52 protein-coding genes (1 of these 52 running past the window's edge) are annotated in these 55,553 nt (G+C 73.5%); 20 read left to right on the top strand and 32 right to left on the bottom strand.

Features of this window, described 5'->3' with window-relative positions; all coding sequences use genetic code 11:
• Window positions 1-1,073 carry the end of a protein translocase subunit SecD gene (gene secD / locus ABD067_RS07885; RefSeq protein ID WP_408871523.1) on the top strand. It extends 1,528 nt beyond the left edge of the window, so the window shows 1,073 of its 2,601 coding nt (coding positions 1,529-2,601); the start codon falls outside the window, past its left edge; the stop codon is at window positions 1,071-1,073.
• A gap of 452 nt (window positions 1,074-1,525) precedes the next feature.
• A complete protein-coding gene (locus tag ABD067_RS07880; protein WP_343894676.1) occupies window positions 1,526-2,554 on the top strand; it encodes an EAL domain-containing protein in 1,029 nt (342 codons plus the stop codon).
• On the opposite strand, the gene ABD067_RS07875 is transcribed toward ABD067_RS07880, so the two are convergent.
• Complete coding sequence (locus ABD067_RS07875) at window positions 2,533-3,669, bottom strand: iron-containing alcohol dehydrogenase (protein ID WP_343894736.1); 1,137 nt, start codon at window positions 3,667-3,669, stop codon at window positions 2,533-2,535. The genes ABD067_RS07880 and ABD067_RS07875 overlap by 22 nt on opposite strands.
• Before the next feature lie 123 nt (window positions 3,670-3,792).
• On the opposite strand from ABD067_RS07875, the gene ABD067_RS07870 reads away from it, so the two are divergent.
• Both ABD067_RS07870 and ABD067_RS07865 read left to right on the top strand, forming a co-directional pair.
• A complete protein-coding gene (locus ABD067_RS07870; protein WP_343894675.1) occupies window positions 3,793-4,422 on the top strand; it encodes a bifunctional 4-hydroxy-2-oxoglutarate aldolase/2-dehydro-3-deoxy-phosphogluconate aldolase in 630 nt (209 codons plus the stop codon).
• Window positions 4,419-5,375 carry a sugar kinase gene (locus tag ABD067_RS07865; RefSeq protein ID WP_343894674.1) on the top strand — a complete coding sequence of 319 codons (957 nt, stop codon included), beginning with the start codon at window positions 4,419-4,421 and terminating at the stop codon, window positions 5,373-5,375. The genes ABD067_RS07870 and ABD067_RS07865 overlap by 4 nt, the downstream gene beginning before the upstream one ends.
• A 93-nt stretch (window positions 5,376-5,468) precedes the next feature.
• Here the strand turns inward: ABD067_RS07865 and ABD067_RS07860 are convergent, their stop codons facing one another.
• The 5 genes from ABD067_RS07860 to ABD067_RS07840 form a co-directional block, all read right to left on the bottom strand.
• Window positions 5,469-5,858: a response regulator gene (locus ABD067_RS07860; RefSeq protein WP_343894673.1), complete on the bottom strand. Its 390-nt coding sequence runs from the start codon at window positions 5,856-5,858 to the stop codon at window positions 5,469-5,471.
• 185 nt (window positions 5,859-6,043) lie between these two features.
• Window positions 6,044-7,537: a M81 family metallopeptidase gene (locus ABD067_RS07855; RefSeq protein ID WP_343894672.1), complete on the bottom strand. Its 1,494-nt coding sequence runs from the start codon at window positions 7,535-7,537 to the stop codon at window positions 6,044-6,046.
• 2 nt (window positions 7,538-7,539) lie between these two features.
• Window positions 7,540-8,802, bottom strand: a complete 1,263-nt coding sequence (locus ABD067_RS07850; RefSeq protein WP_343894671.1) for a Zn-dependent hydrolase — start codon at window positions 8,800-8,802, stop codon at window positions 7,540-7,542.
• Window positions 8,799-9,194 carry a hypothetical protein gene (locus ABD067_RS07845; RefSeq protein ID WP_343894670.1) on the bottom strand — a complete coding sequence of 132 codons (396 nt, stop codon included), beginning with the start codon at window positions 9,192-9,194 and terminating at the stop codon, window positions 8,799-8,801. Before ABD067_RS07845 ends, ABD067_RS07850 begins: the two co-directional genes overlap by 4 nt.
• A complete protein-coding gene (locus ABD067_RS07840) occupies window positions 9,191-10,495 on the bottom strand; it encodes an ArgE/DapE family deacylase (RefSeq protein WP_343894668.1) in 1,305 nt (434 codons plus the stop codon). The genes ABD067_RS07845 and ABD067_RS07840 overlap by 4 nt, the downstream gene beginning before the upstream one ends.
• A gap of 80 nt (window positions 10,496-10,575) precedes the next feature.
• Here ABD067_RS07840 and ABD067_RS07835 point away from each other — a divergent pair, with 80 nt between their 5' ends.
• The 6 genes from ABD067_RS07835 to ABD067_RS07810 all read left to right on the top strand — a co-directional run bounded on the left by ABD067_RS07835 (window position 10,576) and on the right by ABD067_RS07810 (window position 17,927).
• Window positions 10,576-11,613: a histone deacetylase family protein gene (locus ABD067_RS07835; protein ID WP_343894667.1), complete on the top strand. Its 1,038-nt coding sequence runs from the start codon at window positions 10,576-10,578 to the stop codon at window positions 11,611-11,613.
• Window positions 11,610-12,617: a dipeptidase gene (locus ABD067_RS07830; RefSeq protein ID WP_343894666.1), complete on the top strand. Its 1,008-nt coding sequence runs from the start codon at window positions 11,610-11,612 to the stop codon at window positions 12,615-12,617. Before ABD067_RS07835 ends, ABD067_RS07830 begins: the two co-directional genes overlap by 4 nt.
• Window positions 12,618-12,662: 45 nt before the next feature.
• Window positions 12,663-14,219, top strand: a complete 1,557-nt coding sequence (locus tag ABD067_RS07825) for a YifB family Mg chelatase-like AAA ATPase (RefSeq protein WP_343894665.1) — start codon at window positions 12,663-12,665, stop codon at window positions 14,217-14,219.
• Between the two features lie 69 nt (window positions 14,220-14,288).
• Complete coding sequence (locus ABD067_RS07820) at window positions 14,289-14,735, top strand: hypothetical protein (protein ID WP_343894664.1); 447 nt, start codon at window positions 14,289-14,291, stop codon at window positions 14,733-14,735.
• Window positions 14,736-15,657: 922 nt separating this feature from the next.
• Complete coding sequence (gene ggt / locus ABD067_RS07815; protein WP_343894663.1) at window positions 15,658-17,397, top strand: gamma-glutamyltransferase; 1,740 nt, start codon at window positions 15,658-15,660, stop codon at window positions 17,395-17,397.
• Between the two features lie 53 nt (window positions 17,398-17,450).
• Window positions 17,451-17,927 (top strand): CreA family protein, encoded by a 477-nt coding sequence (locus tag ABD067_RS07810; RefSeq protein WP_343894662.1) that lies wholly within the window; start codon window positions 17,451-17,453, stop codon window positions 17,925-17,927.
• 50 nt (window positions 17,928-17,977) lie between these two features.
• Here the strand turns inward: ABD067_RS07810 and ABD067_RS07805 are convergent, their stop codons facing one another.
• The 5 genes from ABD067_RS07805 to ABD067_RS07785 all read right to left on the bottom strand — a co-directional run bounded on the left by ABD067_RS07805 (window position 17,978) and on the right by ABD067_RS07785 (window position 23,950).
• Window positions 17,978-18,523, bottom strand: coding sequence for a hypothetical protein (locus ABD067_RS07805; RefSeq protein WP_343894661.1), 546 nt, complete (start codon window positions 18,521-18,523; stop codon window positions 17,978-17,980).
• Window positions 18,524-18,745: 222 nt separating this feature from the next.
• Window positions 18,746-19,324, bottom strand: coding sequence for an EF-hand domain-containing protein (locus ABD067_RS07800; protein ID WP_343894660.1), 579 nt, complete (start codon window positions 19,322-19,324; stop codon window positions 18,746-18,748).
• A gap of 154 nt (window positions 19,325-19,478) precedes the next feature.
• Window positions 19,479-20,885, bottom strand: a complete 1,407-nt coding sequence (locus tag ABD067_RS07795; protein WP_343894659.1) for a M20/M25/M40 family metallo-hydrolase — start codon at window positions 20,883-20,885, stop codon at window positions 19,479-19,481.
• A gap of 64 nt (window positions 20,886-20,949) precedes the next feature.
• A complete protein-coding gene (locus ABD067_RS07790; RefSeq protein WP_343894658.1) occupies window positions 20,950-22,092 on the bottom strand; it encodes a DUF418 domain-containing protein in 1,143 nt (380 codons plus the stop codon).
• A gap of 85 nt (window positions 22,093-22,177) precedes the next feature.
• Window positions 22,178-23,950 carry an FAD-dependent oxidoreductase gene (locus tag ABD067_RS07785; protein ID WP_343894657.1) on the bottom strand — a complete coding sequence of 591 codons (1,773 nt, stop codon included), beginning with the start codon at window positions 23,948-23,950 and terminating at the stop codon, window positions 22,178-22,180.
• Between the two features lie 144 nt (window positions 23,951-24,094).
• Here ABD067_RS07785 and ABD067_RS07780 point away from each other — a divergent pair, with 144 nt between their 5' ends.
• Window positions 24,095-24,682: a hypothetical protein gene (locus ABD067_RS07780; RefSeq protein WP_343894655.1), complete on the top strand. Its 588-nt coding sequence runs from the start codon at window positions 24,095-24,097 to the stop codon at window positions 24,680-24,682.
• Window positions 24,683-24,834: 152 nt separating this feature from the next.
• On the opposite strand, the gene ABD067_RS07775 is transcribed toward ABD067_RS07780, so the two are convergent.
• From ABD067_RS07775 to ABD067_RS07740, 9 genes are all read right to left on the bottom strand, one after another.
• Window positions 24,835-25,038: a hypothetical protein gene (locus tag ABD067_RS07775; protein WP_343894653.1), complete on the bottom strand. Its 204-nt coding sequence runs from the start codon at window positions 25,036-25,038 to the stop codon at window positions 24,835-24,837.
• A gap of 135 nt (window positions 25,039-25,173) precedes the next feature.
• The gene (locus ABD067_RS07770; RefSeq protein ID WP_343894652.1) at window positions 25,174-26,025 is read right to left on the bottom strand and encodes a quinoprotein dehydrogenase-associated SoxYZ-like carrier; all 852 of its coding nucleotides are present in this window, start codon (window positions 26,023-26,025) and stop codon (window positions 25,174-25,176) included.
• A gap of 5 nt (window positions 26,026-26,030) precedes the next feature.
• Window positions 26,031-26,984 (bottom strand): quinoprotein relay system zinc metallohydrolase 2, encoded by a 954-nt coding sequence (locus tag ABD067_RS07765; RefSeq protein WP_343894651.1) that lies wholly within the window; start codon window positions 26,982-26,984, stop codon window positions 26,031-26,033.
• A gap of 10 nt (window positions 26,985-26,994) precedes the next feature.
• Entirely contained in the window at window positions 26,995-28,116 is a 1,122-nt protein-coding gene (gene pqqE, locus ABD067_RS07760; protein WP_343894650.1) for a pyrroloquinoline quinone biosynthesis protein PqqE, read from the bottom strand.
• Between the two features lie 80 nt (window positions 28,117-28,196).
• Window positions 28,197-28,274: a pyrroloquinoline quinone precursor peptide PqqA gene (gene pqqA / locus ABD067_RS26385; protein WP_408871522.1), complete on the bottom strand. Its 78-nt coding sequence runs from the start codon at window positions 28,272-28,274 to the stop codon at window positions 28,197-28,199.
• A 92-nt stretch (window positions 28,275-28,366) separates the two neighbouring features.
• A complete protein-coding gene (gene fdhF / locus ABD067_RS07755; protein ID WP_343894648.1) occupies window positions 28,367-31,153 on the bottom strand; it encodes a formate dehydrogenase subunit alpha in 2,787 nt (928 codons plus the stop codon).
• The gene (locus tag ABD067_RS07750; protein WP_343894646.1) at window positions 31,150-32,838 is read right to left on the bottom strand and encodes an NADH-ubiquinone oxidoreductase-F iron-sulfur binding region domain-containing protein; all 1,689 of its coding nucleotides are present in this window, start codon (window positions 32,836-32,838) and stop codon (window positions 31,150-31,152) included. The genes fdhF and ABD067_RS07750 overlap by 4 nt, the downstream gene beginning before the upstream one ends.
• 11 nt (window positions 32,839-32,849) lie before the next feature.
• A complete protein-coding gene (locus tag ABD067_RS07745) occupies window positions 32,850-33,209 on the bottom strand; it encodes a hypothetical protein (protein WP_343894645.1) in 360 nt (119 codons plus the stop codon).
• A complete protein-coding gene (locus tag ABD067_RS07740) occupies window positions 33,206-33,886 on the bottom strand; it encodes a hypothetical protein (protein WP_343894644.1) in 681 nt (226 codons plus the stop codon). The genes ABD067_RS07745 and ABD067_RS07740 overlap by 4 nt, the downstream gene beginning before the upstream one ends.
• Window positions 33,887-34,175: 289 nt before the next feature.
• Between ABD067_RS07740 and ABD067_RS07735 the strand changes: the two genes are divergently transcribed.
• The 4 genes from ABD067_RS07735 (at window position 34,176) to ABD067_RS07720 (ending at window position 37,919) form a co-directional block, all read left to right on the top strand.
• Window positions 34,176-35,969, top strand: coding sequence for a methanol/ethanol family PQQ-dependent dehydrogenase (locus ABD067_RS07735; protein ID WP_343894643.1), 1,794 nt, complete (start codon window positions 34,176-34,178; stop codon window positions 35,967-35,969).
• Window positions 35,970-36,091: 122 nt separating this feature from the next.
• Window positions 36,092-36,520: a c-type cytochrome gene (locus tag ABD067_RS07730; RefSeq protein ID WP_343894642.1), complete on the top strand. Its 429-nt coding sequence runs from the start codon at window positions 36,092-36,094 to the stop codon at window positions 36,518-36,520.
• Window positions 36,517-37,350, top strand: a complete 834-nt coding sequence (locus tag ABD067_RS07725; protein WP_343894641.1) for a substrate-binding domain-containing protein — start codon at window positions 36,517-36,519, stop codon at window positions 37,348-37,350. The genes ABD067_RS07730 and ABD067_RS07725 overlap by 4 nt, the downstream gene beginning before the upstream one ends.
• Entirely contained in the window at window positions 37,236-37,919 is a 684-nt protein-coding gene (locus ABD067_RS07720; RefSeq protein ID WP_343894640.1) for a PQQ-dependent catabolism-associated CXXCW motif protein, read from the top strand. Before ABD067_RS07725 ends, ABD067_RS07720 begins: the two co-directional genes overlap by 115 nt.
• 20 nt (window positions 37,920-37,939) lie before the next feature.
• Here ABD067_RS07720 and ABD067_RS07715 read toward each other — a convergent pair whose 3' ends face one another.
• Genes ABD067_RS07715 through ABD067_RS07695 form a run of 5 tightly spaced genes read right to left on the bottom strand, consistent with a single transcriptional unit; the run spans window position 37,940 to window position 42,309 of the window.
• Window positions 37,940-38,536, bottom strand: coding sequence for a hypothetical protein (locus ABD067_RS07715; RefSeq protein ID WP_343894639.1), 597 nt, complete (start codon window positions 38,534-38,536; stop codon window positions 37,940-37,942).
• Complete coding sequence (locus ABD067_RS07710; protein ID WP_343894638.1) at window positions 38,533-39,339, bottom strand: ABC transporter permease; 807 nt, start codon at window positions 39,337-39,339, stop codon at window positions 38,533-38,535. Before ABD067_RS07710 ends, ABD067_RS07715 begins: the two co-directional genes overlap by 4 nt.
• Window positions 39,336-40,136, bottom strand: coding sequence for an ATP-binding cassette domain-containing protein (locus tag ABD067_RS07705; protein WP_343894636.1), 801 nt, complete (start codon window positions 40,134-40,136; stop codon window positions 39,336-39,338). The genes ABD067_RS07710 and ABD067_RS07705 overlap by 4 nt, the downstream gene beginning before the upstream one ends.
• Window positions 40,133-41,110, bottom strand: coding sequence for a PQQ-dependent catabolism-associated beta-propeller protein (locus ABD067_RS07700; RefSeq protein WP_343894634.1), 978 nt, complete (start codon window positions 41,108-41,110; stop codon window positions 40,133-40,135). Before ABD067_RS07700 ends, ABD067_RS07705 begins: the two co-directional genes overlap by 4 nt.
• Complete coding sequence (locus tag ABD067_RS07695) at window positions 41,095-42,309, bottom strand: ABC transporter substrate-binding protein (protein WP_343894633.1); 1,215 nt, start codon at window positions 42,307-42,309, stop codon at window positions 41,095-41,097. Before ABD067_RS07695 ends, ABD067_RS07700 begins: the two co-directional genes overlap by 16 nt.
• Before the next feature lie 117 nt (window positions 42,310-42,426).
• On the opposite strand from ABD067_RS07695, the gene ABD067_RS07690 reads away from it, so the two are divergent.
• From ABD067_RS07690 to ABD067_RS07680, 3 genes are all read left to right on the top strand, one after another.
• Window positions 42,427-42,930 (top strand): DUF3280 domain-containing protein, encoded by a 504-nt coding sequence (locus ABD067_RS07690; RefSeq protein ID WP_343894632.1) that lies wholly within the window; start codon window positions 42,427-42,429, stop codon window positions 42,928-42,930.
• Between the two features lie 137 nt (window positions 42,931-43,067).
• Window positions 43,068-45,473: a TonB-dependent receptor gene (locus ABD067_RS07685; RefSeq protein ID WP_343894631.1), complete on the top strand. Its 2,406-nt coding sequence runs from the start codon at window positions 43,068-43,070 to the stop codon at window positions 45,471-45,473.
• Between the two features lie 251 nt (window positions 45,474-45,724).
• The gene (locus ABD067_RS07680) at window positions 45,725-46,354 is read left to right on the top strand and encodes a hypothetical protein (protein ID WP_343894630.1); all 630 of its coding nucleotides are present in this window, start codon (window positions 45,725-45,727) and stop codon (window positions 46,352-46,354) included.
• Between the two features lie 22 nt (window positions 46,355-46,376).
• Here ABD067_RS07680 and ABD067_RS07675 read toward each other — a convergent pair whose 3' ends face one another.
• The 3 genes from ABD067_RS07675 to ABD067_RS07665 form a co-directional block, all read right to left on the bottom strand.
• Complete coding sequence (locus ABD067_RS07675; RefSeq protein WP_343894735.1) at window positions 46,377-47,171, bottom strand: energy transducer TonB; 795 nt, start codon at window positions 47,169-47,171, stop codon at window positions 46,377-46,379.
• 485 nt (window positions 47,172-47,656) lie between these two features.
• Window positions 47,657-48,523, bottom strand: coding sequence for an S-formylglutathione hydrolase (gene fghA, locus ABD067_RS07670; RefSeq protein WP_343894629.1), 867 nt, complete (start codon window positions 48,521-48,523; stop codon window positions 47,657-47,659).
• A gap of 3 nt (window positions 48,524-48,526) precedes the next feature.
• The gene (locus tag ABD067_RS07665; protein WP_343894628.1) at window positions 48,527-49,645 is read right to left on the bottom strand and encodes an S-(hydroxymethyl)glutathione dehydrogenase/class III alcohol dehydrogenase; all 1,119 of its coding nucleotides are present in this window, start codon (window positions 49,643-49,645) and stop codon (window positions 48,527-48,529) included.
• A gap of 209 nt (window positions 49,646-49,854) precedes the next feature.
• Between ABD067_RS07665 and ABD067_RS07660 the strand changes: the two genes are divergently transcribed.
• Window positions 49,855-51,093 (top strand): MFS transporter, encoded by a 1,239-nt coding sequence (locus ABD067_RS07660; RefSeq protein WP_343894627.1) that lies wholly within the window; start codon window positions 49,855-49,857, stop codon window positions 51,091-51,093.
• Window positions 51,094-51,238: 145 nt separating this feature from the next.
• Entirely contained in the window at window positions 51,239-51,490 is a 252-nt protein-coding gene (locus ABD067_RS07655) for a helix-turn-helix domain-containing protein (RefSeq protein WP_343894626.1), read from the top strand.
• Window positions 51,491-51,502: 12 nt separating this feature from the next.
• Here the strand turns inward: ABD067_RS07655 and ABD067_RS07650 are convergent, their stop codons facing one another.
• Genes ABD067_RS07650 through ABD067_RS07635 form a run of 4 tightly spaced genes read right to left on the bottom strand, consistent with a single transcriptional unit; the run spans window position 51,503 to window position 55,505 of the window.
• Window positions 51,503-52,939, bottom strand: coding sequence for a (2Fe-2S)-binding protein (locus ABD067_RS07650; RefSeq protein ID WP_343894624.1), 1,437 nt, complete (start codon window positions 52,937-52,939; stop codon window positions 51,503-51,505).
• Window positions 52,936-53,238 carry a (2Fe-2S)-binding protein gene (locus ABD067_RS07645; RefSeq protein WP_343894623.1) on the bottom strand — a complete coding sequence of 101 codons (303 nt, stop codon included), beginning with the start codon at window positions 53,236-53,238 and terminating at the stop codon, window positions 52,936-52,938. The genes ABD067_RS07650 and ABD067_RS07645 overlap by 4 nt, the downstream gene beginning before the upstream one ends.
• Window positions 53,219-54,346, bottom strand: a complete 1,128-nt coding sequence (locus ABD067_RS07640) for an NAD(P)/FAD-dependent oxidoreductase (RefSeq protein ID WP_343894622.1) — start codon at window positions 54,344-54,346, stop codon at window positions 53,219-53,221. The genes ABD067_RS07645 and ABD067_RS07640 overlap by 20 nt, the downstream gene beginning before the upstream one ends.
• Before the next feature lie 52 nt (window positions 54,347-54,398).
• Complete coding sequence (locus ABD067_RS07635; protein WP_343894621.1) at window positions 54,399-55,505, bottom strand: anhydro-N-acetylmuramic acid kinase; 1,107 nt, start codon at window positions 55,503-55,505, stop codon at window positions 54,399-54,401.
• Window positions 55,506-55,553: the final 48 nt, after the last annotated feature.

Below are 55,553 nucleotides of genomic sequence, written 5' to 3'. Positions count from 1 at the left end.
TGACGCGGCTGATGGTGGCGTGGTGGTACCGGCGCACCCGGCCGTCCGAATTGCCGGTGTTCCAGCGGCCCGGCCTGCCGCTGCTGGAGCGGCTGCGGCGGCCGCTGTTCCGCGTCTTCCCGGACAACACGCGCATCCCGTTCATGCGGGGCGCAAGGATCGGCCTCATCGTGTCGGCGATCCTGTCCAGCGTCTCGCTGGCCATCGCCTTCTACCCCGGTTTGGAGAAGGGCGTCGACTTCAAGGGCGGCATAACCATGGAGCTGCGGACGCCGGGGCCCGCCGACCTGGCGCGGCTGCGCTCCGCCGTGTCGGGGCTGAACCTCGGCGACGTCGGCCTGCAAGAGTTCGGCGACGCCAGCACCGTCCTGGTCCGCTTGCCGGTGCAGGCGGACGAGGCCGGCACGCAGACCGCGGTCAATGCCGTCCGGGGCGCGGCGGAGGGCGTGGCGCCGGGGACGCGGGTGCTGCGCGTGGAAGCGGTGGGCAACCGCATTTCGGCGGAGCTGTTCCAGGGCGGGCTGTTGGCGCTCGGCCTCTCCTTCCTGGCGATGCTGCTCTACATCTGGTTCCGCTTCGAATGGCACTTCGGCATCGCCGCCATCGCCACGCTGCTGCTCGACACCACCAAGACGGTGGGGCTGATGGTGCTGTTCGGCATCGAGTTCAACCTGACCACCGTGGCCGCCATCCTCACCGTCATCGGCTTCTCGGCCAACGACAAGGTCGTGGTGTTCGACCGGATGCGGGAAAACCTGCGCCGCTACAAGGCCATGCCGATGCGGGAACTGGTGGACCTCTCGATCAACGAGACCATGAATCGCTCCATCGGCACCTCCGTGACGCTGCTGCTGGCGGCGTTGCCGCTGGCGATGTTCGGGGGCGACACCCTTTCCGGCTTCGCCTGGGTGATGGTGGCGGGCATCGTGATATCGGCGGCCTCCTCCGTGTTCATCGCAGCGCCGATCGTGCTCTTTGCGGGCAAGGACCGCGCCCCCCCACCGCCCGCACCGGCCGCCGGCGCCCGGGTGCCGGACAAGCGGCCTGCCGCGCCGTCCCCGGTGGGCGGGTGAAAGACGGCGGGGCGTGGGTTGCAGAGCGCGCCCTACCGCGCCCGCCCATCCCTGGGCGCAAGGAGGGTTGGGAGCGAAAGCAACCGGAAGCTATGTTCAGCGAGCGGCGTCCGTTGCGCCGGCGGCGGCCACGCGCGTTGGACCCCTTGCGACGGAGTCATTGCCGCAGCCGATTCCATGAAAAGGCAACCGGCGGCTGTGGCCGGCGTTGCGCTCGTGTGGACGGCTCTCAATAATGATGACTGTCGTTCAAGGATGATGTAGCATCGATCTACCTTCAACCAAAGATTGGAGCACCCTTGGATTCCGCGGTTCGACTGCCCAGGTCGCCTTCCCGCCGATCCCGCGTTCTGGTCCTGGCGCGGGATCCGGTGGTCATCTCCGCCGCCGAGGGTGCGGTGCGAGCGGAGCGCCGTGGGCCGCCGACCCTCGTGGGTTCGGGGCGGGAGGCTTTGGCGCATCTGGCGGCGCCGGGCGACGCCGTGCCCCACATGGTGTGCGACCCTTCGGCGATCACGTCGCATTGGCCGCAGGTACTGGCCAATTTGTCCGACCCTAGCGGCAACACCAAGCTCGTGCTGGTTTCGGCGAACGACGGGGACACCGCCTTGCCGCCGGACCTGGAGCTCCTGGCCGCCGAACTCCGGCTCGCCGCCAAGCCGCCCGCGCCGCTGCCACCGGAGCCGGCGGAGGCGCTCCGGGACGGGATGGCGCGGGGCGAGATCGGCGTGCGCTACCAGCCCATCGTCCGCGTCTCGGACCGCGCTCCGGTGATGCTGGAAGCGCTGGCGCGCTGGCGGCGCGACGACGCCAACATCCCTCCGGCCGCCTTTGTGCCGATCGCTGAGAAATTCGGGTTGCTGGACGCCTTGTCGGCACAGGTCACGCGGTGCGTCGCCTCTGATCTGCCCGCCTTGCCGCGGGCGCTGCGGCTCCCGGTGTCGGTGAACCTGTCGCTGCCCTTGCTCCTGTCCTCCGACCTGCTGCCCATGGTGGAGCGGACGGCGCGGCGGGCCGGCCTGCACGCGTCGAACCTGGTGTTCGAGCTGACGGAGTCGGAGCAGGTGGAGGACCGGTCGGCGCTGCGGCGCACCCTGGAGCGCCTCCGCGCCGCCGGCCACCGCGTGCTGCTCGACGACCTGGCGCGGCGCGACAAGCGCCGGGCGCTGCTCGACCTGCCCTTCACCGGCTTCAAGCTCGACCGCCGCTTCGTGGAGGCCATGGCGGACGACGCCGGGGCGCGCCACGAGGCGCGTGGCCTGATGCGGCACGCCGAAGCGCACGGCCAGGTGGTGGTCGCGGAGGGCGTGTCGAGCGAACGGGTCTGGCGCACCGTCCGCGGCCTCGGCATCCACTACGCCCAGGGCTTCGCCGTGGGCCGGCCGCTGCCGCCCGCCGCGCTGCCGGTCTGGTTGCCGATTTGGCTCGCCTGCGGGCCGTCCCGGGGCGGCTGCTTCGGCTACGCGAAGACAGTCCGGTAGAGCGACACGATCTCGGCCTCGTCCGGCACGCGCGGGTTGTTGGCGGGGCTGCCGGAGGCGAGCGCCTGCGCCGCCATGGTCGGCAGCAGCCTTTCCCAGGCGTCGGGGTCGATGCCGTAGCCGCGTGGCGTCGGCACCGCGAGATCCCGGTTCAACGCCCGCAGCTCCTCCAGGAGCTTGGCGCCCGCCACCTGGTCGGCGTCCTCGCGCCCGGCGACGCCCACGGCGCGCGCCGCTTCGGCGTAGCGCCGAAGGGCGTCGTTGAGCCCGAACTCCGTGACCGCCGGCAGCAGCATGGCGTTGGACAGGCCGTGGGGGACGTGGAAGTGCGCGCCGATCGGCCGGCTCATGCCGTGGACCAGCGCCACCGAGCTGTTGGAAAAGGCGAGGCCGGCCTGCGTCGCGCCCAGCATCATCGCCTCGCGCGCCGCGGCGTTCCGGGGCTCGCGGTGGGCGGTGCGGAGGTTGGCGCCGATCAGGCGCATGGCAGAGAGCGCCAAGCTGTCCGCGTGCGGGTTGGCCCGGCGCGACACGTAGGCTTCGAGCGCGTGGGTGAGGCTGTCGATGCCGGTGTCGGCCGTGGTGCGCGGCGGCACGGAGAAGGTCAGCTCGTGGTCCACCACCGCGGCCAGCGGCAGCGCGCCGAGGCCGGCGATGAGCATCTTCTCGTCCGTCTCGGTGTCGGTGATGACGGTGAAGCGCGTGGCCTCGCTGCCGGTGCCGGCGGTGGTGGGCACGCATACCACCGGCACCAGCGCGCGGTCGGCGTGCGCCGGCACCTTGAAGGCGCGCATCTTCGTGCCCGGCGGCGCGGCGGCGAGGATGGCCATGGCCTTCGCGGTGTCCATCGGGCTGCCGCCGCCGAAGCCGACCAGGCAATCGAAGTCGCCGCCCTTGAGAACCGCGACGCCGGCCTCGATCACCGTGTCGGTCGGGTCCGGCACCGTGTCGCTGAAGACCTCCGCGCGCAGGCCGGCGGCGCGGAGCGGCTCGAGGCATCGGTCCACCGTGCCGGAGGAGACCATCCAGGGATCGGTGACCACCAGCGGGCGGGACAGGCCGAACTGGGCGAGCACCTCGGCGACGCCCGAGACGCTGCCGCCGCCGATCCGCATGACGCGCGGCGAGACGATCGTTGCGACCACGGCGTTTCCTCCCCTGGTTAGGCGCAGGATATGCGCGGGGACGGCGCGCGGCCAGTGGCGCGGGCGCGGCATCCGGCGCATCCTCCGCGCGCCATGACGCACGACCTCATGAACGAACTCCGCCGCGCCCACGTGGTGCCGGTGGTCCGCACGAACGACGCGGGCCACGCCCTTTCCGCCGTGGAATGGCTGCGCGAAGCGGGCTTCCACGTGTTCGAGATCACCATGACGGTGCCGGACGCCCCCTCGCTGATGCGCCGCCTGGCCGCCGAGCCGGGGCTGCTGGTGGGCGCCGGCACGGTGCCGGACGTGGAAGCGGCGCGCGCGTGCCTCGACGCCGGGGCGCGCTTCATCGTCACGCCCTGGGTCGATCCGGCGGTGATCGCCACCACGCGGGAGGCCGGCGCCCTGCCCCTGCCCGGCACCATGACGCCGACCGAGATCCGCGCCGCGCTGGCGGCCGGCGCGGCGGGCGTGAAGATCTTCCCCGCGGCGTCGGTCGGCGGGCCGGGGCACGTGAAGGCGCTGCGCGCGGTGTTCCCCAGGGTCCCCTTCTGCCCCACGGGCGGCGTGGACGCCTCGAACGCGCCGGCCTACTTCGAGGCGGGGGCGGACTTCGTGGGCATGGGCGGCAAGCTGGTGGACGAGAAGCGCATCGCGGCCGGCGACAAGGCGGCGATCCTGCGGGCGGCGCGTGACGCGCTCGGCCTGATGGAAGCGTGAGGCGCGCCGCGGTGCCGGACCTGCTGTGCATGGGCGAGCCGATGCTGGAGCTGAACCAGCGGCGGCGGCCGACGGACGCCCCGGGCGGCGACCTGCCGCTCTACCTCCAGGGCCACGGCGGCGACACCAGCAACGCCGCCATCGCCGCGGCGCGCAACGGCGCGAGCGCGGGCTACGTCACCGCGGTCGGCAAGGACGCGCCGGGCGACAGCTTCATGGCGCTGTGGGCGCAAGAGGGCGTGGACACGGCGACGGTGGCGCGGAGCGACGCGGCGCCGACCGGCCTTTACGTCGTGTCCCACGGCGAGGAAGGGCACCGCTTCACCTACTACCGCGCCGGCAGCGCGGCCAGCCGCATGGGCCCGGCCGACGTGCCGGAGGACGCGATCCGCGGCGCGCGGATGCTGCACGTCTCCGGCATCAGCCAAGCCATTTCCACCAGCGCCTGCGACGCGGTGTTCCGCGCCATCGAGGTGGCCAAGGCGGCGGGGGTCGGCGTGTCCTACGACACGAACCTGCGGCTGGCGCTGTGGCCCAAGGCGCGCGCCGCCGCGGTGATCCACGCGGGCGTGGCGCAGGCGGACGTGGCCCTGCCCTCCTTCGACGACGTGAAGGTGCTGACCGGGCTGGAAGATCCCGACGCGATCGCCGACTTCTACCTCCGCCTCGGCTGCCCGCTGGTGTTGCTGAAGTTGGGGGCCGGGGGCGTGCTCGTGGCGACGCCGTCGCGGCGCGAGCGCGTGGCGGGCTTCAAGGTGCAATCGGTGGACGCGACCGGCGCCGGCGACACCTTCGCCGGTTCGTTCCTCGCGCGCCACTTGGCCGGCGACGACCCGTTCGCCGCGGCGCGCTACGCCAACGCGGCGGCGGCGCTCTCCACCACGGGCTACGGCGCGGTGGCGCCGATCCCGCGCCCGGACGCGGTGAACGCGCTGTTGCGCGAAGGCGGCTGAAAGCGGATCGCGTCCGACCGTCCCCGGGCGGGCGCGTGAGGACGCTCGTCGGAACAACGGGCCGGAGCGCGCTTCAACCCCTGCCCCGACCCTTCAATGCAAGGAGAAGCCCAGCACCCGGACGGGCACCAAGCGGCGCACGGCGCCGAGCAGGGCCGCGTGCGTGAACGGCTTCACCACGTAGCGCTCGCGCGGGCCGAGGAGGTGGCCGTCGAGGCCGTCCGGGTGCCCGGTGGCGTAGACGATGCCGACTTCGGGCCAGTGCCGGCGCGCGTGTTGGCCGAAGGCCAGGCCGTCCATGCCGGGGCCGAGGTGGAGGTCGGTCACCACCACGGCCGGCGCCGGCCTGCCCGGGTCGCTCGCCACGAGCGCCAACGCCTCCTCGGCGGAAGCCGCTTCGGTCACGGTGAAGCCGGCATCGCGCAGGAGGGCCGCCGCGCTCTCGCGCAGGAGGCGTTCGTCCTCCACCAACAGCACTTGCATTTGGACGCTCCACCCCGCCTGCTCCCGCCATGCGGGCGAAACCAAGCCAACAATCGCTTTAAAGGCGAGAAACGGCGTGTGGGTTCGTTAAGTCAGTGCATTGAACAAATGCGGGCGGAGCGGCTGACGCGGATGTGAGCAATACCGCAAAACCGTGCCGACGATTCGACGGGCGGCCCCGGCCTTCAACGGTTCGCTCCGGGCCGGAGGCGGAGCGACGGGCGGAGGCGCGTGAAGGGCAGCACGGCCGGGTCCGCCACCACCGGGCCAGGCGCGGCGGCGACGATCACCTCGGAGGCGATGGGCTGGAAGTCGGCGCGGAAGTGGACGCTGGATTTCAGCGCGACGATCTTCTGCTCCGCCGGTTGCACGCCGAGGTGGGTGAAAAGCGCCTGGTCCAACGCCTGCATCTTGCGCGAAACGACGATGACGCGCACGCCGGGCGAGACGCGCACCAGCGCGGTAGGCCCGAGGTCGATCGGGTTGCCGCCAGCCATCGGGCCGGTGCCGGTGAAGCGTCCGTCGCTCAGCCGCTCGACGGCGGCCGCCACCGCGAGCGGCGCGCCGTCGCTGCGGCCTCCCAGGGACAGCGACACCGTGGCGCCCTCCCCCGCCGCGTGGCAGGCGGCGGCGCTCTCCGCGTCGTTGATGAGGCCGAGCACGGCGCCTTCGGCGCCTTGGCGCACCAGCTCGGCCAGGAGGCCGGTGGTGTCGCCGTGGCCGCCCCCGCCCGGGTTGTCCTGCGTGTCGGCCAGGACGACCGGGCCGGTGGCGGTGCGCGCGACGGCGATGGCGCGGGCCACGCCCTCCGCGGCGGGGACGACGCCGCCAGCGAACTCCGCCTCCTTGGCCTCGATCCAACCCGCGAGCGCGCCGGCCGCGCGGTCCGCCGCGGCCTGGTCGTCGGCGAAGGCGGCGACGGAAACGCCGCAGTCCGGGAAGTCGGCGTAGGGAAAGCCGAAGCAGAAGGCGAGTTCCGCGACGCCTTCCGCCTCGGCGATGCGGGCGCGCTCCTCCAGCACGTCCCGCATCGGCGGGACCAGGGTGCACTGCGCCCCGAGCGGGATCAGGAAATCCACCTGGCGGAAGGCCTTCGCCCAGGGACGGCCGCGGCGGGCGCGTTTCAGCAGCAGCCGCACCGCCCGCGTGCCCGCCGGCTTCATGTCCACATGCGGGTAGGTGCGGTAGGGCACCAGCACGTCGGCGTGGGCCACCATGGCTTCCGTCATGTTGGCGTGCGGGTCGAGGCTGGCGGCGACCGGCACCTCCGGCCCGACCGCGGCGCGGACACGGCGGAGCAGCTCGCCTTCGGCGTCGTCGAAGCCCTCGGCCACCATGGCGCCGTGCAGTTCCAGGAACACGCCATCGAGCGGCGCGGCCTCGATCGCGTCCGACAGGGCGGCGAGCATCAGCGCGGCGATGCGCTCGAAAGCTCCGGCGGTGACGGGGCCGGCGGGGTTGGCGAAGCACCACACGAGCGGCGCGATCTCCGCCCCCGCTTCCTCCGCGGCGACTATGGCGCCGGCGCTCGGCACAGAGGTCGGTCGCAGCGCCTCGACCAGCCCGGCCGGGCGTTGCAGCGGCGGGAAGCCGCCGGGCCGCAGGAAATCCCCCCAGCGCGTCGGCATGGGCGCGAAGGAATGGCTTTCGTGCTGGAAGCCGCCAATGGCGATGCGCATCCCTACCCCCTGACGAGGCCGGCGGTGGCGAGGGCGGCGTCGGCCAGCACCTGCAATCCGGCGGTGGCCCAGTCCGGCGTGATGCTCTCCGCCTCGTTGTGGCTGACGCCGCCGTGGCAGGGGGCGAAGACCATCACCGAAGGCACGCGGCGCGCGACGTAGACTGCGTCGTGGCCGATCCCGGTCGGGATGTCGCGGGCGCGCAGGCCCCGTGCGGCGGCGGCGTCGCGCACGCGCTGGACCAGGGCGGAATCGAAGGGCGTCGGCGGCGAATGCCAGAACGGGGCGACCTCGATCCGCACCTTGCGCCCGGCGGCGATGGCGGCTGCGCGGGCGGCGAGCTCGCGGCCCATCCAGTCGAGGCGCCCCGGGTCGCCGTGGCGCATGTCCACGCTGAAGCGGACGCGTCCGGGGGAGACATTGCGGCTGCCGGGGTGGACGTCGAGTTGCCCGACCGTGCCGCGCCCGGCCTCTCCATCGGCGCTCACCGCGGCCAAGGCGATCTCTTCCACCGCGGAGACCAGCGGAGCGGCCGCCATCAGCGCGTCCCGCCGCCCGGCCATGCGGGAGCCGCCGTGCGACTCGGCGCCCTCCGTCGTCACTTCGAACCAGGACTGCGCGAGGGCGTGGGTGACGACGCCGACGTCGAAGCCCCCGTCCTCCAGCACCGGCCCCTGCTCGATGTGCAGTTCGAGGTAGGCGCCCAGGTTCCGCAGCGCCGCCGGATCGGCCTCGCCGGCCCAGCCGATGCGGCGCAGCTCCTCGCCGAACACCGCGCCCCCGCCGTCCCGCTTGGCCAGGATCTCGGCCTCCGGGAGGATGCCCATCACGGCGCCGCTGCCCATCATCGGCGGGGCGAAGCGGGCGCCCTCCTCATTGGTCCAATTCACCAGCAGCAGCGGCGCTTCGGTCTCGGCGCCCGCCTCGTGCAGCGCGCGCATGATCTCGAGGCCCGCCAGCACGCCGAGCACGCCGTCGAACTTGCCGCCGGTGGGCTGGGTGTCGAGGTGGCTCCCGATCGCCACCGGCGGCCGCGACGGGTCGCGGCCCTCGCGGCGGAACACCATGTTGCCGAGCCGGTCCACGGTGAGCGCGAGCCCGACCTCCTCGCCCCACCGTTGCAGCAGGCGCCGGCCCTCGCCGTCCTCGTCGGTCAGCGCCTGCCGGTCGCATCCGCCGTTCGGCAAGGCTCCGATGCGCGCCATCTCCATCAGCGAGGACCACAGGCGCTCGCCCGAAAGCGGCAGGTTGCGCCCGGCGCTCACGCGCCGCCCTCCCCGACCACCGGGGCGCAGGCGGCGAGCGCGCGGTCGAACCGGTCCGCGATGGCGGCTGCCGTCACGGGGTTGGCGGTCTCGCCGACCTGGCGGACCCAGGGCACCCCGCCGTCGGAGCGCCGCATGATGAGGGCGTAACCCGGATCGATGGCGGGCCAGACGCCGGGCGCGGGCCGCACCGCCGCGCCGTCCGGGACCAGCATCACGTAGGACAATGGCACCTCCTGCGACACGCAAAAGGCCGCCAGCACCGGGCTGCCGCCGTCGAGCCTGCCCTCCGCCCGGGTGCCGCCCCGGATCGGGTCCGGCGAGGGCGGCTGCTGCGGGATGGCGCAGCCGGTGGCGGCCAGGAGCAGGATGGGGAGCGGTGCCCGCGTCATGGCGTCGGCCGCCGCTCCACGCCGCACCATTCGGCGATCATCAGCGCGATGGCGCGGGTGATGCCGTGCATGCTTTCGAGGCCCACGCTCTCGTCGATGCCGTGGATCTCCTGCGCGTCCGGGCCGAAGCAGGCCACGGGCGTGCCCTGGTGCAGGACGAAGTGGCGGCCGTCCGTCAGGCCGGTGGCGGGGTAGTCCCGCAGCGTGCCGCCGGTGGCCTCGGCGTGGGCGCGGCGGGCGAGCTTGACGATCTCCGCCTCGGTGTCGAAGGCGCAGGGGTCGGCCATGAAGCCCTTGAACTCGAGCTTGACCTTGGCGCCGCGCAGCCGCTCGTCGCGTGCGGCCTCGGCGACCAGCCGCTCGATGTCGGCCTTGGTCTCCTGCGCCGTGCGGCCGAGCATCACGCCGACCCGCATGCCGATGCGCGCGCGCGTCGGCACGCTGCTGTTCCACTCCCCGCCCTCGACCGTGCCGAGGTTGACGTTGACCGGGTGGTTCAGGCCTCGGAAGGCGGGGTGGATGCGCTCGGCGGCGTTCATCTCCCGCTCGTAATCCTTGAAGGCGGCGGCGATGGCGTAGACGGCCTCGATGGCGTTGACGCCGGACTGCATGTCGCGGACGTGCGCCGGCCGGCCGCTCACCGTCACCCAGGCCCAGACCACGCCGACCTCGGCGGTGTAGAGCGCGTCCATGCCCGGGCCGGGCTCGGGGATGACCACGGCGTCGGTCTTGGGCATCGCCAGCATGCAGGCCAGCGCGCCGTTGCCGGTGCATTCCTCCTCGATGACGGAGTGCATCTGAACCTCGGCCGCCGGCTGGAGCCCGGCCATGCGGAACGCCTTGAAGGCCATGCAGTACGCCACGTCCCCGGCCTTCATGTCGCCGGCGCCGCGGCCGTACATGCGGCCGCCCCGGACGGCGGGCTCGAAGGGCGGCGTTTCCCACATGTCGGCGGCGCCCTCCGGCACCACGTCGACGTGGCCTTGCAGGGTGAGGCTCCGGCCCTTCGCCGCGCCGCCGGGGCGGTGGACGGCGACCACGTTGTCGCGTCCCTCGTAGGGGATCAGCGGCGGCGAGAAGCCGGGGTGGTCGGCCAGTTGCGCCGGCACCGTCGGCACGCGCCGCGGCTCCAGGCCGAGGCTTTCGTACAGGCTCGCCATCTCGTCGAGCGCCGATGCCTCCCGGCCCAGGGTGGACGGGCACCGCACCAAGCGGGCCAGCGCCTCGACCGAGTCTTCGCGGAGCGTGTCCACGGCGTCGAGAATGGCGCGGCGCGCGCCGGGGTCGAGGGCGTTCGGCATGGCCGCGAGTGCAGCCCGGCCCGGCGGCGCTGTCCAGATGGCGGGGCGACCGGACGGGCGATCCGCTGTAGGCTCGCGGCATGCGCGCTTTCCACCACCCGGACCAGACGCGGCACGACCCGCGGTTCTTCCTCATGCGCGGCGCGGTGCGGCCGAACTACGAAGTGCCGGCCCGCGCGGCGTCGCTGCTCGCGGGCCTCGGCGAAACTGGCTTGCGGGCGGAGGCCGCGGCGCCGGCCGACGCCGCCGCGCTCGCCGCCGTCCACGCCGGCGATTACATCGACTTCCTCCGGGGCGCCGCGCGCGAGTGGGCGGCGCTGCCCGACGCGGGGCCGGAGGCGGTGGCGAACATCCACCCCTCGCCGGAGATGCTGGCCCAAGGCGCGCGCCCGGGGCCGGGCGTCATCGGCCGCGCGGGCTGGTTCACCGCCGACGCCGCCTGCCCGGTCGGCCCCGGTACCTGGGAAGCCTGCCTCGCCGCGGCGGGGACGGCGCTGGCCGCGGCGGCGGAAGCGGCGAAGGGCGGCCAAGCCTACGCGCTGTGCCGCCCGCCGGGCCACCACGCCTACGCCGCGCGGGCGGGCGGGCACTGCTACGTCAACAACGCGGCGCTCGGCGTGCAAGCGCTGCGGCGCGCGGGGGCGGCGCGGGTGGCGGTGATCGACATCGACAGCCACCACGGCAACGGCACGCAGGGCATCTTTTGGGAGGACGGCGCGGTGCTGACCGTCTCCGTCCACGCCGACCCGGACCGCTACTATCCCTGGTACGTCGGCCGCGCCCACGAACGGGGCGCCGGGGCCGGCGACGGGCGCAACCTCAACCTCCCCCTCCCTTTCGGCACCGGCGACGACGGATGGCTGGAGGCGATCGGCCGCGGCGTGGAGGCGGCGCGCGCATCCGGCGCGGAGGCGCTGGTGGTGCCGCTGGGCTTCGACGCCAGCGAGGACGAGCCCCTGGCGGCGCTGAAGGTCACGCCGGACGGCTTCGCGCGGGCGGGCGCCCTCCTCGCCGGCCTGCGGCTGCCGACCGCGATCACGCAGGAGGGCGGCTACAACGTGGACCTGCTGGGCACGCTGCTCGCGCGCTTCCTTTCCGGCTGGGGCGACGCGGCATGAGCGGCGACGCGGTGTTCACGCTCGACTCCCACGTCGACATCCGCTGGCCGGACCCGCCCGACCCGCGCGTGGAAGGCCCCATGCGCGTGGACTTCCCGAAGATGGAGCGGGGCGGCCTGCGGGCGGCCGTGTTCATCGCCTACGTGCCGCAGGGCAGGCGCGACCCGGCCGGCCACGCCGAGGCGGCGGCGCGGGCGGAGGCGATGCTCCGCCACATCCGGGACCGGGCGGGCGGCGAGGCGCGGCGCTTCTGCGCCACCGCGGCGGAGGCGGAAGCGGCGGCGGAGGCCGGGGCGCTGGCGGTGCTCTCCGCGGTGGAGAACGGCTACGCCATGGGCCACGACCTCGGCGCCGTGGCGCGCTGGCGGGCGCTCGGCGCCTGCTACCTGACCCTGACCCACGACGGGCACAACGACCTCGCCGACAGCGCGCGGCCCCGGCAGGCTCTGGGCGACGGGCCTGTGGAGCACGGCGGCCTGTCCGCGCTCGGGCGCGACGCCATCGGCGCGCTGAACCGCGCGGGGATGATGGTGGACGTCTCCCACGTCTCCAAGGCCGGCATGATGCAGGCCGCCGAGGTCTCACGCTCCCCGGTGGTGGCGACGCACACCGCCTGCCGGGCGCTGCGCGACCACCCCCGCAACATCGACGACGAGCAGCTCGACGCGCTGGCCCGCGTCGGCGGGCTGGTGCAGATCACCGCGGTCTCCGCCTTCCTGCGCGCCCCGCCGCCCGGGAGCGGCGCGGCCGGCGCCGAGGCGGGCGTCGAGGACATGGCCGACCACGTGGACCACGCCGTCCGGCGGATCGGCGTCGAGCACGTCGGCGTCTCCTCGGACTTCGACGGCGGCGGCGGCGTTCGGGGGTGGGAAAACGCCGCGGAGACCGGCGGGCTCACCGCGGTCCTGCGCGGCCGGGGCTACGGCCCGCGCGAGCTCGCGTTGCTGTGGTCGGGCAACTTCCTCCGGGTGATGCGGGCGGCGGAGACCCTAGCCGTTTCATAACCTTTGGTTGAACAAGACGCGGATTCCACTACTCTGCGCGCTGCCATGAGCATCGCCCGCGTCCTCTCCTTCGCCTTTTCCGGCATCGAGCCCGTGCCGGTGGAGGTGCAGGTCCAGATCGCCTCCGGGCTGCCGGCCTTCCTCGTCGTCGGCCTCGCCGACAAGGCGGTGGCGGAAAGCCGCGAGCGGGTGCGGGCGGCGTTGGCGGGGCTCGGCTTGTCGCTGCCGCCGAAGCGGGTGCTGGTGAACCTGGCGCCGGCCGACATCGCCAAGGAAGGCTCGCATCTCGACCTGCCGATCGCCCTCGCCGTGCTCGCTGCGATGGACGTGCTGCCGCGCGAGGAACTGACACGGTACGCCGCGCTCGGCGAACTCTCGCTCGACGGCGCCATCAACGGCGTGGCCGGCGTGCTGCCGGCGGCGCTCGGCGCCTCCGCGCGCGACCTCGGCCTGATCTGCCCGGCGTCGCAGGGCGGCGAGGCGGCCTGGGCCGGGCGCATCGAGGTGCTGGCGGCCGACAGCCTGCTCGCCCTGATGAACCACTTCCGCGGCACGCAGGTGCTCACCCCGCCCGAGCCGCCGCGGATCGACCCGGCGGCGTTGCAACGGACCGGGCCGTGCCTCTCCGAGGTGAAGGGCCAGGAAAGCGCCAAGCGCGCGCTGGAGGTGGCGGCGGCCGGCGGCCACAACCTGCTGATGGTCGGCGCGCCCGGCGCCGGCAAGTCCATGCTGGCGATGCGGCTGCCGGGCCTGCTGCCGGATCTGACGCCCGCGGAGGCGCTGGAGGTCAGCATGGTCCACTCCGTCGCCGCGCTGCTGCGCGACGGGCGGCTGGTGGTGCGCCCGCCCTTCCGCGACCCGCACCACTCGGCGAGCCAAGCCGCGCTCGCCGGCGGCGGCAACAAGGCGCGGCCGGGCGAGATCAGCCTGGCGCACCACGGTGTGCTGTTCCTGGACGAGTGGCCGGAATTCCCGCGCCCGGCGCTGGAAGCGCTGCGGCAGCCGATGGAGATCGGCCACGCCACCATCAGCCGCGCCAACGCCCACGTCACCTACCCCGCGCGCTTCCAGTGCGTGGCGGCGATGAACCCGTGCCGGTGCGGCCACCTCGGCGACCCGTCGCGCGAGTGCGGCCGGGCGCCGCGCTGCGGCGAAGATTACGCGATGCGCCTCTCCGGCCCGCTGCTCGACCGCATGGACCTGTCAATCGAGGTGGTCCCGGTGCCGGCCGCCGAGATGTCGCGCGCGCCGGCGGGCGAGACCAGCGCGGCGGTCGCCGCGCGCGTGGCCGAAGCGCGAGAACGGCAGCGCGCCCGCTACGGCGCCGACGGCCCGCGGTGCAACGCCGTGGCGGACGGCGCGGCGCTGGAGCGCGGCTTGGCGGCGGACGCGGCGGCGCGCGCCTTGGCGGAGCAGGCGGCCGAGCGGCTGCGCCTGTCCGCGCGCGGCTTTGTCCGCACCCTGCGGGTGGCGCGCACCATCGCGGACCTCGCCGGCAGCGGGACCGTCACCCGCGCTCACGTCGCGGAGGCGCTGGCGTTCCGGCACCGCAGGGCCGAGCGGTCACAGGCCGTTGTGGGCACGAGCAAAGCGCCGGCGTAGTCGGGCGATGCGGCGCGCTTTTACGGCGGAGCGTTGCGGGCGATCCACTTCCGGTTGAGGTGAAGGTCAATGCCACTGCCCGACGGTGACAAGAGGGCCGGCTGGGCCGCCGTGATCCTACTCCTCGCGATCGTGGTACTCATCGCCGCGACGATGGTTTGGCTCGTCGGTCCGCCGAGCTGGGGTGGTAGCCTCGTGCCGATCGCGTGGGTTGTGGTCCTGGTGGCGTTCGGGCCGGCACTCGCACGCTGGGCCGGAAAGTCGGTCCACCGAACGTTTCTTGTCGCTTTGGCCGTGTTCGTAGCCGCTTTTTGCGTCGAGGCGGTTCGCAGCGGATTGCCCGTTTGGGATTGGCCCAGACTTGTGGGCTTATCAGTGATGTCCATGGCGCAAACGTTCGGCGTGCTTATGACGCTGGCCGTCCTGTCCCTCCTCCGCCTTCCCGCACACGGTGGTCCGACGATTGCCGACAGCAACGGAGGCGATGGCGGTCGGGAAGCAGAGAAGTCGCGTTGAACCTTTGACCGCGTCGGGTGGCGCCGGCGGCGCGGGTTTCTTCGCCGGACCCGTGCGCATGGGAGGTCGGACCGCCAGCCCAGGATGAGGCGCCGTCATCATCCGGTTCTTCTCCTCGGTTCTATTGCCGTCGGCCGCACCGCGCCCCCCGATTGTAGCCATCCGCCATCGCCGCACGACCCATGATTGTCGTGCCGGGCCGCAGATGCCGGCCTTGCACCGCATCAGCCGGCGCCCATCACGACGGTCGAGTCGAGCAGAGCCACTGACGAGTTCTCCGGCCTGACCGTCTCGCGTCGCAGCAGCGTACGCGGACGGCGCGCTTCCGCCGCTCGACATCGCTGTCGATATAGGTTATGATTCCTAATGCCCGCTTCCGCCCCCTCGCCCCAACCCGCTGTCTTTCCCCAGGGAGGCATTCACCCTGCTACTGCCCTGCCCGGCGTGAGGCGTCCCTGTCACGAAACCGCAGCGTCTGGGCGTGGAGGGAATTTGTCCGAAAGCGGCAAAATCCGATACCGGACCGGCGCGCCACGGGTCCAGGCGGCAGGGTTCGGGAAAGGCATTTGTCCGAAGGCAGCGCAATCCGCCCCGAAGGCGGCCGGTCCACGACGGCGCCCGTCGTGGACCGGGACGGGCTTTTGTCCGAAAGCGGCAAAACGCGGCACGGAGGCGGCTGCCCCTCGCGTCGGCCGGCGCGGGCCGGAAGGGCATTTGTCCGAACGGCGCAAAATCGCGGCGCGGCGCACCTCCCCTGGGCTGCGCGGTTGAAGGAAGGCCGGTGGCAACGCCTCGTGCGGAATGCGCCGCAGGACCACCGGAGGTCGCGGTTCGTCGCAGGCAGCCCCGGACCTGCCTGGGCCAGTCCGCCGCCAGCGCCCCCGCGCATGGCCGCGCCCGGCGCCATCGGATAAGCCGCCGCATGGCACGGCTCCTGTTCCTGCTCCTGCTGCTCCTCCCGGCGGCGCCCGCCCCGGCGCAGACCGCTCCCGCCATCGCCGGACGGCACATGCTCGCCGTGCCGGACGCACGCGCGGCGGAAGCCGGCTTGGCCGTCCTGCGCGAAGGCGGCTCCGCGGTGGACGCGGCGATAGCGGCGCAGGCCGTGCTGACTCTGGTCGAACCGCACGCCTCGGGCATCGGCGGCGGCGCGCTGATGCTGCACTGGGACGCGGCGGCGCGGCGGCTCTCCGCCTGGGACGGCCGGGAGGTGGCGCCGGCCGCGGCGACGCCGGACCTGTTCCTGCGCCCCGACGGCACGCCGATGGGCTTCCACGAGGCGGCGGTGGGCGGCCGCGCGGTGGGCGTGCCGGGCGCGCTGCGGATGCTGGAAGCGGCGCACCGTGAACACGGGCGGCTGCCCTGGGCGCGGCTCTTCGCGCCGGCGGTCGCGCTGGCCGAGGAAGGCTTCGCTGTGTCGCCGCGCCTCGCCGACACCATCGCGCGCGAGGCGGAGCGGCTCGGCCGCGACCCGGCGGCGCGCGCGGCCTTCCTGCTGCCGGACGGCTCGCCGCCACCGGCCGGGCACCGCCTGCGCAGCCCGGCCCTGGCCGCGACCCTGCGCGCGGTGGCGGAGGGCGGCGCGGACGCCCTGCACCGCGGGCCGGTCGCGGCGGCGATCGCGCAAGCGGTGCGGACGAACCCGAATCCGGGCGGCATGACCCCCGACGAGTTGGCCGGCTACGCCCCGGTGCGGCGCGAGGCGCTGTGCGCGCCCTACCGGGTGTTCGTCGTGTGCGGCTTCCCGCCGCCCTCCTCCGGCGGCGTCGCCACCTTGCAGATCCTGTCCTTCCTGTCGCACCAGGACATGCCGGCGCTCGGCCCGCTGCGGCCTGGGCACGGCGCGGCGCAGGCGCTGGATGCCGCGCTGCTGCTCGGGGAGGCCGGCCGCCTCGCCTTCGCCGACCGCAACCGCTTCCTCGCGGACGCCGACGTCGTGCCGGTGCCGGTGCGAGGGCTGCTCGACCCGGTGTACCTGCTCGCCCGCGCGCAGATGCTGGACCGCGACCGGGCCTTGGCGCCGCCGCTTCCGCGGCCCGGCAACCCGCCCCGGGGCCCGGCCGCGCCGCCGGCCAGCCAACCGCCGCAGCCGGAAAACGGCACGAGCCACCTCTCGATAGTGGACGGGCACGGCAACGCCGTGGCGCTCACCACCACCGTGGAGGACGCGTTCGGCGCACGGATCGTCGCGGCCGGCATGGTGCTGAACAACCAGCTCACCGATTTCTCCTTCCTGCCGGAGATCGGCGGCCGGCCAGTGGCCAACGCCGTGGCGCCGGGCAAACGCCCGCGCTCCTCCATGTCGCCCACCATCGTCTTCGGCGCGGACGCTTCGCCGGTGGCGGTGGTCGGCTCGGCCGGCGGGTCGCGCATCATCGGGCACGTGGCGCAAACGCTCGTCGCCATGCTCGACTGGGGGCTCGACCCGCAAGAGGCGGTCGCCCTGCCGCGGGTGGGCGGGCGCGACGGCGTGGTGGAACTGGAGGCCGGCACCCCCGCCGCCGCCTTGGCCGACAGCCTCCGGGAACGCGGCGTGCCGGTGGAGGTGCGGACCAACGCGTCTGGCCTGCACGCCATCCGGATCGGCCGCGGGCCGGATGGGGGCCGGCGGCTGCTCGGCGGCGCCGACCCGCGGCGGGAAGGGGTGGCCGTCGGTGATTGAAACCGCCGGAGCGGAGCGGCGTCCTGCTCCCGACTGATTGGGAGGACGACAGGATGCGGCGTGCGATCTTGGGTTTGGGCGCGGCGATGGCCTTCGCCTCGGCTTCGCCGGCCCGGGCGGACGAGACGAAGGAGATCGGGCACGTCAACACGGCCTTGACCAACCTCGGCCTCACCCGCAGCCACCGCGTGGTGGTGGAGCGGTTCGAGGACCCGAAGGTGCGGGGCATCTCCTGCTACATCAGCCAGGCGCGCACCGGCGGGCTGTCGGGCATGGTGGGTTTGGCCGAGGACCCGGCGCGCTTTTCCCTGAACTGCACGGCGGTCGGGCCGGTGCAGGTGGCCGAGAACGCCCGTCGCGGCGACCGCGGAGAGCGGGTGTACGAGAGCGACACCAGCCTGTTCTTCAAGGAAACCCGGGTCCACCGCTTCATCGACGAGGAGCGGGGCGTGGTGGTCTACCTCGCCTGGAGCACCAAGTTGGTGGAAGGCTCGCCGCACAACGCGGTGGCGGTGGTGCCGATGCGATAGGAGGTCCGGGGCGGGCGGGCCCGCGACCCGCCCGCCCCATCCTTTTCAGTTCAGCGGGACTGGCTGCTCCCGCCGGTGCCGGGCTGGTTGCCCGAACCTGTCGCGGCGGTGCCGCCGGGGCCGGTCGAAGCGGTGTTGGAACCGCCGACGCCGCCCACCGAGCCCGGGTTGCCCAAGGCGGACGACGGGGGGGCGCCCATGGCGCCGCCCATGCCCATGGCGCCGCCGGGCGAGCCGACCATGCCGCCGCCCATGTAGGCGCGGTCGCGGTCGCTCATGGAGCCGCCGCGGCGGACGGCCCGGCGCTCTTCCCGTTCCATCCGGCGGCGCTCGGCGGCCGACATGGGCCGCTCGGGCATGGCGCCCGATGGGACGGCGGCCATCGGCATGGGAGCCGCGGACGGGGCGACGGTGGTGCCGCTCTGGTTCACGGCGCCGCCGACCATCGGCGTGCCGCCCATGGCCGGGGCGGCGGCGGACATGCCGCTCGACGACCGCGCGGCGGCGGCGCTGGTGGCGCGGTCGCTGCGGCCGGTGTCGCACGCGGCGAGCGCCAAAACCGCGGCGGCCGCTGTCCCGGCAATCTTCCAAGCCATGCTCGTTCCTCCTTTAAAGCGTCGCAGGAATGCGCCCGTAAGCGGCGCAGACATCGCGGCTTTGCCGGAATGGAACGCCTTGCTCAAGACATGGTTTCGAATGCAAAGCCGAACGTGGCGGCGCGCCGGCTACGGTGTGGGATTTTGGCCACCGCCGCGTTACCGCGGCGCTCCGGGGCCGGCCGGTGAACCGCCCTGCCCCCATGGGCGCCCCAGGCCGGCTCAGCGGGCCGGCGCTTGGCCGCCCTGCCCGCCCGGGCCTTGGCCGCCACCGTGGCGCGGCCCCATGCGGCGTTGCGGCACTTCGTCGCGCGACACCGCGTTGTCCGCGTTGGCGTCCAGGCCGCGGAAGCGCGCTTCCACCACCGGCCTCACCTCGTCCAGGGTGACGCGGCCGTCGCGGTTGGCGTCGATCGAGCGGAACATGACGTCGCCGAAGCGGGCACGGCGCGCCGCTTGCTCGGGCGAAGGCGCCTGCGGCGCGCCGGCGGGGCCGCCCTCCTGGCGCCGGGCGCCGGGGCCGCGCGCGGGGCGCAGCGCTTCCGCTTCCTTGCGGGTGAGCCCGCCGTCACGGTCCGAGTCGGCCGCGGCGAAGCGCCGTTGCACGAAGGCCCAGGCCTCATCCCAAGCCACGCGGCCGTCCTTGTTGCCGTCCATGTCATCGAAGATGGCGCCGCCGGGGCCGCGCCCCTGCTGGCCCGTAGGCGGCGGGTTCGTCGCGGCGGGTTGCGCCAGGGCGGCCGGCAAAGCGGCGGCCATCGCCACGGCGGCGAGGAGGGCGGAGCGGAACATCGTTCTCATCGTGGTCCTTCCCAGGCGGGCCGCGACACGCGGCCGACGCCACCGGATATGCGGCCTGTCTGTAACGGGTGCGTTTCCCGGAGCGCCCATAAGCGTCATGAAAGGTAACCGGGAAGTTGCCGAGTCGCCGCGACGGCCTTGGAAGGGCGACGCCTCACCCCCGCGGCCGCGGCGTGCCCGGCTCGCCCAAGTCCCACCACATCCCGGCGAAGGCGAGCAGCCCTTCGCGCGCCGGGCCGGTCAGGAGGTGCTCGTCCGGCCCGTGCTGCTTGCAGCCGTTGTAGCTGTGCGGCACCCAAACCAGCGGCAGCCCGAGGTGGTCCACGAACACGTCGCCGGGCAGGCCGCCGGAGCTGTTGGGGATGATCTGCACCGCGCGGCCGAGCGAGCGCTCCATGCTCGCCTGCGCCCAGCGCACCCAGGGGTGGTCGGGCGCGGTGCGGCTCGCGGCCATCCGGGTCGCGGCGCCTTCGAGGCGCACCAGGTCGCCGAAGCCTTGCGCGTCGAGGTGGCTGCGGATGGCGGCCTCGAAGCCGGCGGGGTTGGTGTCCACGGTGTAGCGGATCTGGCAGTGGGCGCGGGCGTCCGGTGCCACGGCGTTGACCGGGTTCTCCGGGCGGCCGCTCACCATGGCGAGGACGATGAGGCTGTTCCAACCGTAGATCTTCTCGGCCGCGGTGAGGCCCGGCTCGCCCCAGCCCTCGTCCACCGTGGCCGCTCCGCCGCCGCCCCCGACCGGGCAGCCGTCCAGCACGCCGCGCACCGCCGCGGGCACGCCGTTGCGCGGCAGCAGGTCGCGCACCAGCACGCGGCCGTTCCTGTCCATCATGGAGGCGAGCGCGTGCGCCAGGATGATGGCGGGGTCGCGCGTGAGGCCGCCCCAGTGGCCGGAATGCACCCCGCCCTCGCGGAGCTTCACGACGAGGTCGAAATGCCAAGTGCCGCGGGTGCCGGTGGCGATGGTCGGCACGGCGGGGTCCACGCGCGGGCCGTCGGAGGCGATGAGAGCGTCGGCGCGGAGCGCGTCCTTGTTGGCGGAAACGAACTCGCGGAGGCCCTTGCTGCCGCGCTCCTCCGCCATCTCCAGCACCACGCGGACGTTGGCGCCGAGGCGGCCGCCGCGCTCGGCCAGCACCGCTTCCAGGGCGGCGAGGTTGAGCGCGTGCTGGCCCTTGTTGTCGGCGGTGCCGCGGCCGTACCAGCGGTCGCCGTCCTCAGTGAGCGTCCAGGGCGCGAGGCCGGGGCGCCACTGCTCGTCCAGGCCGCGGACAGTGTCGCCGTGGCCATAAAGGAGGACCGTGGGGCGGGACGGATCTTCGATCCGCTCGGCGGTGAGGATCGGGCCGAAGCCCTCAACCGGATTCGGGTGGACGGCAACGGCGAAGCCCAAGCGCTCCAGCCAGGGCTGGATGCTGCTGCTGAGATAGCGGTCGAGGTCGGCCTCCCTCCCCTCCTCCTGGGAGGTCGAGGGAACGGCCACCAGCCCGGCCAGCAGGTCTCGGAAGCCACCGCCGTCGAAGAAACCGGCGGCGCGGAAGAGCGCGCCTTCGCGTGTGGGCATCGTGGTCCTCCGTGGCTGTCCGCACCATCGCGCAACGGCCGGCCGGGGTCCATCCGCCACGCCCTCACCGCGCCCACGCGCGCAGCAGCCGCTCCGCCGGCCCGGCGCGGAACCGGCGTAGCCAGAAGCGCGACGCCACGAGTCCCGCCGCGGCGATCGCCAGGGAGGCCGGCAGCAGCGCCGCCGCCCCGAGCGATCCGTACAGGCCGAAGCCCCAGCCCATGAACAGGAGGTTCGCCAGGAGCGACTGGCCCAGGTAGTTGCTCAGCGACATGCGGCCGGCCGGGGCGAGCCACCGCTCCATGAAGGCCCGTGCCCGCGGGGCGCGCCAAGCGCGGGCCAGGGCGAGCAAGTAGAGCGCCGAGAGGCACGGCGCCCCCACCGCCAGCAGCGCGCCGGCGCCGCCGGAGGGCCAGCCGCCGGGCAGCCGGTAGGCGGCAGCCGATGCGATGTTGCCGACGACGGCGCCGGCGGCGAGCAGCGGCACGGGCGGGAGCGCCCGCGCCAGCCGCGCCGGGTCGTCGAGCAGGCCGCGCCGGCCCGCCACCACGCCGGCGCAGAAGGCGGCGAAGGCGAGCGGCCAGTTGAACAGCAGCACGATCAGCAGCCCGAAGGGCAGGTCTTCCAGCCGCTGGTTGAGCGCTTGGGCGAAGCTCCCGAGATAGGCTTGGCGCGCCGCCTCCCGCGCAGCCGCGCCCTCGCCGCCGCCGCCGTCGGAGCCGCCCCAGGACAGGAGCGCGAAGGCCACGGCCGCGACCGCCACGCAGCCGCCGGCGATCGCCAGGAGCCGCCGGTCCGGCAGGTCGCGCACCGCCCAGAGCACCGCGCCGAGCAGCGCGTAGGCGGTGAGGATGTCGCCCACGTAGAGCAGCGTGGCGTGCAGCCCGCCCAACACGAAGAGGCCGACGAGGCGGCGCGCGTAGGAAGAGGGCGTGGCCCGGCCGGCGCGCACGCGCTCCAACTGGCGCTGGAAGCCGAAGCCGAACAGCAGGGAGAACAGGACGAAGAACTTGCCTTCGAACAGCGCCAGGACGAGCAGGCGCGCCGCGCCGTCGAGGGCGGAGGAATCGCCCGGCGGCGAGGAGGCGATCCAGGGCAGGTTGACGACGCAGATGCCCACCAGCGCGAAGCCGCGCAGTGCGTCGGCGAAGGGGGAGCGGCGCGCGGTGGACTGGGCGCCGGCGGGGGCCGGGCCGGACTCGGGCATCCCACGTCTCCTGCGCGCGGCCCCGGCGCCGCGCTCCTGGCAGGCAGGTGGTGGCGGGGCCGCGCCGGTCGAGCCCTCGCTCCGCTCACCGCCCGGCGGCGTGCTCGCGTTCGCGGAGGTCCCCGTCCGCCTCGGTCGCCGGCGCGTCGTCGGCCCGACCGGCCATGTGGCGCGCGGCGATGTAGCCGAAGGTCATCGCCGGGCCGAGGGTGATGCCGCCGCCGGGATAGTTGCCGCCCATGACGCTGGCGAGGTCGTTGCCCGCGGCGTAGAGGCCGGGGATGGGTCGGCCTTCGCGGTCCAGCACCCGCGCGTGCGCGTCGCCGCGAAGCCCGGCGAAGGTGCCGAGGTCGCCGGGCACCACCTTCACCGCGTAGAAGGGCGCGCGCTCCAGCGGCGCAACGCAGGGGTTCGGCTTCACCAAGGGGTCGCCGAGGCTCCGGTTGTAGGCGGTGCGACCGCGGCCGAAGGCGGGGTCCTCGCCGCGCCGCGCCGGTCCGTTGAAACCGGCCACCGTGCGTTCGAGCGCCGCCGCATCGATGCCCGCTTTGGACGCCAGCTCCGCCAGCGTCCGCCCGCGCAGCAGGTAGCCGGAGCGCAGGTAGGGCGCGAGCGGCAGCGGGAAGGGCTTGGCGAAGCCGAGACCGTAGCGGCGGAGCGTCGCGTGGTCGCAAAGGAGCCAAGCGGCGTGCTCGCGCCCTTCGGTGGCGGCGACCATGGCCTGGATGAAGTCGTGGTAGCTGTCGGCTTCGTTGACGAAGCGCGTGCCGGCGGCGGTGACGGCGATGACGCCGGGCTTCGCGCGGTCCACGAAGTGCGGGAAGGTGCCGGTGGTGCCGTCCGGCCGGGGCACCAGCGAGACGGGCACCCAGGCGGCGGCGTTCGGGTAGCGGTCCTCCACCGCGGCGCCGGCGGCTTCGCCGAGGCGCAACCCGTCGCCGGTGTTGCCGGGCGGCGCGGGCGACCAGTGCTCGGCGCCGGTGGGCGCGTGGCGGAACAGGGCGCGGCGGCGGGCGGCGTCCTGCGGGAAGCCGCCGGCGGCGAGCACCACGCCGCGGCGGGCGCGCACGCGCACCGTGCGGCCTTCGCGCTCGACCAGGGCGCCGCGCACCGCACCGTCTTCCACCAGCAGCTCGCGCACGGGCGCCGAGGTCCAGAGCGGGATGCCGAGGTCGAAGGCGGATTTCGCCAAGCGGCCGACCAGGGCGTTGCCGTTGGTCAGCCGCATGGAACGGCCGTGCAGCGCCACGTCGCGCCCGTGCCGGGCGAGCAGCCGGGCGACCACGGCCGCGGACTCGACGGAGCGGGTGGCGTTGAAGAAATGCACCAGCTCCTTGCCGGTGCCGATCATCATGCCGAGGAAGGTGATCTCGCGCAGAGGCGGGCGCAGCCGGTCCTTCTCGGGGCCGAGTTCGCGCGCGTCGAAGGGTTCTGCGCAGATGGAGCGGCCGCCCGGCGTGCCGCCGGGCGCGTCCGGGTGGTAGTCGGCGAAGGCGGGGCCGAGCACGAAGCGGACGGCGGTTTCGCGCTCGAAGAACTCCACCATCTCCGGGCCGTGGTGGAGGAAGGCGCCGACGCGCTCGGCGTCGAAGTGGTTGCCGGCCTCGTGGCGGAGGTAGGTGCGCGCGGCTTCGATGCTGTCCCGCACGCCTTCGCGCCGCGCGGGCGGGCTGCACGGTATCCAGAGCCAGCCGCCGGAGCGCGCCGTGGTGCCGCCGTAGACGGCTTCCTTCTCCACCAGCAGCACGTCCAAGCCGAGCTTGCGCGCCGTGACCGCCGCGGAAAAGCCGCCGGCGCCGGTGCCTATGACCAGCGCGTCGCATTCGTGGGTTTCCGCCGCCGCCGAGTAGTCCGTCATGCGCCGCGCCCTTCCCCGCTTCCGGCGACGGTAAGGGCCGCCCAGGCGCGCGGCAAACCCGGGCGCGGAACGCCGCGGTTCGCGTTCCGTTATCGTAGCACCGGCCCGCGGCGGCTCCGCGGGCGACGGATCGGAGGGAATGTCATGTTAAACGCGAGAAGGATCGCGCTCGCCGCCGCCGGCGCTTGCTTGGCCGCCGGCGCGGCGTGGACGCCGTCGGTGGCTTCGGCCGGGCCGTGTTCCAACGACATCGCGGAGTTGGCTCGCACCCTGAGCGCGAGCCCGGCGCTCGGCGGCACGCCGACCACCGGCACACTCTCGGGCGCCGGGCCGAACAACGCGCCGGCGGCGGGTGGCGGCGCGGCCGCGGCGACCTCGCCGGACCGCACCGCCGGCACCTCCGGGTCCGGGCGCCAGGGTGGCACGGCGGGCACGCGGGAGCTGAACGCCGCAGTCGGCAACCAGGTCGCCACTTCGCCCGAGGACGTGCGGCGGCAGCAGCAAGGCCAGCCCACGACCGCCGCCCAGGCCGAGGCGGGGCAGCGCGCCCAGTCCGACCGCGAGAGGGTGGAGGTGGTGCCGGGCGCCCCGGGCGGCCCGTCGGCCGGTGGCGGCGACCGCATGGAGCGCGCCAAGGCCGAGTTGGAAACCGCGCGCACCCTCGACCAGCGAGACGACGGCTCGTGCCGCGACGCAATCAACCGCGTGCGGCAGGCGATGCAGGGCAGCTGACCCGCGGGGCGGGTCGCGCCAGCCACAGCGCGCGACCCGCCTGCCGGGCGCCCACACTCGCTTCACGCCGACTGTCCTCGGCGCGGATCGCGTGTGGCCTGTTTTGAAGCGGCGGTGGACGGGTCCGGTGGAAACACCGGCCTGTTCGCGGTCTAGATAGGCGTTTCCCGCGGGCGGTTGTTGGCTTCGCATCGCCATTTCGTCAGCGTGTAGGCCGGGTGTTGGGCGATCCAGCGCGCCGCCAGGAACTGGCCTTGCGTCGCACAGGCGAGAAAAGAGCCCTCGAAGGACGGGCGTTCTTCTTTGCAGGTGGACGGCGACGCAGCGAGGCAAACGGTAAGGACGAGGTGGATCACTGGGCAGGCACTCCGGCCGTGCGGGAGGACGAGCGATGGCGCCGGAGCGCGCGGCCGCCGTGTTTGGAACGGCACCAACCGCCGATCGGACCGGCGGGCGCCGTCCGGAACTGTATCACGTCCTGGTGAGTGCCGTCATCCGCTGTTCCCGAGGGTCCAAGCGGTTGCGAAGCGGCGTTCGCGGCTGTCCTCCGCCTCCACCCGCAACTCGCCCCCGGCCTCGCCTGCGAAGGCGAAGCCGAAGGTGGGGTTCTCGGCGATGGAGATGTCGGCTTCGACGGTGAGAACCTCCGCGCCGCGATAGAGGACGCGGAGGGTGCGGACGAATTCCGCCGGGATCGAAAGGCGCGAAAGCTGGTCGATCTGCAACCCGGACAGGTTGGGGTGACTGAGCGCCACCTGCACCGGTACGGCGCGGTCCGGCCCGGTCGGGGGGCCTTCGGGCATCACCAAGCGCATGCGGCCCATCCTTTCGCGCGCGGCGCGGAGGTCGGTGCCCACGGGGGCGGAGCAGCCGCCGGCGGCCTTCACGAACTGCGCCGTTTCCAGGAGGCGCCCGTCGTCCAGCTCGGCCACGGCGTGCATCAGGGTGTAGGCGTCCACGCGCACGCGGGTGGAGAGCGCCCGCAGGTCGCCGGCGGGGCCGGCGCGGAACACGGCGGCGAGCGGCGCGGGGTTTTCGTCGATCACCAAGTGGACGGCGCGCGCCCGCGGCGCGGTTTCGGGCGAGAGGGACAGGGAGACCGGCACCGCCGCCGCGTCGAGCGCGCGGGGCGGCGCGACCAAGGTCAGGGCATCACCTGCCGGCTGCGTTTCGCGGTTGTCGAAGATCGCCGCTTTGAGGTCGCGCCAGCGTTCGGCGCGGCGGGGCGCCTCGGCGGGTTCGATGCCCTGGGCCCGGGCGCCCCCCGCCGGCGCGAGCAAGGGCAGGCCGAACACGCCGGCCAGCAGGGGACGCCGGGCGAGGCGGTGGGCGGCGACGGCCATGGCGGCTACTCCCATTCCAGTTCGCGGTAGGCAGTGGACACGTTGCGCCCGTGGTAGTTCTCCGCCAAGCGCCAAGACCGCGCTTCCACGGTTGCGACGCGGGACGGCGCTTCGGCGATGCCGAGGCCGGCGGCGATGGCGGCGCGGGTGCCGTCGCGCAGGGCTTCGAGGTAGCGGGTCAGCGGTGCCGCCGCGTCCGGCCAGGGCACCGACGGGGGGCCGTGGCCGGGCACCGCCCGCGCCGCCGCGGACCGGCTCTCCCGCAGCGCCGCCAGTTCGCGCAGCCAGCCGGACAGGCTGCCGTCGAGCGAGGGGATGCGCTCCACGAAGAGCAGGTCGGACAGCCAGAGCGTCGAGGTGGCGGCGTCGAACAGGCTGAGGTCGGCGTCCGTGTGCGCGGGGCCGTGGGCGGCCACCGACAGCGCGCGGCCGCCGCCGAGGTCGAGGTCGAGCCGGTCCTCCACCAAGCGGGTCGGCGGGAGCGCGTCGCTGCCCGCCGTCGCGACGGCGCCCATCTCGCGCTCCATCATGCGCAGGTAGCCGTCGCGCCGCTGCGCCAGGGCTTCGGGCAGGCGGGCGTGGCCGACCACCTCCGGGCGGAGGTCGGCGAAGGCGGCGGCGCCCATGATGTGGTCGGGGTGCGCGTGGGTGAGGACGACGTGCCGGACCGGCAGGGGCGTGGCGGCCTCCACCGCGCGGCGGAGCCGCCGGCCGTGGGCCAGGCTGCCGCCGGGGTCCACCACCGCGACCGACGCGCCGCCGACGACGAAGCCGACGTTGGCGATGGCATTGCCGTTCGTGGGCGAGGCGTCCTCATGCAAGCCGGGCAGGACGAATACGCCGGGGGCGACCTCCACGACCGCGCGCGCGCCGGCCGACGGCGGTGCGGCGGCACCCAGCAGCAACGCCCCTCCGCCGACCCCCAGCAGCAGCGCGTCGCGGCGGCTCGCGGCGCCCATGGCCGGGCCGTCAGCCCGCCGGGGCCGGCGTGGGCGCGCGGCCCATCTCGCGGTAGGTGAAGTCGCTGGTCGCCTCGGCCGCTTCCTGCACCGCGAGGTCGAGCACGGCGTGGTGCGGCGACAGGGCGCAAGCGGGGTCGGTGTTGGCGGCGTCGCCGGTGAGCGCGAAGGCTTGGCAGCGGCAGCCGCCCCAGTCCTGCTCCTTTCGGGCGCAGCCGCGGCAAGGCTCGGGCATCCATTCGGTGCCGCGGAAGCGGTTGAACGCTTCGGAGTTCTCCCAAGCGTCGCGGAGCGATACTTCCCGGAGGTCCGGGAAGGCGAAGCCGGGCAGGCTTTCCGCGGCGTGGCAGGGCAGCGCGAAACCGGCGGGGGAAACGGCGAGGAACTGCCGGCCCCAACCGCCCATGCAGGCCTTGGGGAGCTTCGCGTAGTAATCGGGCACGACGTAGTCGATGACGAGCCGGCCCTTCAGCTCTTCGCGCGCGCGGTTCACCGTCTCGGTGGCGGCGTCGAGCTGGGCGCGGGTGGGCAGCAGCGCGGCGCGGTTGCGGAGCGCCCAGCCATAGTATTGGACGTGCGCCACCTCCATCCGCCCGGCGCCGAGCTTGAGGGCCAAGTCGATGAGGTCCGGGAGCCGGTCCAAGTTCTGCCGGTGGACCACGGCATTGAGGGTGAGCGGCAGGCCTTCGGCGCGCACCAGTTCGGCGAAGGCCAGCTTGCGCGCGTGGCCGCCGGCGTAGCCGCCGATGCGGTCGGCGCCGCCCCCTTCCGCGTCCTGCACGGAGAGCTGGACGTGGTCGAGCCCGGCCGCCGCGTATTCGGTGAGGCGCCGAGCGTCGGTCAGAACGCCGGAGGTGATGAGGTTGGTGTAAAGGCCGGCCGAGACGGCGAGACGGATGATCTCGGGCAGGTCGCGGCGCGCCGTGGGCTCGCCGCCCGAGAGGTGCACCTGGAGCACACCCAGATCGGAGGCTTCGGCGAAGATGCGGCCCCAGGTGGCGGCGTCCAGTTCACGGGACGCTCGGTGCAACTCGACCGGGTTGGAGCAGTAGGGGCAGCGCAGCGGGCAGCGATGGGTGAGTTCGGCCAGCAGGCCGAGCGGCGGCGGGGCGCCCTTGTCACCGGGGGTCATACTGAGGCGCCCTCCCACGCCACGGAAGGCTGGTCGCCGCGGGACGGACTTGGACCGGGCCCCGCGGCGTCAAATACAAGTCAGACGGTCGCGCTGGCGTAGCAGTTGATCTCGAGAGCCAGGCAAACCTCGGTCACGCGGGGCTTCGTCCAGGACATGCGTTTCTCTCCATGCGTCGCTGCGGGCGTATGGTGCCGCGTCAGGCAGTTGGGCATCTGGGACACCGCCGTTCAAGCGCGGGTTGCTAACGTTACAGCTCACGTTTCCGTGATTTCATGCAAAATAGTTCATGTGCCTGCCCGAGGGGCTCCACCCGAACGGCGCAATATTTGAACTCCGGGATCTTGCCCCAGGGATCGAGTTGCGGGTTGGTCAGGAGGTTTGCCGCCGCTTCGCGGAAGGCGAAGGGCACGAAGACCTGTCCGTCGGGCACGGTGGGATCGGCGCGGGCGGCGAGCTCGATGGCGCCGCGCCGGGTGGCGAGGCGCAGCCGCTGCCCGGGTTCGAGGCCGAGCCGCGCCAGCTCGGAGGGCGAGAGGGACGCCGTCGGACCGGGCTCCAGCGCGTCCAACGCCCCGGCGCGGCGGGTCATTGTGCCGGTGTGCCAGTGCTCCAGTTGCCGGCCGGTGCTGAGCACGAAGGGGTACTCCGCGTCCGGCATCTCGGCGGGATCGGTGACGCCGGCCGGGACGAAGCGGGCGCGGCCATTCTCGGTCGGGAAGGCGTCGCCGAAGACGATCTCGTCGCCCGGCGCGTCCGGGGCGGCGCAAGGGTAGGTGACGCTGCCTTCCCGTTCCAAACGGTCCCAGGTGATGTTGGCGAGCGAATGCGTGGCCTGCGCCATTTCGGCGAACACCTCGCGCGGGCCGGCGTAACTCCAGGGCAGGCCGAGGCGACGGGCCAACTCCTGGATGATCTCCAGATCCTGCCGCGCCTCGCCTGGCAAGGGCACGGCGGCGCGGCCCATCTGGACTTGGCGGTTGGTGTTGGTGACGGTGCCGTCCTTCTCCGGCCAGGCCGATGCGGGCAGCACCACGTCGGCCAGGGCCGCCGTTTCCGTCAGGAACAGGTCCTGGACCACCAGATGGTCGAGCCGGGCCAGCGCCGCACGGGCGTGGTTGACGTCGGGGTCCGACATGGCCGGGTTCTCGCCCATGACGTACATGCCGCGCAGCTCGCCGCGCTCGGCCGCGCCCATGATCTCCACCACTGTAAGGCCGGGCTTTGGGTCGAGCTTCGCGCCCCAGAGCCGTTCCAGGTGGCCGCGCGCCGCGTCGTCGTCCGTGTGGCGGTAATCGGGGAACATCATCGGAATCAGCCCGGCATCGGAGGCGCCCTGCACGTTGTTCTGGCCGCGGAGCGGGTGCAGGCCCGTGCCGGGGCGGCCGACCTGGCCGCAGAGCAGGGACAGCGCGATCAGGCAGCGGGTGTTGTCGGTGCCGTGGGTGGATTGCGAGATGCCCATGCCCCACAGGATCATCGCCGTCCGCGCCCGCGCGAACATGCGCGCCACGCGGCGGATCTGGTCGGCGGGGACGCCGCAGAGGGGCGCCATGTCTTCGGGCGCGTAGGCCGCGACGTGGTCGCGGATCAGCTCGAAGTCCTCGGTGTGGGCGGCGACGTATTGCCGGTCGTAGAGCCCCTCCCCCACCACGACGTTGAGCATCGCGTTGAGCAACGGAACGTCGCGGCCGGGAGCGAAGCGCACCACCTCGGCGGCGTGGCGGTCGAGGGCGCTGCCGCGCGGGTCCATGGTGACGAGCTTGGCGCCGCGCGCCGCCGCGTCCTTCAGGAAGGTGGCGGCTACCGGGTGGTTCTCCGCCGGGCGGGCGCCGATGACGACGATCACCTCGGCGTCCTTCGCGGCCATGAACGGCGCGGTGACGGCGCCGGAGCCGATGCCTTCCAGCAGCGCGGCGACTGAGGCCGCGTGGCACAGGCGCGTGCAGTGGTCCACGTTGTTGGTGCCGAAGCCGGTGCGGACCAGCTTCTGGAACAGGTACGCTTCCTCGTTGGAGCCCTTGGCCGAGCCGAAGCCGGCCAGGGCGTCCGGCCCGAGCGTGTCGCGGACGCGCGCGAGGCCGGCGGCGGCGCGGTCCAGCGCCTCTTCCCAGGTCGCTTCGCGGAACTTGGCGCGGGCGCGGCGCGGGTCGAGGCAGTCGGCCGGGTCCTTGGCGGCGCCCTCGACGCGGATCAGCGGCACCGTCAGGCGGTCCGGGTGGCGGATGTAGTCGAAGCCGAAGCGGCCTTTGACGCAGAGGCGGTTCTGGTTCGAAGGCCCGTCGCGCCCCACCACTTCCTTGATCGCGCCATCGCGCACGCGGAAGCCGACCTGGCACCCGACTCCGCAGTACGGGCAGACGCTCGCGACTTCCTTCGCCGGCGGAGCGGCGCGGCGGCCGGTCTTGTCGAGGACGGATTTCGGCAGCAGCGCGCCGGTCGGGCAGGCCTGGACGCACTCGCCGCAGGCGACGCAGGTGCTCTCGCCCATCGGGTCGAGCAGGTCGAAGCTGACGGTTGTGTCCATCCCACGCCGGGCCATGCCGATGACGTCGTTGTGCTGCACCTCGCGGCAGGCGCGTTCGCAGAGGTTGCACTGGATGCAGGCGTCGAGCTGCACCGCCATGGCGGGGTGCGAGAGGTCGGGCGCGGACGGGTCGTCCTCCGGAGCGAAGCGCGAGCCGTCGAGGCCGAGGTGGCGCGTCCAGCGCGCGAAGGTGCCGGTCCCGTCGCGCCCTTCGGCGCCCGGCTGGTCCGCCAGCAACAGCTCGAACACCATCCGGCGCGTGCGCTTCGCGCGCTCGGAGGCCGTGCTCACCTTCATGCCCTCGCGCGGCGCGCGGATGCAGGAGGCGGCGAGCACGCGCTCGCCCTCGATCTCCACCATGCAGGCGCGGCAGTTGCCGTCCGGGCGGTAGCCGGGCTCCGGCCGGTGGCACAGGTGCGGGATCTCGACGCCTTCGCGCCGCGCGACGGTCCAGATGGATTCGCCGGGGGCGGCGGCAACTTCGCGGCCGTCCAGGGTGAAGCGGATCACGGAGTGGCCTCCGGGAAGTGGCGCAGGTAGGTGAGCACGGGGTTCATGGCGGCTTGGCCGAGGCCGCAGATGGAGCCGTCGGCCATCGCGGCCGCCAGCTCCTTCAGCAGCGAGCGGTCCCACACCGGCGCGTCCAGCAGCCGCGCGGCCTTGGCGGTGCCGACGCGGCAAGGGGTGCATTGGCCGCAGCTCTCGTCCTTGAAGAAGTGGACGAGGTTCCGCACGGCCTCCGGCAGGTCGTCCTGGTCCGACAGGACCACCACGGCGCCGGAGCCGACGAAGCAGCCTTGCGCGTCCAGGGTGCCGAAGTCGAGCGGCAGGTCGCCGAGGGAGGCTGGCAGGATGCCGCCCGAGGCGCCGCCGGGCAGGTAGGCCGCGAAGCGTTGGCCGGGCAGCATTCCTCCCGAGAACTCCTCGATCAACTCTCGCGCGGTGACGCCGGCCGGCGCCAGCTTCTCTCCCGGCTCCCGCACCCGGCCCGACACGCTGAAGAAGCGCACGCCCTGGCGGCCGCGCCGGCCCATGGACGCGTGGCGCACGGCGGCGCCCGGCTCAGCCAGGATTTCGGGCAGAAGCCAGAGCGTCTCGACGTTGTGGATCAGGGTCGGGCGGCCGAACAGGCCGGATTCGCCCGGGAAGGGCGGCTTGTGGCGCGGGTAGCCGCGGCGGCCCTCCAGGCTCTCCAGCAGCGCCGTTTCCTCGCCGCAGATGTAGGCGCCGGCGCCGCGGCGGAGGTGGATCGGCTTGTCGTACAGGCCCGCGGCGGCCAGCGCCGCGATCTCGCGCTCCAGCATGCGGCGCAGGTGCGGGTACTCGTCGCGGAGGTAGATCCAGCACGCCTCGGCCTCGATGGCGTGGGCGGCGACCAGCATGCCTTCCAGCATGCGGTGCGGCTCCTTCTCCAGGCAGTAGCGGTCCTTGAAGGTGCCGGGCTCGCCCTCGTCGGCGTTGACCACCAAGTGCCGCGGGCCGGGCTGGGCCATCACCAGGCGCCACTTGCGCGCCGCGGGGAAGCCGGCGCCGCCCAGGCCCCGCAGCGCGCCCGCGTCGAGCGCGTCGAGGATCGTGTCGCGCGCCGCTTTCTCGTCCGCTCGCGCGGCCCGCAGCGCGGCGTAGCCGCCGCGCGACAGGTAGCTGTCGAGGGCGGGCGGGTCGGGGAGCGCGGGCGGACCGTTCGCCACCGCGGCGGCGACCGCCTCGGGCGTCGCGCGCTCCACCGGCTCGTGACCGAGGGCGCAGGCCGGCGCGCGGTGGCAGGCGCCGATGCAGGGGGCGGACACCACGCGCACCCCCGCCCCCGGCGGCTTCGCGCGCAATGCGGCCATGAGGCCGTGGGCGCCGGCGAGCGCGCAGGGCAGGCTCTCGCAAACGCGCACCGTGACGGGCTCGGGCGCCGGCGCCGTGTCCTCGACCACCTCGAAATGGTGGTAGAAGGTGGCGACCTCGAACACCTCCACCGGCGCCATGCGCAGGCGGTCGGCCAGCGCGACGAGGTGGCCCGCGCGCAGGCACCCGTGCCTGTCCTGCAAGCGGTGCAGGTGTTCGATCAGCAGGTCGCGCCGCGGGGCCAGCCCTTCCGTGGCGGCCGCGACCGCCTCGCTCGCTTCCGCGCCTGCCACGCGCCCCCTGGGGCCGGGTCGCGGCCCGCGGCGTTGCTGCTGCGGCGGCGTCGCCGTTCCGTCCAATCCGGTCCTCCTTACTGGAAGCAGCGCAAGGTCGCTTCCGCCTGCGCGCGGCGGAGGTCTTCCACCGCGGCCCGGACCCCGGGCGGGTCGCGGAACATGGCGGACCGCTCGCCGAGGTTTCCCGCCTGCATCCGCAACGCGGTATCGGCCTCTTCGTAGCGGGCGTAGGGGATCAGCTCGGCGATGGCGTCGATGCTGCACGCGCAGCGGTCCAGCGCGATGCGCGTGTTGCCGTTGGCCGCCATGCAACCGAGCACGTAATCGGCGCGCGCCGCCGTCGGGAAGTCGTTGGCGATGGCGGGGCGGGGCGCGCCCGCGGCGCCGGCCAGCAGCGAGGCCGCCAGAGCGGCCGCTGCGCGCGGACCGGTCATCCGGCGCCCTCCGGCAGCGGCGCCGTCCCGGCGAAGGTTATGCTTTCCACCACTGCCCCCAGACCACCGGCGGCCGGGGGGAGTTCCGTCCGGATCGCGTGGAACCAACCCGGCAAAGCATCGCACAGCGTGAAGGCGTAGCGCCGCTCCTGGTGGCGGCCGGCGCGCGGTTCGCCCGCGTAAGGGACCAGGGCGACGACGGTGGCCGGGAGGCGACGGCCCTCGGATTCGATTTCGGCGGCGCGGACCCCCGCCGCCGTCGCCAGCGCTTGGCGGAAGCGGTTCCGGAACCAATTCGGCGTGCCGCCGGTGGCGGCGCCCAACTCGCGCACGTCGCGGTCGAGCGCGAAGACCAGCAAAGGGTTGCCCCCGAAGCCGAGCGCCGGCGGGTAGCGGAGGGCGCGCGAGCCGGTCAGGAATTCGGGTGAGACGTCGCGCTTGCCGTCCTGGCCGGCGGAAGCGCGCACCTCCAACCGGATGGTGTCCGCCACCGGTTCCTTCCCCTGCTCTTCACGGCGGAAGTCGTAATCAAGCCGCACCGGCGGCCGCAGCGACGCCAGGTGCGGCGTTTCGAACAGCAAGGTTTGCGCGGGCGACAACGTGGCGCGCACATCGGCCTCCGCCGCGCCGCCGAGCAAGGGCGCCGCCAAGGCGAGCACGCTCCGCCGTTGGACCATCACGCGTTTTCCCTCCGTGTCCGACTCCCTAGCTTAACGCTCCGCCCGGCGGCGCCTACCCACCGGCCCCAAGATCATCAGGCGGTTGCAGCGCGGCGCTCCCGAAGTCGTGAGCGAAACTTCTTCCGCGGCTCGCTTGTGCAATGGCGGAGGCGACCGATACCGTTTGGCGTAGCCGAGCGACGCTTCGATGGCGGAGCCCTTCCCGGCGTGTCGGCGGTTCGTTGCCGAACGAATGCGGGAGGGGCGTTCCCATCAGGCCGAGCCGGTGGTGGAGGGACGTGACAAGATGGTAAGAACATTTGCCTTGGCGGCCGCGGCCGTCGTGGCGCTTGGGACCGCGGGCGCCTCCGCGAACCAAGAGTTGCTGCGTCTGCAACGGGACCCCAACCAGTGGGTCATGCCGACCGGCAACTACGCCAACTGGCGCTACAGCGAACTCAACCAGATCAACCGCGACACGGTTAAGAACCTGCGGCCGTCTTGGCAGTTCTCGACCGGCGTTCTGCGCGGGCACGAGGGCGGGCCGCTCGTGATCGGCGACGTCATGTACGTCCACACGCCGTTCCCGAACCGCGTGTTCGCTCTCGACCTGAACAACCCGGGCCGTGCGTTGTGGCGCTACGAGCCTTCGCAGGACCCGAGCGTCATCGGCGTGATGTGCTGCGACACGGTGAACCGCGGCCCAGCCTACGCCGACGGCAAGATCATCCTCAGCCAAGCCGACACGACGCTGGTCGCGCTAGACGCCAAGACCGGCAAGGAACTCTGGAAGGTCCGCAACGGCGACCCGGCGAAGGGCGAGACCTCGACGATGGCGCCGATGGTGTTCGGCGACAAGGTCCTCGTCGGCATTTCGGGCGGCGAGTACGGCGTGCGCGGCCATGTCACCGCCTACAACCTGCGCGACGGCTCGCAGGCGTGGCGAGCCTACTCTGTGGGCACAGACGAGGACATCAAGTTCGACCCGCAGAAGACCACGCACATGGGCCGGCCGGTGGGCGCGAACAGCTCCATCAGCTCCTGGCAGGGCGACCAGTGGAAACTGGGCGGCGGCACGACCTGGGGCTGGTTCTCCTACGACCCCGACCTGAACCTCGTCTATTACGGCTCGGGCAACCCCGGCACCTGGAACCCGACGCAGCGGCCCGGCGACAACAAGTGGTCCATGACCATCTTCGCCCGCGACGCCAACACGGGCCAGGCCCGGTGGGTCTACCAGATGACGCCGCACGACGAATGGGACTACGACGGCGTCAACGAGATGATCCTGGTGGACAACCTGACGGTTCGCGGGCAGCGGGTGGCGAAGGCGCTGGTCCACTTCGACCGCAACGGCTTCGCCTACACCATCAACCGCGAGAACGGCCAGTTGCTGGTGGCAGAGAAGTTCGACCCCGCGGTGAACTGGGCGTCGCACGTAGACATGGAGACCGGGCGCCCGCAGGTGGTGCGGGAGTTCTCCACCCGCGCCGGCGGCGAGGACAAGAACGTACAAAACATCTGCCCGGCCGCGCTCGGCACCAAGGACCAGCAGCCGGCGGCCTTCTCGCCGAAGACGGGCATGTTCTACGTGCCGACGAACCACGTATGCATGGACTACGAGCCGTTCCGCGTCTCGTACACCGCCGGCCAGCCCTACGTGGGCGCGACGCTGTCGATGTACCCGCCCAAGGGATCCGACAACCTGGGCAACTTCATCGCCTGGGACGCGGCGGCGGGCAAGATCGTCTGGTCCAAGCCCGAGCGCTTCTCGGTGTGGTCCGGCGCCCTGGCCACTGCGGGCGACATCGTCTTCTACGGGACGCTGGAAGGCCACCTGAAGGCGGTGGACAAGCGCGACGGCAAGGAGCTGTTCTCCTACCGCACGCCGTCCGGCATCATCGGCAACGTCAACACCTTCTCGCACCGCGGCAAGCAGTACGTGGCGGTGCTGTCCGGGGTGGGCGGCTGGGCCGGCATCGGCATGGCGGCCGGCCTGACGAACGACAGCGAGGGCCTCGGCGCGGTGGGCGCCTACAAGTCGCTCTCCGACTACACGCAACTCGGCGGCGTGCTGACGGTTTTCGCTCTGCCGGACTGAGGTTTGGAGGCACGGGCGGCCTTTGAAAGGCCGCCCCGCGCGGGCCGGCTCCTCGACAGGGCCGGCCCGCATCCGTTTCGGCCCGCCCCGGCGGCGGCGCCGGCAGGAGGGACGCAGAAGCAATGGCAACGAAGATCCTCAACGTCGCGGCGGCGGGCGCCCTGCTTCTCGGGCTGGCCGCTGCGCCGCCGACCGCCAGCCACGCGCAGGAGGAAAAGCCCTACAAGGTGGAGAACGGCCGCGTGGACCGGGAAACCTTCAACGGCTACCGCCGGTATGGCAACTCCTGTTTGGCTTGCCACGGTCCCGACGGTTCCGGCAGTTCGTACGCGCCCAACCTCACAGAATCGCTCAAGCACATGTCGCAGGAGCAGTTCAACGAGGTCGTCATCAACGGCCGGCAGAACGTGACGCAGTCGCAGCAGAACGTCATGCCGTCCTTCGGGCACGTCGAGGACGTCGCGCTCTACATCAACGATATCTACGGCTACTTGAAGGCGCGCTCCGACGGCGTGCTCGGCCGCGGCCGTCCGCAACGGTTCGACAATTGAACGCGGCCCGCAGCCGTCGCTTCGCGCCGCTGGCCGCCGTGGCGCTGCTCGCAGCGGCGTCCGCTACGGCGCGCGCCCAAACGGGGGAGTTGGTGGCCACGGACGCGCTCCGCGTCTGCGCCGACCCGTCCAACCTACCCTTCTCGAACGAGCGGGGCGAAGGCTTCGAGAACCGCGTGGCGGCGCTGGTGGCTCGCGCCTTGGAGCGCCAAGTGGAGTACGTGTTCTTCCCGCAGGTGCAAGGCTTCGTGCGGAACACCCTCCGGGCCGGGCGCTGCGACTTGGTCATGGGCACGGTCGCCGGCGACGACCTGATGCAGAACACCAACCCTTACTACCACACCACATACGTCCTGGTGTTCCGCCGCGGCGGCGAGCCGCCGCCCGAGCGGCTGGACGACCCGCGCATGAAGTCGCTCCGTCTCGGCGCCGTGGCCCGCACGCCGCCGGTGGATCTCCTGGTGCGCAACGGCTTGGTGGAGAACACCCGCTTCTTCCGGCTGGCCGTCGACACGCGGATCGAGGCGCCGGGGGCGGACATGGTGCGCGCGGTGGCCGAGGGCGACCTGGACGCGGCCCTCGTTTGGGGGCCGATCGCCGGCTACCAAGCCAAGGTCAAGAACCTACCGATCGAGATGCGCGCACTCCCGACCGAGCCCGGCGCGGCGCGCATGGATTACCGGATCACGATGGGGGTGCGCGGGCAGGAACCGGAATGGCGCCGCCGCATCAACGCCGTCATCCGCGAGCGCCAAGGCGAGATCGACGGCATACTGCGCGAGTACGGCGTGCCGACGTTGGATGCGCAAGGGCGGTTGCAGGGGCCGTGATGCTCCGGCGCCGGGGAGTTATCGTCCTCGCCCTGGCGCCGTTCCCGCCGTTCGCGCGCACGGCCCCTGCCGCGGACGGTGCCGCTTGGCCCGATGCCGGCGGCTACCGCACGCAAGACTATCGCGCCCCGACTCCTTCTACGGTGCCCGGCGGCCGGATGATCGGAACCGAAGAGGCCCGAGCCCTGCTCGGCCAGCGCGACGTGGTGTGGGTGGACATGCTGCCAGCGCCGCGCCGACCGGAAGGATTGGCCCCGGGCTCCCTTTGGCGGCCGAGCCCCCGCCTCGGCATCCCGGGCAGCATCTGGCTGCCCGAAGCGGGGCGCGGTGTCCTTTCGCCAGAAGCCGACGCTTGGTTCCGCGACTCCTTGGCGCGCGCGACCGGCGGCGACCTCGGCCGGCCCGTGGTGTTTTACTGCCTGGCCGATTGCTGGATGAGTTGGAACGCCGCCAAGCGGGCTGCCGGCTGGGGCTACCGCGAGGTGTTGTGGTACCGAGACGGCACGGACGGCTGGGAAGCGGCCGGCCTGCCGACCGAGATCCTGCAACCCGCGCCCGGTGGGCCCTGACGGGCCGCGGCGGCTGTGCGTCAATCGGTCGGCAGTGCCGCCGCCAAGGCGCGGGCGTAGGCGCCGAGCCGGGCTTCCAGCCGGACCGGCGCCTCACAGGCGAAGCGTACCGTAGTGTTCGCGTCGGTGAAGGCTTTGGCAGCGAAAGCGCGGCGCTGCTCCAACTCTTCCCGCGCGGGCCCGGCATCGGCCGGCATGGCGCGCAGTTCGGCTTCCAGGCGCCGCACCCCTTCTGCGAGGTCGCGCTGACGGCGGGCGAAGCGCCGGATCTGTTCGATCAGCCCGTCCCGCAGCCGATTCGCCTCGTCCAGCGCGCCGGCGAAGACCAGCGGCAGCAGGCGCCTGCGGGCGGGCGGGTCGAGCGGCGCGGCGAACCGCTCGATGGCGGCGACGCCGTCCCGCTCGGGCACCACGCGCGGGGTGACGCGCCCGACCAGCGCCGCCACCTCCGGTTCCGCGCGCCAATCGCCTTCCGGCGCCAGGCCGGGCCAGAGCGCCGCCGCCGTGAGGCGAGGCACGAGGCGTTGCGCGCAGGGCCAATCCGAATCGGCGCCGGGCGCGGCACCGGCGGACGCCAGCGCGGCCACGAGAAGGAGGATCGCGGCCTTGCCGTTCACGCGGCGGCCGTCCGGCGAGCGAGCATCCCGCGCTGCGGGTCGTAGCCGAGCACGGCGAGGGCGCCGAAGGCGAGCAGCGCGAGCAGGACCACGGCGAAGGAGACTGGATCGAAGCGGAGATACAGGGCGAAACGGACCAGTTCGACGGCGTGCGTGAAGGGGTTGGCCAGGCAAGCCCAGTAGAGCGGCAGGCTGGCCTCTCGCACGCGCCAAAGCGGGTACAGCGCCGAGGAAGCGAAGAACATCGGGAAGATCACGAAGTTCATCACGCCCGCGAAGTTCTCCAGTTGCTTGATCCAGGACGACAGCAGCAGGCCCAGCGCGCCCAGCATCATGCCGGCCAGCACCAGCGCCGGCAGCGCGGCGAGGTAGCCGAGCAAGGGCGGCTCCACTTCCCAGAAGCGGGCGACCACCAGGAACACGTAGCACTGCAGCACACCCACCAGCACGCCGGCGAGCAGCTTGCAGAGCAGCAGCCACCAGCGGGGCAACGGGCTCGTCAGCAGCACGCGCATGGAGCCCACCTCGCGGTCGTACACCATGGACAGGCTGCTCTGCATCCCCTGGAACAGCAGGATCATGGCGGCCAAGCCGGGGGCGATGTACGTCTCGTAGAGCACGTAGGTCTCGTAGGGCGGGCTGATCGAGACTCCGAGCACGAAGCGGAAGCCGGCCGCGAAGATCGCCAGCCACACCAGAGGACGGACAAGCGCCGACAAGAACCGGCCGCGCTGGTGGACGAAGCGCAGCGCTTCCCGCCGCACGACGCCTCCAAGGCAGCGGAGGTAGGCCGCGCCGATCACGCCGCCCGCCCCACGGCCCCGGCCGCCGGGGCGCGCTGCTCCGGGGCGGCCGTCAGCCGGGCGAAGGCCTCGGCCACGGTCGCCGCCCCGCGCGCCTGCGCCAGCACCTCGTGCACGGCGCCGTCCGCCCGGATCTCGCCATCCCGCAGCACCAACACGCGCGCACCCTCCCCCACCTCGTCGATCAGGTGCGTCGCCCACAGCACGGCGAGCCCCTCGTCGCGGCACAGGCCGCGCACATGATCGAGCAGGAAGGAGCGGCTCGCTGCGTCGAGCCCGACCGTCGGTTCGTCCAGCAGGAGCAGCCGCGGACGGGTGAGCAGGGCGCGGGCGATCTCCGCGCGCCGGCGCTGCCCGCCGGACAGGTTCCGGACGCGGTCCGCCGCGCGGTCGCCGAGGCCGACGCGGTCCAGCTCGTGCGCCGCCCTTTCCCGCGCTTCCGCGCCCGGCAGGCCGTGCAGCGCCGCATGGTAGAGCAGGCACTCCCGCACCGAGAGGTCGGGGTCGAGGGTCGGCTGCTGGAACACGACGCCCAGCGCGGCCAGAGCCTTGCCGGGCTCGCGCCTCAGGTCAGCGCCGAAAACCCGGACGGCGGCCCCCGCCGGGGCATCGAACAAGCGCGTCACCAGCGAGAAAAGCGTGCTCTTGCCCGCGCCGTTCGGCCCGAGCAGCACCGCGAACTCGCCCGGCATGACGCGGAAGCCAACGCCGCGCAGCGCCGGGCGCTTGCCGTAAGAGAAGGACAAGCGCTCCACCTCCAGCGCCGCCGGCGCGGCCGGTCCGGCGGCAGGCGTCACGGCGCCACCACCACGCCCCAGGGCGCTTGCCCCACGGGCACGGAGCGCACGACGCGCAGCCCCGCGGTGTCGATCACCGACAGGTCGTTGCTGACGCCGTTGGTGGTGTAGAGCCGTGACCCGTCGGGCGAGAGCGCCAAGTTCCACACGCGCTGCCCGACAAGGAGGTAGCGCTCCACGGCCAGGCTCCGGGTGTCCACCACCGCGACGCGGTTGGCGGGGCCGAGCGCCACGAAGAGCTTCGTCCCGTCGCGTGATAAGGCCATGCCCACGGGTTGGATCGCTTCGGACGGCACGCCGGGCACGGCGAAGGACACCTCGCCGGCCGGGCGCCAGGTGCCCGCCTCGACCAGGGTCAACGTGCCGCCGATCTCGGCGGACACCCAGAACCGCTTCCCGTCCGCGTCCCAGGCCACGGCGCGGGGGCGCGCGCCGACCAGCACGTTCGCCACCACCTCGCCGCTGTCGGCGTCGATCACGTGCGCCATGTTCGTGGTCTCGGAGGTGTTGACCACGAAACGGCCGTCCGGGCTGATGCCCATGCCCTCCGGCTCGACGCCGACGGGGATCTCCTTCAGCACCAAGCCGCGCTCCACGTCCACCACCGTCACCATGTTGTCGTCCTCGTTGGCGACGAACAGGCGGCGGCCGTCCGGGTGGAGGGCGGCCAGTTCCGGGTCGGAGCCGGAGGGCAGGTGGCGCACCACGCGCCAGGTCTGGAGGTCGAGCACGTCCACCCGGTCGCTGTCGCCGGCGCAGATGTAGAGCTGCCGCTTGTCGCGGGACAGCGCGATGCCGCGCGGCCGCTCCCCTACGGCCACCGTGCGGACGACGCGGAGGGTGGCGCCGTCCAGAACCGTGACGGTGTTGTCCTTCTCGTTGGAAACGAGGACGGTCTCGGCGCGCGCGGCGGCGGCCGGGAAGAAGAGCAGGCCAAGCGCGATCGCGGCGAGGCGGGTCAGCGTGGGCGGCATCGTGTCTCCGGCTTGTCGGTGCCGAGCGTGTCCAGTTCGGAGAACTGGTGCTGGAAGCCGGGCTGCGGCGAAACCGACACCAGTTCACGCGGCCCGGCAAGCAATATGGGCTGGCGCAGTTGCCCATCCCAGTCGCGGAAGGACAAGCGCGTGCCTTTGAAGCCGGCCAGTTCGAACTCAGGGCCGCGCAGGTAGGCGGCCACCGCCGCCGGGTCTGTGGAACGCGTCCGCGTCGCGGCTTCGCCGACCGCGCGCACCGCCAGCCAAGCGGCGTGGTCCAGCGGTGTCATCCATCGGTTGGCGAGGGCGCGGAACCGGCGCTGGAGTTGCGTCGCGCCCCACAACTCGTGCGGGCGGGCCCAGATGGTCGGGACCAGCCCGTGGGTGCCGGCGACCGGCCGCGGGTCGGCGGTGCGCCACGCCAGGTTGTCGCCCCAGAGCCCCGCCTCATCGGCCACCACCAGAAGGTCGTGGGACGGCGCGCCCTGGGTGAAGCGCGCGGCTTCCGCCGCCACCGAGACGTGGCCCGTGTCGGTGCGCTGGGCGCCCGGGTCGTGGGTCCAGGGCTTGTCGGCGACGACGCGCAGGCCGAACTTCCTCGAGGCGCGGCGCACCGCTTCGGCGTACAGGCGGTCCCCCTCGCCCGGACCGACCGCCAGGAACACGTTCCGCCAACGCTTCGCCGCCAGGAACTGCGCCAGCGCGTCGGCCAGCATGGCGCGGGACGGCGCGGGGTGGAGCAGGTTGCGCCTGCACTCCTCGTTGCGCAGCGCGTCGTCCGTCGCGCCGGCGTTGAGCAACGTTGCCGCGGCGGCCTCCGGCAGGTCCGCCGCCCGGAGCAGCACCGGCGCGGGCAGGTCGGCGACCACGAAGCGGAGTCCGGCGGCGAGCAGGCCCCGGACGGCCTCCAACGCCTCTTCCGGCTCGCGCACGGCGCGCTCCTCGAGCGCGAAGCGCTGGCCGGTGAAGCGCCCGGTGGTGGCGTTGTCGGCGATACCGAGCCGCGCGCCCTGCACGCCTTCGTCTTCCGGCGGCGGATCGAGGAAGGTGTTGGGCAGGCGCCGCGCCGCGCGCAGGGAAACGAAGCCGACGCTGATCGCCGGCGCGCCTTCCGCCGCGGGCGCCCGCGCCGCCGCGCACACGGTCCCGAAGAAGGCGGCCAGCGCCGCGCGGCGCGGCCACGCCGCCGACGCCGGCACGGCGCTACCTCCACCAGCCGGCCGCCAACGCCTTTCGTGCAGCGGATCGCCTCCTATACTGCCGGCGCGGCACGCGGCGGCGGAGGGACGATGCGCTCAAGAACACACACGTCAAGGATGTGCGCCGCGGCGTGCGCGGCGCTGCTCGCGGCCGGGGGCGCCGGGGCGGCGGAGCGGGTCGCGGTGTTCGACCCGGAGCTGTACGACACCTCCGGCGAAGGCGTCCGGGACGACCAGCAGAAGCGGCTCGCCATGATCGGGGAGCGGCTGCGCGCGGCGCTGCAGGACTCCGGGCGCTTCGAGGTGGTGGACACCGCGCCGGTCCGCGCCCGCCTCCAAGGAGGGCCGTCGCTGCGCGATTGCGGCACCTGCGCGCCCGACGCGGCGGCGGAACTCGGCGCCGACCTCGCCCTGGTGACCACCGTCCACAAGGTGAGCAACCTCATCCTGAGCATCACGATGGCGCTGCGCGAAGCGGCGCCGGGCGGGGGGACGCGGGCGGTGCACAGCGCCGAGATCCGCGGCAACACCGACGAGAGCTGGAACCACGGCCTGCGTTGGTTGCTGCGCAACCGTCTGCTCGCGGAGCAGGCGCCCGGACAGAACCAGCCGTCGCGGTGACGCGCGGCGCGGTCCGGGCCTCGTGCCCGAGCGTGTCGTGCTTGCCACAGCGGAAACGGTTCGTTGCGCGCCGGGTTTACCGCACCGCCTCCTGCGGGTTTGTTCCCTTTCGCTCGGGAAGGCGGAAGGAGGGGCACTTGGCGCGATGGGCGCAAGCGCATGGGGCGGCGTGGGCCGGGGCGGTGCGCGAACGGGCCCGCGCAGCCGCCGTGGCGCTGACCGCCGCCGCCGCGGTCCTTCCTGCAGTCGCCGAGGCGCAGGAGCCGCAGCGGGCGGAGGCGGCGACGGCCGGGTCGCTGCCCGCGGTGGAATCGGTGGGCGTCGCGCCGCTCCCCGGCAGCGGCTTGCCGCGGGACCGGATACCGGGCAACCCACGCACCCTTTCCGCCCCGGATCTGGCGCGCGACGGGCGGCTCATCGGCGGCGGCCTGACCGAAACGCTGGAGCGCACCTCGGCCTCCGTCACGCGCAACGACACTGGGGGCAACCCCTTCCAGCCGGACGTGCAGATACGCGGCTTCTCCGCCTCGCCGCTGCTCGGCACGCCGCAGGGGATCGCCGTGTACCAGAACGGGGTGCGCATCAACGAGGCGTTCGGCGACACGGTGCAATGGGACCTGATCCCGGACATCGCCATACGCGACATCGACGTGACAGGCTCAAACCCCCTGTTCGGCCTGAACGCCGTCGGCGGCGCCGTTGCGCTGCGCATGCGGACCGGGTTCGACTTCCAGGGCGCCGAGATCGACCTTTCGGGCGGCTCCTACGGTCGCCGCGCCCTCGGGCTGCACGCCGGCAAGCAGGTCGGCAACGTCGCCGCCTACTTCGCGGTGGAGGGGCTCGACGACGACGGCTACCGGCGTTTCTCGCCGTCCCGCGTCCGGCGGCTCTACGGCGACCTCGGTTGGCAGGGCGAGCGCGCGACGCTCAACCTCTCCATCGGCCACGGCAGCAACAGCCTGAGCGGCAACGGCCCGGCGCCGGTCGAGCTGCTGCGCCAAGGCCGCCGAGAGGTGTTCACCTACCCCGACCAGACGCGCAACCGGCTGCTCACCTTGCAGGCGCGCGGCACCTATGCCCTCACCGACGCGCTTTCGCTCCAAGCGACGGCCTACATCCGCGAGTTCCGCCAGCGCACCACGAACGGCGATCTGGCCGACGTCGAGGCCTGCGAGGACGACGAGACCGCCGGACTGCTCTGCCTGGACGACGGGCCGCCGCTGCTCGGCCCGGGCCGCGCCCCCTTGTCGGCCGGCATCCTCGGCGGCGCGCCTCCCGGTGCGGTGAACCGCACGCGCACCAACAGCACCGGCGTGGGCGGGTCGGCGCAGGCTGTTTATGATGCGCCGGTGTTCGGCATGCCCCTGCGCGCGGTGGTCGGCGCGTCCTACGACCGCGGCAACACCGAATTCAGCGGCACCAGCGAGTTCGGCGCCATCACGCCGAGCCGCTCCGTCACGGCCTTCGGCATCATCCTCGACCAGCCGGACGCCGGGATAGCGCCGGTGCGCCTGCGCTCCACGAACGATTACGTCGGGCTCTACGGCAGCGCCACTCTGGACGTGCTGCCGCGCGTCTCGGCCACCGTCGGCGGCCGCTGGAATTACGCTGACATCGAGCTGCGAGACCGCATCGGCACGGCGTTGAACGGCCGGCACGACTTTTCACGCTTCAATCCCGCGGCCGGGGTGACGTGGCGCTTCGTGGACAGCGCCACGGCCTACTTCGGCTACTCCGAGGCGAACCGCGCGCCCTCGCCGGCCGAGCTGTCCTGCGCCGACCCGCTCCTCCCGTGCTTGCTGGGGGCCTTCTTCCTCGCCGACCCGCCCTTGAGGCAGGTTGTCAGCCGCACCTTCGAGGCGGGCGTGCGCGGCGCCGTCGGGACGGAGCGCCTGGGCCTCAACGGCCGCCTCCGCTGGAACCTCGGCCTGTTCCGCACCGGCCTGGAGGACGACATCCTCCTGGTGCAAAGCGATATCCAGGGGCGCGGCTTCTTCCAGAACGCCGGCGACACGCGGCGGCAAGGCATCGAGGCCGGGCTGTCGTGGCGGAACGACCGGCTGGCGTTCGGCCTCGATTACGCGCTGATCGACGCGACCTTCCGCACGGGGCAGCGGCTGCCGAGCCCGAACAACCCCTTCGCCGACGAGGACGGCGCCATCCTCGTGGAGCGCGGGGACCGCATCCCTGGCATCCCGCGCCACCGCATCCGCTTCGACGCGGAGTGGCGCCCCATCCCGCCATGGTCGCTCGGCGGCAACGTGATCTACAATTCCGGCCAGTACCTGCGCGGGGACGAGGGCAACCAGCTCGGCAAGCTCGACGGCTACGCGCTGGTGAACCTCCGCACCTCTTTGCGCGTCGGCCCCGGCGTGGAGCTGTACGGCCTCGTCCGCAACCTGTTCGACAAGCGGTTCGCCTCCTTCGGCACGCTCTACGAGCTGGGCACGGCGGAGTCGCTCGGCCTCGGCTTGTCTGACCCCCGCACCGTCACCCCCGGCCTGCCGCGCACCTTCTTCGGCGGTGTGCGGGTGGTGTTCTGACGCGGCGGCGCGCCCTCGTCGGCGCCTCCGCGCTGGCGGGATGTGCCGGGGCGCTGCCGGAACCGTCGCGGCCCGGGACGGCGCCGGAAGCGCGAGCGCTGCTGGAGCGGTCCGCTGCGGCGCACGGGCTCGCGGCCTTCAGCGAGTTCCGCGACCTCAGCGTCGGGTACGACGGGACCTGGGCGCCCCTCATCGACCGGCTGCAGCCGGTCCTCGTCGACCGCGGACGCCGTCAGCGCTCCGAGGAGCGGTTGCTGCCGCGCGCCGGCTTGGTGGCGCAGGCGCACACGGGGCCGGAGGGGCGGAAGGCGGTGGCGCGCCGAGCCGGCGGCGATGTGCGGGTCTGGTTCGACGGGGAAGAGGCGAAGGACCCGGACCGGCGCGCCGCGGCGGCGCTCGTCTCCGACGCCTACGCGCTGTTCCTGCTCGGGCCGATGCTGCTCGTCACGGGCGGTTGGGGCGCGCCGCGCTCCGTGGCGCTGGAGGTGGGCGGCGCGGGCGACATCGTCGTCGGCGGCCGGCCTTTCGCCTGCGACGTGCTGCGCGGCCGGATGGCGCCGGGGCTGGGCTTGGCGGCGTCCGACCGGGTCGCGTTGTTCTTGGACAGGGAGGAAGGATTGATGCGCCGCGTGCGCTTCTCCCTCGACGGCATGGAGTCCACGCGGGGAGCGGTCGCGGAGGTGGACGCCTACGACCACCTCGCCCGGCACGGCGTGCGTTGGCCGACGCGCTTCCATGAGCGGCTGCTCCGGCCGTTGCAGATGCCCGTGCACGATTGGTGGGTGACGGGGCTGGACGTGGACCGGGGCTTCGCCGCGGCGGACGTGGAAGGGGGAGCGTTCCGCGGCAAGGCGGCCGCGCCCGCGGCGGCGCTGGCATAGGCGCCGGGCGGCGCGCCCGGCTTCACCGCTCCAGGCGGAAGCGCACCGGCACCTCTACCCATGCGTCCGTGCGACGCCCGCCCATGCTGGCAGGCTCGACCTCCCAGCGCCGGGCGGCGGCGATGGCGGCTTCGTCGAGCAGGCGGTTCCCGGAACTGCGGTGCAGGCGGACCTCCCGCGTCGCGCCGTCGGCGCCGACCAGCAAACGGAGTCCGACCATGCCCTCGTCGCCGCGTTCGCGCGCCTGCGCGGGGTACTCCGGCGGCGTCGGCGGGCGGCGGAAGCGCGGCGGACCCGATGCGAACGGCGCCTCGGCGGGAGGTGCCGGCGCGGCTGGCACCACAGCTTGGGCCTGCGGCGCTTCAGGCAGGCCGGTCCTGCCCCGCGGTGCCGCGGTGTCCGGCGCCGGCCGTCGAGGGGGGCGTTCGCGCGGCGCGGCGCGAGGAGGAGGCAGGGCGGACGGCGCCTCCTCGGCCGAAGGCGGCGGCGGAGGCGGTGGGAGCGGCACCGCGAGCGCGGCCAGCGCGGTCCCCCGGTCTGCGGCGCGGGCCGGTGGCGCATCGATGTGCGATGCCGCCTCTGGTGCAGACGCCGGAGGGCCGGCTTCCGCTGGCGCGTCGTCGGTCGGGCGGACCGGCGCGTGCGGCGTCGCGGGCGTCGCTTCGGCCAACGCCGTTGGTTCGGAGTCGGCAGCCGGCGGCGCCGGCGGCGCGAGTGATGGAGGCGCGTCTGCGGGTGGGGCCGGAAATGGAGCGTCCAGCGGCACGGCCGCGTCGGTGGACGCGGCGAGCGGCGCAGCGAAGGAGTCCGGGAGCATGGTGGCGAGCGCGTCCTCCGGCTCGAGGCCGTCTGCCGCGGCCTCCGCCACCGGGGCGGCTGGCGGAAGGGCTTCGCGCGACGGCGGCTCCGGCGGTTCGACTGGCGGACCGGCGTCGGGCGCCGGCGCAGGGCGCGCGTCGAGCCAAACAACCTGCAATGCGGCTTCGGGCGGAGCCGCCACCGGCGCGGCGCGCCACGCCATCGCCGCCGCCACGGCCACGGCAGCCGCCGCGTGCAGCGCGAGCGAGGCGGAGGCGCTGCAACCGAAGCGCCATGACGACGGCCCGTTCGCCAAGCGACGGCGGCCCGGCCGCGTGTCCCGCGCGACGGCGGGGCGCGCCGCCCCCCTGCCCGGCGTCGTCGGCCGGTCGATCACCCTTTCCGTTCCCTCCCTGGTGCCCATGCGCTCGCCGGACGGGAACCGGAGCTTGTCCCGCCCTGGTTCGGTCCGGCAAGCCGCGCGGCCCAGTCGCTACCCGCGCCTCAAGGGTGCGGCGCCCTGCGCAGCCGTTCGGCGTGCCAGCGCAGGTGGTCCTCCACGAAGGACGCGATGAAGAAGTACGAATGGTCGTACCCCTCCTGTCGCCGCAGCGTCAGCGGTATGCCGGCGCGGGCGCAGGCGGCCTCAAGGAGCTGCGGCTTGAGCTGAGCTTCGAGGAAATTGTCCGCCGTGCCCTGGTCCACCATGAGGTCGGGCACGCGCGCTCCGCCCTCGATCAGCGCGCAACTGTCGTGCTCGCGCCATTTGGCGCGGTCGGGGCCGAGATAGCCACCGAGCGCCTTCTCGCCCCAAGGGCAATTCACCGGCGAGGAGATGGGCGCGAAGGCGGACACCGCCGCGAAGCGCCCGGGGTTGCGGAGCGCGATGGTGATCGCGCCGTGCCCGCCCATGGAATGCCCCATGATGCCCTGCCGGCCCATGTCGGCCGGCAGCGCCGATTCGACCAACGCCGGCAGTTCGCGCGCGACATAGCTCTCCATGCGGTAGTGCTTCGACCAAGGCTCCTGCGTCGCGTCCACGTAGAAGCCGGCGCCGAGGCCGAAGTCGTAGGCGCCTTGCGGGTCGTCGGGCACGCTCTCGCCACGGGGGCTGGTGTCGGGCGCGATCAGCATCAGCCCGAGATCCGCCGCCACGCGCTGCGCCCCGGCCTTCACGGTGAAGTTCTCTTCCGTGCAGGTCAGCCCGGCGAGGAACCACACCACCGGGACGCGCCGCCCCTCCCCCGCCTGCGGCGGCAGGAAGGCGGCGAACCGCATGTCGGTGCCCGTCTCGGCCGAGCGGTGGCGGTACACGCGCTGCTCGCCCCCGAAGCAGCGGTTGCGGGAGACGGTCTCCAACGCTTCCGCCACGGCTCAGTACACCACGACGGAGCGTATGGACTTGCCCTCGTGCATCAGGTCGAAGGCGTGGTTGATCTGTTCGAGCGGCATGGTGTGGGTGATCAGGCTGTCGATGTCGATCTTCCCTTCCATGTACCAGTCCACGATCTTCGGCACGTCCGTCCGCCCCCGCGCGCCGCCGAAAGCGGAGCCGCGCCAGTTGCGGCCGGTGACGAGCTGGAACGGGCGGGTGCTGATCTCGGTGCCGGAGGGCGCCACGCCGATGATGACGCTGGTTCCCCAGCCGCGGTGGCAGCACTCCAACGCCTGGCGCATGGTGTTGACGTTGCCCACGCACTCGAAGGAGAAGTCGGCGCCGCCGTCCGTCAGGTCCTGGATGGCCTGCACCACCTTGTCGCGGCCGACCTCGTCCGGGTTGACGAAGTGGGTCATGCCGAACTTCTTCGCCATCTCGGCTTTCGCAGGGTTCAGGTCCACGCCGACGATCTTGTCGGCCCCCACCATGCGCGCGCCCTGGATGACGTTCAGCCCGATGCCGCCCAGGCCGAACACCACGACGTTCGCGCCCGGCCACACCTTCGCCGTGTAGACCACGGCGCCGATGCCGGTGGTCACGCCGCAGCCGATGTAGCAGATCTTGTCGAAGGGCGCGTCCTCGCGGACCTTCGCCACCGCGATCTCCGGCAGCACGGTGAAGTTCGAGAAGGTGCTGCACCCCATATAGTGCCAGAGCGGCTTGTTCGGGCTGTCGCAGGAGAAGCGGCTGGTGCCGTCCGGCATCATGCCCTGGCCCTGCGTCGAGCGGATGGCCGTGCAGAGGTTGCTGCGCTGCGACAGGCAGGTTTTGCACTGCCGGCATTCCGGCGTGTAGAGCGGGATGATGTGGTCGCCGGCCTTCACGGAGGTGACGCCCGCGCCGACTTCGCGCACGATCCCGGCGCCCTCGTGGCCGAGGATGCAGGGGAACTTGCCCTCGGAGTCGAGGCCGGACAGCGTGTAGGCGTCGGTGTGGCAAACGCCGGTCGCCTTGATCTCGACCAGCACCTCGCCGGCCTTGGGGCTGTCGAGTTCGACCTCTTCGATCGAAAGCGGCTTGTTCGCCTCCCAAGCCACCGCCGCGCGCGTCTTCATGCCTTGTTCTCCCGACTTCTCGCGCCGTCCCGGCGCGCGCGGCGGCACCTTCACGCCGCTTCCTCCGACGCGCAAGCCGTGCCCTGGACGCACGGGCCTTTCCCGGCCCGCCGACGCGCGTATGGTCGCGGCATGAGGAACGGCGCCCGCATCCCCGCGCCCACGCCGCCACCGGGGCCGCACGGGCAGGATTCTGTCCCTGGCGATGCATGGATCGTCGCCGGCGCGCGCCGCGCTTGCCGCGGGTGAACGCGCGCGGCCGCCGCGTCGTCGTGGTAGCGCTCGGGACGTCGCAGACCGTTTCCTGGGGCTCCTCCTACTACCTGCCGGCCATCCTGGCAGAACCGATGGCACGTGACTTCGGCCTCGCCCCGCCCTGGGTGTTCGGCGCCTTCTCGGCGGCGTTGGTCTTGGCCGCGCTGCTCGGCCCTCGGGTCGGCCGGGCGATAGACCGGCGGGGCGGGCGGCCGGTGCTGGCTTGGTCAAACGTTCTGCTGGCCTCCGGACTGTGCCTGCTCGCCGCAGCGCAAGGCCCTGCGGCGCTGGGCGCCGGCTGGATGGTGCTCGGCGGCGGCATGGCGCTCGGCCTCTACGACGCCGCTTTCGCCACGCTCGCGTGGCTGTACGGGCGCGAGGCGCGAGGCGCGATCACCGGGATCACGCTGATCGCGGGCTTCGCCAGCACCGTGGCATGGCCGATCTCCGCCTTTTGCGAGGAGCGACTCGGCTGGCGCGGGGCTTGCGTGGTTTGGGCGGGGCTGAACCTGGCGCTCGCCCTGCCGCTGAACCTCCTGCTGGTGCCGCGCCGCACGGTTCGGCCGGAAGCGGAGGCCGGCGCGGCGAACCGGGGCGACGACGCCGTGCCGCCGCCGCCCCGGTTCGCCGCGCCGTTGCTCGCCGGCACCTTCGCCGCCGTGTCGTTCGTCGCGGGCGCCATGGCAGCGCACCTCCCGGGGCTGCTCCGCGCGGCCGGGGCCGACGCGGCCGAGGCGGTCGCCGCCGCGGCGCTGATCGGACCCGCCCAGGTCGGGGCGCGGCTCGCCGAATTCGGCCTGCTGCGCCGAGCCCACCCGTCGGTGTCCGCGAAGCTCGCGGCGCTGGGCCACCCGTTGGGTACGGCGGCGCTGCTGTTGTTCCCGGGTGGCCTCGGAGCGGTGGCCTTCGCGCTGCTGCACGGGGCCGGGAACGGGGTTATGACGGTCGCAAGGGGCACCCTGCCGCTGGCGGTGTTCGGGCCTGCCGGCTACGGCGCCGTCCAGGGCCGGATCACCGCGCCCGCACGGTTGCTGCAAGCCTTGGCGCCCTTCGCTTTCGGTTGGCTGTTGGAGAGCGCCGGCGCGGTCGCAGCGGTGGTCGTGACCTCCGGGCTGTCCCTGGCCGCTTTGGCGGCGTTGCTGGGTTTGCGCCTTGCCAACCCCACGCCCCGCGCGAATTCCTCGCTTCGCTGAGCGCCCGAACCGCTGCGCCCGTCCCGTTCCGGGCGGCCGAGATTTGGCAAAAAGCTTCGGCAAATTCGGTACTTACGCTCATTTCAAGATTGCAGAGAAGGGCCGCGATCACCATCTCTGTGCCACAGAAACACGGAGCGATCCGATGCAACTCAGTCCCCTCGTCGCGCGGGGCCGGGTGTTCGCGGCCGCGCGGATGCTGGCGGGCCTCGGCCAGCCTCAGCTCGCCGCGGCGGCAGGCCTGTCCCCTTCGACCATCTCCAAAATCGAGCAAGGCCGCAGGAACGTTCGGCAGGAGACGCTGCGGGCCGTCAGCCAAGCCCTGGAAGGCTTGGGCGTGGACCTGACGCAGAACACCCGCACCGGGCACCACGCCGTCGGCACCAGCTACGCCTGACAGGCGGTCCCGTCACAGCCGCTCCACCGCGCGCCGCTCGGCCTCGGTGCGCGGCAGCGACGCCACCTGCGCCAGGGTCACGGGCCGCACGGGCGCCCGCAGGCGGAGGTAGCCCACCTCGGCGGGCGTGACGCCGCGCGCCGTGGCGATGGTTTCCGTCACGGTGAGGCCGCACATCCGGCCCTGGCACGGCCCCATGCCGCAGCGCAGCCAAGCCTTGAGCTGGTTCGGGCCGGTGGCGCCGAGCCGGGCGGCCTCGGCGACCTGCGCGCCCGTCACCTCCTCGCAGCGGCACGCCACCGCGTCCGGCGCGGCCGAGCGGAACCGCGGCGCGGGGCGGTATAGCGTGTCGAGGAAGGGGCGCCCGCGCAGCCATCGGGCGCGCTCTGCGCGAAAAGGCGCGGCGCGGCCGTCGCGCTCCGCTTCGGACACGGCGCGGAGGTCGGCGAGCGCCGCCAGCGCGGCGATGCGCCCGCTGAGCGCCGCCGCTTCCGCGCCAGCGATGCCCGCGCCGTCGCCGGCCAACAGCACGCCGGGGACGGTGGTGCGGCCCCAGCAGTCGGTGCGCGGAGCGAAGCAGGCGTTCGCCTCCTGCCACCCCAACCCGCAGCCGGCGGCAACGGCGAGGTTGAGGTTCGGCGTGACGCCGTGGTGCAGCAGCACCGCGGCGAAGGTCGCCGAATCCTCTCCGCGCTGGCCGCGCGTCCAGAACAAGCGCACCCCGCCGCTGGCGCGTTCGATCCGAAAGCCGTCCACGCCGGCCACGACGGGCACGGCGCGGCGCGCGCGGAGAAGCAGCGGCAGGCCCTTGCGCGCGTAGGGGCTCAGCAGGAAGGCCGGCAGGTGCCGCGCCGCTACGCGGCGGTTCTCCCGCGGGGTGGTGTCGAGCACCAACGCCGGCGGCGCCCCGGCCGCCGCCGCCTGCGCCGCGTAGAGCCACAGCAACGGCCCGCAGCCCGCGAGCGCGTACCGGCCATCCGGCACCATCCCGTGCGCCTTCAACGCCGTTTGCGCCGCGCCGACGCTCATCAAGCCCGGCAAGGTCCAGCCCGGCACCGGCACCGGGCGCTCCAGCGCCCCGGTCGCCAGCACCACGCGCCCGGCTCGTACCACCGCCGCGCCGCCGCAGTCCGGCAGGGTCAGGCCGAGTTCCAGCCGGTCGTCGAGGTGCCAGACCTGGGCGCGCGGCAGGTGGTCCACCGCGCCTGCCAAGCCGGCGAAAGCGCGCGTGGCGGCGCCGCCGCCAGCCGCGTAGTCCTTGCCGAGCACGCGCCCGTCCGCGAGCGGGCCGGCTGCCGCTGCCCGCCAAACTTGGCCGCCGGCGGCCGGGTTGTCGTCCGCCACCAGCACGGAAACGCGGGCCGTCGCCGCTTCGGCCGCCGCCGCCATGCCCGCCGGGCCGGCACCGACCACGACGACGTCGTAGGCGTCGCGCGGGAGGGCCGTCACCGCCCGACCTCGCGCCGGCCCCGCTGCGTTTCCACCGCCATGCCGGCGCGCAGCGGCACCAGGCAGCTTTGCGCGTTGCCGGCGCCGTCGATGGTGACCAAGCAATCGTGGCACACGCCCATCAGGCACCACGGCCCGCGCTCCGCGCCCGACACCGCCGTCCGCCGGAAGGCCCGCCGGCCGAGCGCGAGCAGCGCAGCGGCCACCGTGTCCCCTTCGCGCCCGCTCACCGGCTCGCCGTCCAGGGTGAAGGGCAGTTCGCGCGCGGCCGCCGCCGCGTCAGGCAGCCGCCGGAACATCGAACCTCCGCGCCGAGAACGGCGCCATGTCGGCCGCGAGCGCACCGTCCGCGATCATCGCGGCGAGCGGCCCCGAATGCGCCGCGGCGAGCGTCACGCCGCTGTGGCAGGTGGCGAGGAAGGCGCCGGGCGCGTCCTCGGATCGGTCGTAGACGGGGAAGCCGTCGCGCGTCATCACCCGCAGCGCCGCCCAGCTCCGCACCACGTTGAGCCGGCCGACCTTGGGGAACATCCGCACCGCGCGCTCCGCCATCGCGCCGAGCACGCCGAGGCCGATCCGCTCGTCCAGGCCCGCTTCCTCGGCGCTGTCGCCGATCATCACGCTCCCCTCGTCGGTCTGCCGCAGCGTGACCATCGGGTGCGACAGGAACGGCGCGCAGCGCTCCGTCACCAGCACCTGCCCGCGCTGCGGCCGCACGGGGGCCGAGAGGCCGACCATGGGCGCCAGGCGCGCATTGCCGATGCCGGCCGCCAGCACCACGCGGCCGGCCAGCACCGGCCCCCTTGCCGTCTTGATCCGGAAGCCCGCGCCGTCGCGCGCGATCCCCTCCACAGGCCGTTCCGGCAGATAACGCCCGCCGCGCGCCCGGAAGCTCTCGTGCAGCGCCCGGAACAAGCGGAGCGAGTTCACGTGGCCGTCCAAGGGGCAATAAACGGCACCCGCCACGTCCAACCCGACATCCGGAAATTCGCGCTCCACCGCGGCGCGGTCGAGAACCTCGAAATCGTAGGGGATCCAGCCGGGCTGGTTGTGCATCCGGACCAACGCTGACTGGCGCTTTTCCAACTCCTCCTGTGACAAGGCGAGGGAGAAGCCGCCGGGCCGCCGGTGGGCGACGTCGGTACCGGTCTCCTCGCGCAACTCACGCGCGAAGCCGCCCCAGGCATCGGACGAGAGGCGCGTCCACGCGCCGTAGCGCGCCATCCCGAGGCCCTTCGATTGGACCCAGACCAGCGCGAAGTTGCCGCGGCTCGCCCGGTGCGCCACGTCGCCTTCGTCCAGGATCGCCGTTGACAAGCCGCGCCCTGCCAAGCCGCGCGCGACAGCCGCGCCGACCAAGCCGCCGCCGACCACCGCCACGTCGCAGCGCACCGCGTCTGGGTCCATCCGGCCCCTTATGGGCCGGCCGCCACGGGCCGCCAACAACGGCGCCGCGCGATCACGGCAGCCGGCCGATCAAACTCCCGCCGGGCAGCGGGCGCGGCGCGCCGGTGGTGCCGGGGAAGGTCAGCGGCAGGCCGCGCGCGACCCGGGCAGCGAGCACGCCGAAGGCTTGGGCCTCCAAGGCATCGCCGTCCCAGCCCACCGCTTCTGCCGGACGCACCGGCTGCGGCAGGGCCGCCTGGAGGGCGCGCATCACCGCCGCGTTGCGCCGCCCGCCGCCACCGACCAGCCATTCCCGCGGCGGCGCGGGCAGGTGGCGGAGCCCGGCCGCGACCGAGCCGGCGCAGAACGCGACCAGCGTCGCGGCGCCATCCGCGGCCGGCAGGCCCTCGGCGCCGGACTCCCGGAGGACGCGACCGAAATCGAGCCGGTCCAGCGACTTGGGCGGCGGCAGCGAAAAGAAGGGGTGCGCCAGCAGCCTCGCCAGCACCTCCGGGTGCGCTTCCCCGGCGGCCGCCAAGGCGCCGTCCCAGTCGCAAGCCGCGCCGGTGTGGCGGCGGGCCCAGTCGTCCAAAGGGCCGTTCGCCGGCCCGGTGTCGAAGGCGACCAGCGCCCCGTTGGCCCCGATCCAGGTGACGTTGCCCACACCACCCAGGTTCAGCACGGCGAGCGGCTTGGGCAGCTCCGCGGCCAAAGCCGCGTGGAACACCGGCACCAGCGGCGCCCCCTGCCCGCCCGCGGCCACATCGGCGGAGCGGAAATCGTGCGCGACCGGCTTGCCGGTTAGTTCGGCCAGCAAGGCGGCGTCGCCCACCTGCCACGTGAGGCCGCCGCCCCGGCCCGCCGGCCGATGCAGGATGGTCTGGCCGTGGAACCCGATCAGGTCCGCGTCCTCGGCGACGGCGGCCACCGCTTCGGCATGGCGGAGGGTGAGGCGCCGGACGCAGTCGAGCAGGAGCGGGTCGTCCGGCGGCAGGCCGTTGCCGGCGGCGGCGGCGTTCGCCCGGTCCAGCAAGGCCCGGAGGTCGCGGCGCAGGCCGTCGTCGTAGGGCAGGGTCAGCCGCGGGCCGAGGCGGCCGATCCGCTCGCCGTCCGTTTCCACCCAGGCGGCGTCCACCCCGTCGAGGGAGGTGCCGCTCATCATCCCGATGGTTCTAAGCATGGACGCCACGTGCTACGCGGACGCGGCCCGGGCAAGCAAGGGCGATCT

Origin of the sequence: Craurococcus roseus (assembly GCF_039523795.1) — a bacterium.
Lineage (GTDB): Bacteria > Pseudomonadota > Alphaproteobacteria > Acetobacterales > Acetobacteraceae > Craurococcus > Craurococcus roseus.
Note: the sequence above shows the minus strand (reverse complement) of the source record. Positions and strands in the feature narration are given on the sequence as shown.

Bases quoted from the DNA above. Each gene is read 5' to 3' on its own strand.
- ABD067_RS07875 (WP_343894736.1), bottom strand. From the start codon at position 3,669: ATGCGGATCGGCGGCGGCAGCGTCTCGGGCGTCGCCGAGGTGCTCGCC.
- ABD067_RS07870 (WP_343894675.1), top strand. From the start codon at position 3,793: ATGACGCACGACCTCATGAACGAACTCCGCCGCGCCCACGTGGTGCCG.
- ABD067_RS07860 (WP_343894673.1), bottom strand. From the start codon at position 5,858: ATGCAAGTGCTGTTGGTGGAGGACGAACGCCTCCTGCGCGAGAGCGCG.
- ABD067_RS07855 (WP_343894672.1), bottom strand. From the start codon at position 7,537: ATGCGCATCGCCATTGGCGGCTTCCAGCACGAAAGCCATTCCTTCGCG.
- ABD067_RS07845 (WP_343894670.1), bottom strand. From the start codon at position 9,194: ATGACGCGGGCACCGCTCCCCATCCTGCTCCTGGCCGCCACCGGCTGC.
- ABD067_RS07840 (WP_343894668.1), bottom strand. From the start codon at position 10,495: ATGCCGAACGCCCTCGACCCCGGCGCGCGCCGCGCCATTCTCGACGCC.
- ABD067_RS07835 (WP_343894667.1), top strand. From the start codon at position 10,576: ATGCGCGCTTTCCACCACCCGGACCAGACGCGGCACGACCCGCGGTTC.
- ABD067_RS07830 (WP_343894666.1), top strand. From the start codon at position 11,610: ATGAGCGGCGACGCGGTGTTCACGCTCGACTCCCACGTCGACATCCGC.
- ABD067_RS07825 (WP_343894665.1), top strand. From the start codon at position 12,663: ATGAGCATCGCCCGCGTCCTCTCCTTCGCCTTTTCCGGCATCGAGCCC.
- ABD067_RS07820 (WP_343894664.1), top strand. From the start codon at position 14,289: ATGCCACTGCCCGACGGTGACAAGAGGGCCGGCTGGGCCGCCGTGATC.
- ggt (WP_343894663.1), top strand. From the start codon at position 15,658: ATGGCACGGCTCCTGTTCCTGCTCCTGCTGCTCCTCCCGGCGGCGCCC.
- ABD067_RS07810 (WP_343894662.1), top strand. From the start codon at position 17,451: ATGCGGCGTGCGATCTTGGGTTTGGGCGCGGCGATGGCCTTCGCCTCG.
- ABD067_RS07805 (WP_343894661.1), bottom strand. From the start codon at position 18,523: ATGGCTTGGAAGATTGCCGGGACAGCGGCCGCCGCGGTTTTGGCGCTC.
- ABD067_RS07800 (WP_343894660.1), bottom strand. From the start codon at position 19,324: ATGAGAACGATGTTCCGCTCCGCCCTCCTCGCCGCCGTGGCGATGGCC.
- ABD067_RS07795 (WP_343894659.1), bottom strand. From the start codon at position 20,885: ATGCCCACACGCGAAGGCGCGCTCTTCCGCGCCGCCGGTTTCTTCGAC.
- ABD067_RS07790 (WP_343894658.1), bottom strand. From the start codon at position 22,092: ATGCCCGAGTCCGGCCCGGCCCCCGCCGGCGCCCAGTCCACCGCGCGC.
- ABD067_RS07785 (WP_343894657.1), bottom strand. From the start codon at position 23,950: ATGACGGACTACTCGGCGGCGGCGGAAACCCACGAATGCGACGCGCTG.
- ABD067_RS07780 (WP_343894655.1), top strand. From the start codon at position 24,095: ATGTTAAACGCGAGAAGGATCGCGCTCGCCGCCGCCGGCGCTTGCTTG.
- ABD067_RS07770 (WP_343894652.1), bottom strand. From the start codon at position 26,025: ATGGCCGTCGCCGCCCACCGCCTCGCCCGGCGTCCCCTGCTGGCCGGC.
- ABD067_RS07765 (WP_343894651.1), bottom strand. From the start codon at position 26,984: ATGGGCGCCGCGAGCCGCCGCGACGCGCTGCTGCTGGGGGTCGGCGGA.
- pqqE (WP_343894650.1), bottom strand. From the start codon at position 28,116: ATGACCCCCGGTGACAAGGGCGCCCCGCCGCCGCTCGGCCTGCTGGCC.
- pqqA (WP_408871522.1), bottom strand. From the start codon at position 28,274: ATGTCCTGGACGAAGCCCCGCGTGACCGAGGTTTGCCTGGCTCTCGAG.
- ABD067_RS07745 (WP_343894645.1), bottom strand. From the start codon at position 33,209: ATGACCGGTCCGCGCGCAGCGGCCGCTCTGGCGGCCTCGCTGCTGGCC.
- ABD067_RS07740 (WP_343894644.1), bottom strand. From the start codon at position 33,886: ATGGTCCAACGGCGGAGCGTGCTCGCCTTGGCGGCGCCCTTGCTCGGC.
- ABD067_RS07735 (WP_343894643.1), top strand. From the start codon at position 34,176: ATGGTAAGAACATTTGCCTTGGCGGCCGCGGCCGTCGTGGCGCTTGGG.
- ABD067_RS07730 (WP_343894642.1), top strand. From the start codon at position 36,092: ATGGCAACGAAGATCCTCAACGTCGCGGCGGCGGGCGCCCTGCTTCTC.
- ABD067_RS07720 (WP_343894640.1), top strand. From the start codon at position 37,236: ATGGCGCCGCCGCATCAACGCCGTCATCCGCGAGCGCCAAGGCGAGAT.
- ABD067_RS07700 (WP_343894634.1), bottom strand. From the start codon at position 41,110: ATGCCGCCCACGCTGACCCGCCTCGCCGCGATCGCGCTTGGCCTGCTC.
- ABD067_RS07690 (WP_343894632.1), top strand. From the start codon at position 42,427: ATGTGCGCCGCGGCGTGCGCGGCGCTGCTCGCGGCCGGGGGCGCCGGG.
- ABD067_RS07675 (WP_343894735.1), bottom strand. From the start codon at position 47,171: ATGCTCCCGGACTCCTTCGCTGCGCCGCTCGCCGCGTCCACCGACGCG.
- ABD067_RS07665 (WP_343894628.1), bottom strand. From the start codon at position 49,645: ATGAAGACGCGCGCGGCGGTGGCTTGGGAGGCGAACAAGCCGCTTTCG.
- ABD067_RS07660 (WP_343894627.1), top strand. From the start codon at position 49,855: ATGGATCGTCGCCGGCGCGCGCCGCGCTTGCCGCGGGTGAACGCGCGC.
- ABD067_RS07655 (WP_343894626.1), top strand. From the start codon at position 51,239: ATGCAACTCAGTCCCCTCGTCGCGCGGGGCCGGGTGTTCGCGGCCGCG.
- ABD067_RS07645 (WP_343894623.1), bottom strand. From the start codon at position 53,238: ATGTTCCGGCGGCTGCCTGACGCGGCGGCGGCCGCGCGCGAACTGCCC.
- ABD067_RS07640 (WP_343894622.1), bottom strand. From the start codon at position 54,346: ATGGACCCAGACGCGGTGCGCTGCGACGTGGCGGTGGTCGGCGGCGGC.
- ABD067_RS07635 (WP_343894621.1), bottom strand. From the start codon at position 55,505: ATGCTTAGAACCATCGGGATGATGAGCGGCACCTCCCTCGACGGGGTG.